The organism is Stenotrophomonas sp. YJH_SMC_29, from assembly GCF_059371235.1.
Genome location: NZ_JCAFUK010000022.1, coordinates 1 through 56464, shown reverse-complemented (window position 1 = coordinate 56464; position 56464 = coordinate 1). Strand labels below are relative to the sequence as shown.

Annotated in this window: 50 protein-coding genes and 1 pseudogene (1 of these 51 cut by a window edge); 29 read left to right on the top strand and 22 right to left on the bottom strand. The window is 68.2% G+C overall.

The window, feature by feature from the left end; all coding sequences use genetic code 11:
• The 4 genes from AC5P9I_RS19175 to AC5P9I_RS19160 form a co-directional block, all read right to left on the bottom strand.
• Positions 1-167, bottom strand: the beginning of a protein-coding gene (locus AC5P9I_RS19175; RefSeq protein WP_049465414.1) for an isochorismate synthase. Its footprint begins 1027 nt before the window's first position; the window shows 167 of its 1194 coding nt (coding positions 1-167); its start codon is at positions 165-167; its stop codon lies beyond the left edge, outside the window.
• A complete protein-coding gene (locus tag AC5P9I_RS19170) occupies positions 164-1360 on the bottom strand; it encodes an MFS transporter (RefSeq protein ID WP_049465412.1) in 1197 nt (398 codons plus the stop codon). Before AC5P9I_RS19170 ends, AC5P9I_RS19175 begins: the two co-directional genes overlap by 4 nt.
• Positions 1361-1511: 151 nt before the next feature.
• Positions 1512-1823: a DUF3817 domain-containing protein gene (locus AC5P9I_RS19165; protein WP_049465408.1), complete on the bottom strand. Its 312-nt coding sequence runs from the start codon at positions 1821-1823 to the stop codon at positions 1512-1514.
• A gap of 122 nt (positions 1824-1945) precedes the next feature.
• Entirely contained in the window at positions 1946-2881 is a 936-nt protein-coding gene (locus AC5P9I_RS19160; RefSeq protein WP_049465406.1) for a TIGR03571 family LLM class oxidoreductase, read from the bottom strand.
• 66 nt (positions 2882-2947) lie between these two features.
• Here AC5P9I_RS19160 and AC5P9I_RS19155 point away from each other — a divergent pair, with 66 nt between their 5' ends.
• From AC5P9I_RS19155 to AC5P9I_RS19135, 5 genes are all read left to right on the top strand, one after another.
• Positions 2948-3397 (top strand): GNAT family N-acetyltransferase, encoded by a 450-nt coding sequence (locus AC5P9I_RS19155; protein WP_049465404.1) that lies wholly within the window; start codon positions 2948-2950, stop codon positions 3395-3397.
• Between the two features lie 97 nt (positions 3398-3494).
• Positions 3495-5021, top strand: a complete 1527-nt coding sequence (locus AC5P9I_RS19150) for a thioredoxin family protein (protein ID WP_049465426.1) — start codon at positions 3495-3497, stop codon at positions 5019-5021.
• 180 nt (positions 5022-5201) lie between these two features.
• Positions 5202-5831 (top strand): superoxide dismutase, encoded by a 630-nt coding sequence (locus AC5P9I_RS19145; RefSeq protein ID WP_187756652.1) that lies wholly within the window; start codon positions 5202-5204, stop codon positions 5829-5831.
• The gene (locus tag AC5P9I_RS19140; RefSeq protein ID WP_049465401.1) at positions 5828-6403 is read left to right on the top strand and encodes a flavin reductase family protein; all 576 of its coding nucleotides are present in this window, start codon (positions 5828-5830) and stop codon (positions 6401-6403) included. The genes AC5P9I_RS19145 and AC5P9I_RS19140 overlap by 4 nt, the downstream gene beginning before the upstream one ends.
• On the top strand, positions 6403-6738 hold the full coding sequence (locus AC5P9I_RS19135) for a tetratricopeptide repeat protein (RefSeq protein ID WP_049465399.1): 336 nt from the start codon (positions 6403-6405) through the stop codon (positions 6736-6738). The genes AC5P9I_RS19140 and AC5P9I_RS19135 overlap by 1 nt, the downstream gene beginning before the upstream one ends.
• Before the next feature lie 5 nt (positions 6739-6743).
• Here the strand turns inward: AC5P9I_RS19135 and AC5P9I_RS19130 are convergent, their stop codons facing one another.
• Positions 6744-7898: a fatty acid desaturase family protein gene (locus tag AC5P9I_RS19130; RefSeq protein WP_049465397.1), complete on the bottom strand. Its 1155-nt coding sequence runs from the start codon at positions 7896-7898 to the stop codon at positions 6744-6746.
• A gap of 11 nt (positions 7899-7909) precedes the next feature.
• Complete coding sequence (locus AC5P9I_RS19125) at positions 7910-8980, bottom strand: ferredoxin reductase (RefSeq protein WP_049465395.1); 1071 nt, start codon at positions 8978-8980, stop codon at positions 7910-7912.
• Between the two features lie 92 nt (positions 8981-9072).
• Between AC5P9I_RS19125 and fabR the strand changes: the two genes are divergently transcribed.
• Positions 9073-9729, top strand: coding sequence for an HTH-type transcriptional repressor FabR (gene fabR / locus AC5P9I_RS19120; RefSeq protein ID WP_049465393.1), 657 nt, complete (start codon positions 9073-9075; stop codon positions 9727-9729).
• Between the two features lie 115 nt (positions 9730-9844).
• Here the strand turns inward: fabR and mntR are convergent, their stop codons facing one another.
• A complete protein-coding gene (gene mntR, locus AC5P9I_RS19115; RefSeq protein ID WP_049465391.1) occupies positions 9845-10309 on the bottom strand; it encodes a manganese-binding transcriptional regulator MntR in 465 nt (154 codons plus the stop codon).
• A 116-nt stretch (positions 10310-10425) separates the two neighbouring features.
• Here mntR and AC5P9I_RS19110 point away from each other — a divergent pair, with 116 nt between their 5' ends.
• A complete protein-coding gene (locus tag AC5P9I_RS19110; protein WP_049465389.1) occupies positions 10426-11757 on the top strand; it encodes an Nramp family divalent metal transporter in 1332 nt (443 codons plus the stop codon).
• Positions 11758-11876: 119 nt separating this feature from the next.
• Here AC5P9I_RS19110 and AC5P9I_RS19105 read toward each other — a convergent pair whose 3' ends face one another.
• From AC5P9I_RS19105 to AC5P9I_RS19090, 4 genes are all read right to left on the bottom strand, one after another.
• Positions 11877-12203, bottom strand: coding sequence for a thioredoxin family protein (locus AC5P9I_RS19105; RefSeq protein WP_049465388.1), 327 nt, complete (start codon positions 12201-12203; stop codon positions 11877-11879).
• On the bottom strand, positions 12175-12642 hold the full coding sequence (locus AC5P9I_RS19100; RefSeq protein ID WP_049465387.1) for a flavodoxin: 468 nt from the start codon (positions 12640-12642) through the stop codon (positions 12175-12177). Before AC5P9I_RS19100 ends, AC5P9I_RS19105 begins: the two co-directional genes overlap by 29 nt.
• 25 nt (positions 12643-12667) lie before the next feature.
• Complete coding sequence (locus tag AC5P9I_RS19095; RefSeq protein ID WP_049465385.1) at positions 12668-13708, bottom strand: ribonucleotide-diphosphate reductase subunit beta; 1041 nt, start codon at positions 13706-13708, stop codon at positions 12668-12670.
• Positions 13709-13817: 109 nt separating this feature from the next.
• The gene (locus AC5P9I_RS19090) at positions 13818-16130 is read right to left on the bottom strand and encodes a ribonucleoside-diphosphate reductase subunit alpha (protein ID WP_231353176.1); all 2313 of its coding nucleotides are present in this window, start codon (positions 16128-16130) and stop codon (positions 13818-13820) included.
• A gap of 482 nt (positions 16131-16612) precedes the next feature.
• Here AC5P9I_RS19090 and AC5P9I_RS19085 point away from each other — a divergent pair, with 482 nt between their 5' ends.
• Entirely contained in the window at positions 16613-17590 is a 978-nt protein-coding gene (locus AC5P9I_RS19085) for a zinc-binding dehydrogenase (protein ID WP_053462989.1), read from the top strand.
• Positions 17591-17791: 201 nt separating this feature from the next.
• Positions 17792-20419: a TonB-dependent receptor gene (locus AC5P9I_RS19080; protein ID WP_130767968.1), complete on the top strand. Its 2628-nt coding sequence runs from the start codon at positions 17792-17794 to the stop codon at positions 20417-20419.
• A gap of 522 nt (positions 20420-20941) precedes the next feature.
• On the opposite strand, the gene betT is transcribed toward AC5P9I_RS19080, so the two are convergent.
• The 4 genes from betT to AC5P9I_RS19060 form a co-directional block, all read right to left on the bottom strand.
• Positions 20942-22921 (bottom strand): choline BCCT transporter BetT, encoded by a 1980-nt coding sequence (gene betT / locus AC5P9I_RS19075; protein WP_235644235.1) that lies wholly within the window; start codon positions 22919-22921, stop codon positions 20942-20944.
• A 193-nt stretch (positions 22922-23114) separates the two neighbouring features.
• Positions 23115-23495 carry a VOC family protein gene (locus AC5P9I_RS19070; RefSeq protein WP_057493250.1) on the bottom strand — a complete coding sequence of 127 codons (381 nt, stop codon included), beginning with the start codon at positions 23493-23495 and terminating at the stop codon, positions 23115-23117.
• Between the two features lie 109 nt (positions 23496-23604).
• Positions 23605-23928: a DMT family transporter gene (locus AC5P9I_RS19065; RefSeq protein WP_053462985.1), complete on the bottom strand. Its 324-nt coding sequence runs from the start codon at positions 23926-23928 to the stop codon at positions 23605-23607.
• Positions 23928-24281 (bottom strand): SMR family transporter, encoded by a 354-nt coding sequence (locus AC5P9I_RS19060; protein WP_130767966.1) that lies wholly within the window; start codon positions 24279-24281, stop codon positions 23928-23930. Before AC5P9I_RS19060 ends, AC5P9I_RS19065 begins: the two co-directional genes overlap by 1 nt.
• A gap of 159 nt (positions 24282-24440) precedes the next feature.
• Here AC5P9I_RS19060 and AC5P9I_RS19055 point away from each other — a divergent pair, with 159 nt between their 5' ends.
• A complete protein-coding gene (locus AC5P9I_RS19055) occupies positions 24441-25292 on the top strand; it encodes a LysR family transcriptional regulator (protein WP_130767965.1) in 852 nt (283 codons plus the stop codon).
• Between the two features lie 600 nt (positions 25293-25892).
• Here the strand turns inward: AC5P9I_RS19055 and AC5P9I_RS19050 are convergent.
• Positions 25893-26813: a M14 family metallopeptidase gene (locus AC5P9I_RS19050; RefSeq protein WP_049464510.1), complete on the bottom strand. Its 921-nt coding sequence runs from the start codon at positions 26811-26813 to the stop codon at positions 25893-25895.
• A gap of 131 nt (positions 26814-26944) precedes the next feature.
• Between AC5P9I_RS19050 and AC5P9I_RS19045 the strand changes: the two genes are divergently transcribed.
• The 3 genes from AC5P9I_RS19045 to AC5P9I_RS19035 all read left to right on the top strand — a co-directional run bounded on the left by AC5P9I_RS19045 (position 26945) and on the right by AC5P9I_RS19035 (position 31693).
• Positions 26945-29026, top strand: coding sequence for a TonB-dependent receptor family protein (locus AC5P9I_RS19045; protein ID WP_049464508.1), 2082 nt, complete (start codon positions 26945-26947; stop codon positions 29024-29026).
• Positions 29027-29088: 62 nt separating this feature from the next.
• A complete protein-coding gene (locus tag AC5P9I_RS19040) occupies positions 29089-30861 on the top strand; it encodes a chloride channel protein (protein WP_049464512.1) in 1773 nt (590 codons plus the stop codon).
• Between the two features lie 115 nt (positions 30862-30976).
• Complete coding sequence (locus AC5P9I_RS19035) at positions 30977-31693, top strand: MgtC/SapB family protein (protein WP_049464505.1); 717 nt, start codon at positions 30977-30979, stop codon at positions 31691-31693.
• Position 31694: 1 nt separating this feature from the next.
• Here AC5P9I_RS19035 and AC5P9I_RS19030 read toward each other — a convergent pair whose 3' ends face one another.
• The gene (locus AC5P9I_RS19030) at positions 31695-32099 is read right to left on the bottom strand and encodes a MerR family transcriptional regulator (protein WP_049464503.1); all 405 of its coding nucleotides are present in this window, start codon (positions 32097-32099) and stop codon (positions 31695-31697) included.
• 63 nt (positions 32100-32162) lie between these two features.
• Between AC5P9I_RS19030 and AC5P9I_RS19025 the strand changes: the two genes are divergently transcribed.
• Positions 32163-32990 carry a class I SAM-dependent methyltransferase gene (locus AC5P9I_RS19025; RefSeq protein ID WP_074725345.1) on the top strand — a complete coding sequence of 276 codons (828 nt, stop codon included), beginning with the start codon at positions 32163-32165 and terminating at the stop codon, positions 32988-32990.
• A gap of 86 nt (positions 32991-33076) precedes the next feature.
• On the opposite strand, the gene AC5P9I_RS19020 is transcribed toward AC5P9I_RS19025, so the two are convergent.
• From AC5P9I_RS19020 to AC5P9I_RS19005, 4 genes and pseudogenes are all read right to left on the bottom strand, one after another.
• Entirely contained in the window at positions 33077-33367 is a 291-nt protein-coding gene (locus tag AC5P9I_RS19020; RefSeq protein WP_014037513.1) for a DUF6959 family protein, read from the bottom strand.
• Positions 33368-33488: 121 nt separating this feature from the next.
• A complete protein-coding gene (locus AC5P9I_RS19015; protein WP_049464501.1) occupies positions 33489-34331 on the bottom strand; it encodes an OmpA family protein in 843 nt (280 codons plus the stop codon).
• Positions 34332-34392: 61 nt separating this feature from the next.
• Positions 34393-40497 carry an ESPR-type extended signal peptide-containing protein gene (locus AC5P9I_RS19010; RefSeq protein WP_235644238.1) on the bottom strand — a complete coding sequence of 2035 codons (6105 nt, stop codon included), beginning with the start codon at positions 40495-40497 and terminating at the stop codon, positions 34393-34395.
• 235 nt (positions 40498-40732) lie between these two features.
• A pseudogene (locus tag AC5P9I_RS19005) lies at positions 40733-41639 on the bottom strand (AraC family transcriptional regulator).
• On the opposite strand from AC5P9I_RS19005, the gene AC5P9I_RS19000 reads away from it, so the two are divergent.
• From AC5P9I_RS19000 to AC5P9I_RS18935, 14 genes are all read left to right on the top strand, one after another.
• The gene (locus AC5P9I_RS19000) at positions 41523-41873 is read left to right on the top strand and encodes a hypothetical protein (protein ID WP_235644242.1); all 351 of its coding nucleotides are present in this window, start codon (positions 41523-41525) and stop codon (positions 41871-41873) included. The pseudogene AC5P9I_RS19005 and the gene AC5P9I_RS19000 sit on opposite strands and share 117 nt — an antisense overlap.
• A 519-nt stretch (positions 41874-42392) precedes the next feature.
• Complete coding sequence (locus tag AC5P9I_RS18995) at positions 42393-42581, top strand: Flp family type IVb pilin (RefSeq protein WP_049467634.1); 189 nt, start codon at positions 42393-42395, stop codon at positions 42579-42581.
• 89 nt (positions 42582-42670) lie between these two features.
• A complete protein-coding gene (locus AC5P9I_RS18990; protein WP_130767962.1) occupies positions 42671-43216 on the top strand; it encodes an A24 family peptidase in 546 nt (181 codons plus the stop codon).
• Complete coding sequence (locus tag AC5P9I_RS18985; protein ID WP_049467638.1) at positions 43213-43689, top strand: TadE/TadG family type IV pilus assembly protein; 477 nt, start codon at positions 43213-43215, stop codon at positions 43687-43689. The genes AC5P9I_RS18990 and AC5P9I_RS18985 overlap by 4 nt, the downstream gene beginning before the upstream one ends.
• Positions 43690-43714: 25 nt before the next feature.
• Positions 43715-44752 (top strand): Flp pilus assembly protein CpaB, encoded by a 1038-nt coding sequence (gene cpaB / locus AC5P9I_RS18980; protein ID WP_049467640.1) that lies wholly within the window; start codon positions 43715-43717, stop codon positions 44750-44752.
• Positions 44753-44770: 18 nt separating this feature from the next.
• Complete coding sequence (locus AC5P9I_RS18975; RefSeq protein WP_049467641.1) at positions 44771-46129, top strand: type II and III secretion system protein family protein; 1359 nt, start codon at positions 44771-44773, stop codon at positions 46127-46129.
• Positions 46130-46157: 28 nt separating this feature from the next.
• Positions 46158-47414 carry a CpaE/TadZ family protein gene (locus AC5P9I_RS18970; protein WP_049467643.1) on the top strand — a complete coding sequence of 419 codons (1257 nt, stop codon included), beginning with the start codon at positions 46158-46160 and terminating at the stop codon, positions 47412-47414.
• Positions 47399-48748 (top strand): TadA family conjugal transfer-associated ATPase, encoded by a 1350-nt coding sequence (locus AC5P9I_RS18965; protein WP_049467645.1) that lies wholly within the window; start codon positions 47399-47401, stop codon positions 48746-48748. Before AC5P9I_RS18970 ends, AC5P9I_RS18965 begins: the two co-directional genes overlap by 16 nt.
• Before the next feature lie 2 nt (positions 48749-48750).
• Positions 48751-49707 (top strand): type II secretion system F family protein, encoded by a 957-nt coding sequence (locus AC5P9I_RS18960; protein ID WP_049467647.1) that lies wholly within the window; start codon positions 48751-48753, stop codon positions 49705-49707.
• Positions 49708-49735: 28 nt separating this feature from the next.
• Positions 49736-50671 carry a type II secretion system F family protein gene (locus AC5P9I_RS18955; protein ID WP_057493760.1) on the top strand — a complete coding sequence of 312 codons (936 nt, stop codon included), beginning with the start codon at positions 49736-49738 and terminating at the stop codon, positions 50669-50671.
• On the top strand, positions 50671-51558 hold the full coding sequence (locus AC5P9I_RS18950; RefSeq protein ID WP_074725349.1) for a tetratricopeptide repeat protein: 888 nt from the start codon (positions 50671-50673) through the stop codon (positions 51556-51558). Before AC5P9I_RS18955 ends, AC5P9I_RS18950 begins: the two co-directional genes overlap by 1 nt.
• On the top strand, positions 51555-52010 hold the full coding sequence (locus tag AC5P9I_RS18945) for a DUF3613 domain-containing protein (protein ID WP_130767961.1): 456 nt from the start codon (positions 51555-51557) through the stop codon (positions 52008-52010). The genes AC5P9I_RS18950 and AC5P9I_RS18945 overlap by 4 nt, the downstream gene beginning before the upstream one ends.
• 8 nt (positions 52011-52018) lie before the next feature.
• A complete protein-coding gene (locus AC5P9I_RS18940) occupies positions 52019-54172 on the top strand; it encodes a TadG family pilus assembly protein (protein ID WP_130767960.1) in 2154 nt (717 codons plus the stop codon).
• Positions 54173-54277: 105 nt separating this feature from the next.
• Positions 54278-54982: a DUF2968 domain-containing protein gene (locus tag AC5P9I_RS18935; protein WP_049470692.1), complete on the top strand. Its 705-nt coding sequence runs from the start codon at positions 54278-54280 to the stop codon at positions 54980-54982.
• A gap of 76 nt (positions 54983-55058) precedes the next feature.
• On the opposite strand, the gene AC5P9I_RS18930 is transcribed toward AC5P9I_RS18935, so the two are convergent.
• Positions 55059-55445 (bottom strand): hypothetical protein, encoded by a 387-nt coding sequence (locus AC5P9I_RS18930; RefSeq protein WP_130767959.1) that lies wholly within the window; start codon positions 55443-55445, stop codon positions 55059-55061.
• 185 nt (positions 55446-55630) lie between these two features.
• On the opposite strand from AC5P9I_RS18930, the gene AC5P9I_RS18925 reads away from it, so the two are divergent.
• Positions 55631-56455, top strand: a complete 825-nt coding sequence (locus AC5P9I_RS18925) for an alpha/beta fold hydrolase (protein WP_130767958.1) — start codon at positions 55631-55633, stop codon at positions 56453-56455.
• Positions 56456-56464 lie beyond the last annotated feature (9 nt).

Here is a 56464-nt window from a genome sequence, read left to right as displayed (position 1 = left end):
CGCTCTGCGAGCGTCGCCAGTGCACCGGCCGGCAGCGTGGCGCGGCAACCGCGTGCGTGCACGTGCTGGCCGGCGTGCTGCAGCAGGAACAGCGACGCGTCGTCGGTGCCTTCCTGCGGCGCGGGCGCAGCCTCCGGCCACGCGCCCTGGATCAGGGAATCGTTCATGGGGTCTCCTTCATCCGATGCACTGCAGCCAGCGCGCACAGCAACAGCAGCAACGCGCCGACCAGCAGATATGGCAGGCTGGGCCCGCCGCGATACAACAGCGTGCCGAGCATCGGCCCGGCCACCATGCCCAGCCCCTGCGCGGCAGCGACCGTGCCTGCCGCAGCGCCCTGCTCATGCGCTTCCACCGCGTCGGCGGCCAGCGCCTGGAACGAGGGGAACACGAAGCCCATGCCGAACGCGGCCAGCGCATAGGCCGCCGGCAACTGCCAGCCCTGCTGCACGCCCGCCACCGAAGCAAAGCCCATGCCGGAAATCAGCGCGCCGAGGACGATCCAGCGGCGTGGATGGACCTCCAGCTTCATCACCAGCGCCTGCGCCAGGATCAGGCCGACGCCAACGGCGGTAAGTGCAATGCCGGCCATGCGTGCGCCCGCAGCCGCATCCAGTCCCAGCCGATCAATCGCAAAGAAGCCCACGGTGACCTGCGCGATGGTGACCGAGACCATGGCGATGAACGCCGCCAGCTGCGGCAGGCGCAGGCGCGGGTCGAGGCGGCTCATCGGCGCGCGGCGCTGCAGGGAAGCACCTACCACCGGCGGCGTCGCTGGCAGCCGCCAGGCCAGCAATGCCAGTGCCAACAACGGCAGCAGCGCGGCCACATACAGCGCCAGCGCCAGGTTGGTGTAGGCCAACCAGCCCGCGGCAGCCGGGCCGAGCACCATGCCCAGTGCATTGGCGCTGCCCAGGCGGGCGAGGAATTTCGCACGCTGGCCGGTCGGTGCCTTGTCGGCAATCAGTGCCGCTGCGGTAGGCGGCACCGCCGCGTAGAACAGGCCGATCAGGCCTCGCGCACCGACCAGCACCAGCACCGATACCAGTACCGGCGGCACCGCCTGCAGGGCAACATCGATGAACACCGCCAGCGCGATGTAGACCACGGTGTAGGCGCTCATCGCCAGTGTCAGCACGCGCTTGCGGCCGATGCGGTCGCTGAGCTGGCCCCAGGGGCGCGCGGCCAGCATCCACAACACGCCCGCGGCGGTGACCGACAGTCCGGCATGCCACTCGGACAAGCCGAGTAGGCGGACCACCGGACCGATCACGGCGACGAAGGACATCATCGCCATGGTGCCGATCAGGGCAGCCACTACCAGCGCCGGCAAGCCGGGAACGACGGGACGTGCGTGCATGGAACACCAGCCGTAACAGGAAGGGATCGCCGGGCGCACCTGCGCCCCGCCCGGCACCGGCCCTGCTCAGGTCCGGATGCCACCCTTAAATGATAACGGCTCGTATTTGCATTTGATACCCATTCTCTTGAACGGGCGTGCAACGCGGGCTTCAGCGGCCAGAGCGCAGGTCCAGCAGGCCACGGCGCTTGAACCACCACTCCAGCGGCAGCGTCACCAGCGGCGGGATGGCTGCCAGTAGCGCCAACGCACTGGCCCACCACGGCCAGCGCAGGCGCAGCGCCGCAAACAAGGTCACCGCCACATAGACCAGGAACGCTACGCCATGCAGCGGCCCGAACAGCTTCACCAGCGCCACGTTGGCCATCGGGCCGTACTTCATCCACATGCCGATGAGCAGCCCGGCCCAGGTCACGGCCTCGATGAAGGCGACCGCCGCGAACAGGCGTCCAGTCGGGTGCATGGGGGAACGTTGGGTCACACGGGGCTCCGGCAGCGGGGTATCAAATGCAAATGATACGCAGATGCGAACATCCAGCACACCGGCGAGCGCAGCGGTGCGAGCGTCTCCACCAAGGTGGACACCTACCGGAGCATATGCGGCAGCACCTGCTCCCCGATCTCGCGCAGCACCGCGTCCATCGGCCGCCCGTTGTCGACCAGGTTGAACATCACATGCACCACGCCCTGCGCATGCACGCGCAGCAGATAGTCACGCAGGCCATCGCGGCCGACCTTCAGGCCCAGCGGCAGCGGCTCGGCCGGCGCCTGCGGATCCGCCTGTAGGTCCAGCAGCATCGACTGCACGAACGGCTTGGCTGGCCCACCGTGCTGCACCAGCGCCTGCTGCCACAGGCCGATCCGCCCCTCCTGCGCAGCTTCCTCGTGGTGATAGGTGGCCCAGCCCTCGGCCTCACGCGCGATCCACTGCAGGCTCTGCCGCGCAGTGCCCACCACCAGCATCGGAATGCGCGTGGCCGGCGCCGGCAGCACGTCGTAGCCACCCGTGGCCTGCAGTACGGCGGTCCGCTCATCGGCCTCCGGTGACAGCGCCGCGCGCAGCAACGACCAACGATCACGGAACGTCGCCGCCCTGCCCTCCAGGTCCTCACCCAACGCGGCGAACTCTTCCGGGCGGTCGCCCGAACCCAGGCCCAGTACGAACCGCCCGTCACTGATCCGGTCCAGACTCAGTGCCGACTTCGCCACCTGCAACGGCTGGCGCAACGGCAGCACGATGGCGGCGGTACCGACCACGATGCGCCCGGTCGCGGCGGCCAGCATGCCCAGCCACAGGAAGGGATCATCCAGCGCGCTCGCCGTCGCGTCCGGACCCTGCGGCACCATCAACGGGACGTCGCGCGTCCACAGCGCGGCGAAACCAAGATCGTCGGCCAGCCGCGCAATGCGCCGCGCCGCGCCCGGATCGGCCAGCCCATGCGCCACAACGGGCGTCATCAGGCCCAGGCTCAATCCCTGTTGCGGAAACAACGAAGCGTAGGCGGGATTGAATTCACTCATGCGACCAGCTTAGCGTGCAGGCACCGGGCGACGATGACACGCCACGCACCACAGGAAGAACGCTGCATGCCGAGGATCCGCCCCGCCCACATTGATGACCTGCCCGCGATCAGCGCGGTATGCCTGGCCGCATTCACTGCGGCGGTCGCGCCCTCGCTCAGCGCGGCCGGCATCGCCACCTTCGGCAGTGTCGCCGCCGCCGACGCGTTCGCTGCACGCCTGCAGGGCGACAACCACATCCTGGTGGCCGAGCAGGACGACCGCATCGTCGGCGTGGTCGAGCTGAAGGAAGGCCGCCACCTGGCGATGCTGTTCGTCGATCCCGGCTGCCAGGGCCAGGGCATCGGCCATGCCCTGTTCGAAGCCGTGCTGCCGCACCTGCGCACCCCGGTGCTGACCGTGCGCGCCTCGCTCAACGCAGTGCCTACCTACCTGCGCTATGGCTTCGAGCTGGACGGTGATGTCGGCGAGTTCAACGGGTTGGTGTACCAGCAGATGGTGCGGGCAGCCGCCTGAGGGCAGCGGGTGTCATGCCCCGCTGCACGGCCGATATAAGCAAACTGAATCAGCACACTCCCCGGCCATTCCTACAATGGCCTGTCCCCCCTTCGAGATGCCGCCGATGCGCGTCGCGCTTTCCGTGTTGCTGCTGGCTTCGGCGCTGAGCGCCTGCACCCCGGCCCCGGTGTCCACCGCCAGCTCCGCCGAGGCGCCCGCGCCCGCGCCGGCGTCCGCCATCGCCTGGCGTCAGGGCGATGTGGACGATGCCTTCGCCGAGGCCGCCGACAGCGGCAAGCCGGTGCTGCTGTACTGGGGCGCGGTCTGGTGCCCGCCGTGCAACCAGCTCAAGGCCGGCCTGTTCAAGGACCCGGCGTTCATCGCGTTGACCGGCAAGTTCGTGCCGGTCTACCTGGATGGCGACGAGGAAGGTGCGCAGGCCTGGGGCGAACGCTTCGGGGTGCGCGGCTATCCGACCCTGATCGTGCTGGACCCACAGCGCAATGAACTGACCCGCGTGGCCGGCGGCAACGACGCGGCCGAATTGACCCGTGCGCTGACCGTCGCGGCCGGGCGCCGCAGCGCCATCGCCGCCACCCTGGCAACGGCACTGGCCACGCCGGACAAGCTGGCCGCCGAAGACTGGCAGGTGCTGGGCGACTACGGCTGGGAAGTCGACGCCAAGCGCCTGGCCGGCGAGCGCAAGAGCCAGGACGTGCTGCGCCAGCTGTCCAAGGCCGCGCCCGACGCGGCACTGCAACGCCGCTTCGCCCTGCTGGCGCTGGCTACCGCCGACACGCCTGCCAGCTCGCCCACCGAGGTGCGTGAGCTGCTGCAGGCCGTGCTGGCGCAACCTGCCGAAGTCCGTCGTAACCGCGAACTGCTGGGCTACGCGGGCGCGACGCTGGTCAAGCAGGCCAGCGCCGGCCCGGCCACCAGCAACACGCTGGGGCAGCAGCTGCTGGTCGCGCTGGAGCGCGCTGATGCCGAACGCGGCGACCGCGCCGACGACGCTTTGTCACGCGCACTGACGGAAGTATCGCTGGCCCGCCAGCAGCAGCCGAAGGGCGCACTGCCTGCGGCGCTGGTTGAGCGGGTCAAGCAGCGGGTGGCCGCTGCCGATGCGGCCGCCACCGATGCGCACGCACGCCAGGCGACGATCAGCGGCGCGGCCTACGCATTGCGCCAGGTCGGCGACGACGCGGGCGCCGAGGCGCTGTTGCTGGCCGAGCTGAAGCGCAGCGAGCAGCCGTACTACTACATGCCCGAACTGGCCGAACTGGCCGAACAGCGCGGCGATACCGCCGGTGCGCTGGAGTGGTTGAAGCGCGCCTACGACGGTGCACAGGGCCCGGCCACCCGCGTGCAGTGGGGCGTGCTGTATGTGGAAGGGTTGCTGAAGCTGGCACCGGACGACGCACCGCGCATCGAGCAGGCCACCGCCTCGCTGATCGCCGAACTGGAGGCGCAGCCATCGGGCTATCACCAGCGCACCCGCCAGCGCTTCGAGCGCCTGGCCGGGCAGTTGAAGGCCTGGAGCGGCAAGCACCAGGGCACGGAGACGCTGGCACGGTTGCAGCAGCGGATGCAGCAGGCATGCGGCGATCAGGCCGACAGTGGGTGCAGGGATTGGCTGAGTTGAGGTACTGAAAGGTAGTGCCGGCCGCTGGCCGGCAATCGGGGCGAGTCGGGTTGCCGGCCAGCGGCCGGCACTACCACGCCTCGATGTCCATCGCTTCTGCTCTTGACCTCAACCATTGTTGAGGTGCGATAACGATCTCCGCGTGGCCAGCCCCTGGCCTTTCCCATGGAGATTGTTTCGATGTCGTACTCGCTTCCCCCGCTCCCCTACGCCTACGACGCCCTTGAGCCGCACCTCGATGCGCGCACGATGGAAATCCATCACGGCAAGCACCACCAGACCTACGTCAACAACCTCAATGCCGCCATCGAGCAGGCCGGCATCGCCGAGCAGCCGGTCGACGTGCTGATCGCCAACCTCGACGCCGTGCCCGAGCCGCAGCGTGGGGCGGTCCGCAACAACGGCGGTGGCCACGCCAACCACAGCCTGTTCTGGACCGTGCTCAGCACCCACGGTGGTGCACCCGATGAGGAACTGGCCGCGGCCATCGACCGTGATCTTGGTGGCTTCGCTGCCTTCAAGGACGCCTTCAGCAAGGCCGCGCAGACCCGCTTCGGCAGCGGCTGGGCCTGGCTGACCAGCGATCGCGATGGCCGCCTGCAGGTCGAAAGCAGCGCCAACCAGGACAGCCCGCTGATGGGTGCAGCCGTCGGCCTGTCCGGCAACACCCCGATCCTCGCACTGGACGTCTGGGAACACGCCTATTACCTGCACTACCAGAACCGTCGCCCGGACTACATCGGCGCGTTCTTCAACATCATCAACTGGGCCGAGGCCGGCCGGCGCTACCGCCAGGCCAGGGCCTCATGAGCGGCGAGACACTGCCGTACGCCGGGCCTTGGGCGGGGGTGTTCCCCGCCCCGGCCCCGGTGCCGTCGGTCGAGATGCCGCCGCGCGCCCTGCGGCGGCTGCTCGGTCACTTTCCGACCGGCGTGGCCATCGTCTGCACGCGCGATGCGCAGGGCAAACCCATCGGCCTGACCATCAATTCGTTCGTACCGGTCTCACTGCAACCGCCCCTGGTGCTGTGGAACCTGGCGTTGCATGCACAGAGCCTGTCCACCTTCCAGCGTGCCCGCCGCTTTGCGATCAGCGTGCTGGCGGCCGACCAGGAAGCACTGGCCCGGCGCTTTGCCGATCCTCAGGTACGCAACCGCTTCGACGGCCTGGCATTGCTGGACGACGACGAGAACGCCCCACCCCGCATCGCCGGTGCGGTGGCGCATCTGACCTGTACCCGCCACGCACAGTGGCCGGTGGGCGATCACCTGCTGCTGGCCGGCCGCATCATCGACGTGCACGAGAACGGCGGTGCGCCACTGCTGTTCCATCGTGGCCGCTTCCAGCCGGGACCGACCGAGCTGATGGTGGAGGTCCGCTGATGGACATCGAAGCATTGGAATGCATGCTCGCCGCCGGCAAGGACGGCGCGCTGCTGCGCTTCGGGCTGGGCAAGGGCTGGCTGGATGCCGGCAATCCGGTGCGCGCGGCAACCCATCTGGGCCGTTGCGTGGTGCTTGACCCGCAGTACTCGGCGGCGTGGAAGCTGCTCGGCAAGGCGTGGCTGGCCAGCGGCCAGCCGCAGGCGGCGCGCGAAGCGTGGCAACGGGGGCTGAGCGTGGCCGGCAGCAAGGGCGACCAGCAGGCACGCAGGGAAATGCAGGTGTTCCTGCGACGCCTGGACCGCGAGCAGGCGGACCTGGCGAACGCGGGCTGAGCCGATCAGCCCGCGTTGGCCGATGCCGGTGCCGGTGCCGACATGATGTCGGCCATCGGCAGGCGGCGCGGCTTGCTCGGGAACGCGTGGCGCAGGATGCGCCAGACCACCTGGCCGAACTGGCGCGGCAGCGAGCCGTTGTTGTAGTGCTGGCCGTAGCGGCGGCAGATGTCCTTCACTTCCTTGGCGATGGCCGCGTAGCGGTTGGCTGGCAGGTCCGGGTAGAAGTGGTGCTCGATCTGATGGCTGAGGTTGCCGGACAGCACGTTGATCAGGAAGCCGCCGCTGATGTTGGACGAACCGCGCAGCTGGCGCAGGTACCAGTGCCCGCGCGACTCATTGCGCAGGCATTCCTTCGGGAAGGTCTCCGATTCGGCGGTGAAGTGGCCGCAGAAGATGATCACGTAGGTCCAGATGTTGCGCAGGCCGTTGGCCACCAGGTTGCCCAGCATCACGGTGAGGAAGAACGGGCCCGCCAGCAGCGGGAAGAACACGTAGTCCTTCAGCACCTGGCGCAGCATCTTGCGCGCCACCGGTCGCGTCTGCAGCCACATCGCACGGGCGCTCATGCGGCCCTTGAACCAGCGGCCCAGGCGCAGGTCCTGCGCGGCCACGCCCCACTGGAACAGCAGTGCGAAGATCGGCGCGATGATCGGCTGCAGCAGGTAGAACGGCTTCCAGCGCTGCTCCGGGAAGATGCGCAGCAGGCCATAACCGATGTCATCGTCCATGCCACGCACGTTGGTGTAGGTGTGGTGGCGGAAATTGTGGGTCTTGCGCCAGTTGTCGGCGGTGGCCACGATGTCCCACTCATAGGTATTGCCGTTGAGCTTGGGGTCGCCGGTCCAGTCGAACTGGCCGTGCATCACGTTGTGGCCCAGCTCCATGTTCTCCAGGATCTTCGACAGCGCCAGCAGCAGCGTGCCGGTGATCGCGGCCGGCCACAGCAGCGGCATCCAGAACAGCGGCGAGAACGCCGCCAGGAACAGCAGGCCACGGCCACCCACGCCGAACCAGCGCACGGCGGCGGCCACGCGGCGGATGTAGCGGGTATCGGAGGCGCCGAGGCTGCCGATCACACGGTCGCGGATCGCGTCGAGTTCCTCGCCGAAGGCATGCATCTCGGCAGTACTCAGGGCACGGTCGGTAGCGCGGGTCATGGCAGGCGTCCTCAGAGATCCAGGGTCAGGTCGGTGGTCGGTGCGCTCACGCAGATCCGCACCGGCTGTGCCGATTCGGACTGCAGGTCGCCGGTGCGCAGGTGGCGCGTGGCGCCACTGACGCGGTCACAACTGCAGGTATTGCAGATGCCCATGCGGCAGCCATGCTTGGGCTTGATGCCATGGGCTTCCAGGCTTTCCAGCAGCGAACGGCCACGCGGCACGCTCAGCTGGCGGCCACTGCGCGCCAGCGTCAGCGACACCTCGCCCTCGCTGCTGGCGTCACGCAGCGGCGCTGGCGGGGTAAAGGCCTCGGCCTGGAAACCGGCCACCTGGTGCGCCAGGCGTTGGCGCGCGGCGGCGACGAAGCCGTCCGGACCGCACGCCAGCACATGGCGCTGCGCCAGCGGCGTGTCATCGCCGGCCACCTGCAGGTCGTGGCGATCAATGCGCGCGGCAGGTACATCGCCTTCGCGGGTGGTCAGCAGGTGCACGCGCAGGTTCGGCTGGCGCGCGGCCAGTGCCTGCAGCTCATCATGGAACTGCAGGTGGGCGGCACGGCGCTCCCAATAGAACAGGTCCACCGGCGCGGCCAGCGGGCGCTGACAGGCCTCGCGCAGCAGGCTGCGCATCGGCGTGATGCCACTGCCGGCAGCCAGCAGCAGCACCGGCGCCGCCGTCGGCAACTGGAATTCACCGAACGCAGCCTCCAGCCGGAACAGCTCGCCCGGTTGCGCATGCTTGACCAGATGCTGGCTGACCCGACCGCCATCGACGGCCTTGACGGTGATCGCCAGCTCGCGCGGCCCCAGGACGGTGGGACTGTAGCTGCGCTGCCACAGGCGCCCGTCAAGCTCCACGCCCAGGGTGACGTGCTGGCCGGCGCGCATGCCGGCCCAGTGCCGGTTGGTGCGCAGGACCAGCGTCGCCGCGCCCTCGCCGGCCGGCTCGCGCCGCACCAGGCGGGCCACCGGCTCACGCAGGGTCCACAGGGGATTGAGCTGGCCGGCCCAGAAATCGAACAGCGACGGCGAGACCCAGCGGTATGGAGAAAACGGGGACGGACGGACGACAGCGCTCATGGGCGAACTATACGGGCGCACATACACCTGTGTATACACGTGTATATTCAACCGGATTGGGTATGATTCAGCCTCGCCCCACCGGAACCCCCATGGCCGCCGCCACCGCCTTGTCGACGCATGAAGATGCCAACAGCCCGGCCCGCCGTACGGTGAGCCGTGAAGACCTGCTGGCCGCCGCCCTGAAACTGATCGGCCCGCACCGCAGCCTGTCCACGCTCAGCCTGCGCGAAGTGGCACGTGAGGCCGGCATCGCGCCGAACAGTTTCTACCGGCAGTTCCGCGACATGGACGAACTGGCCGTGGCGCTGATCGACGCCGCTGGCCGCTCGCTGCGCACCATCATCGGCGAGGCCCGCCAGCGCGCCACCTCCACCGCCACCAGCGTGGTGCGGGTCTCGGTGGAGACGTTCATGGAGCAGCTGCGCGCCGACGACAAGCTGCTGCACGTGCTGCTGCGCGAAGGCGCGGTCGGCTCGGACGACTTCAAGCACGCGGTCGAACGCGAGCTGCACTATTTCGAGGAAGAGCTGCAGCACGACCTGGTGCGCCTGGCCGCGCTGGACGGTGCCGTGCTGCATGCCCCCGAACTGGTGGCCAAGGCCATCACCCGGCTGGTGTTCGCGATGGGGGCCACCGCCATGGACCTGCCGCCGGAGAAGGACCCGGAGCTGATCGAACAGATCTCCACGATGATCCGCATGATCATCGTCGGCGCCCGCACCCCCGCCGCATTCCGCCGCGGCTGACAATCGGCCGCCGGGGCCGGATCCCTTTCCACAGGAAAGGGCCCTGAGCCCGACCTCCCTGCCCACACCGCACTTCCAACCGCCGGCCGTGCGTGGCGCGGCGTCAGGGGTCTGCTCAGCCGCCCTCGGCCTTGCGTACGAACGCCTCGAACAACGCCAGCGTCTGCTCGCTCACGTGATGCTCGATGCCCTCGGCATCGCGGCGCGCGGTATCGGCGTCCACGCCCAGCGCCAGCAGGAAACGCTCCACGGTCTGGTGGCGCTGGCGGCTGGCATGGGCCAGCGCCTCGCCTTCCGGGGTCAGGAACACGCCACGGTACGGCCGCTGCACCACCCAGCCGTCGCGGGCCAGCCGCCGCAGCATCTTCGCCACAGTGGGCTGGGCCACCCCCAGTCGGGTGGCGATGTCGACCTGGCGGGCCTCGCCGCCGTCGGCCAGCAGGTCCGAAATCAGCTCGACATAGTCCTCCACCAGCTCCATCCGGTGCGCCTCGCGTACTTGCCGGAAGCTCTCGACCTGGCGCTCGGCCTCGATCAAGGGGGTGCTCTTCAGCGATGTCGAATCATCGGTCTTGCCCACGCGTGCGCCTGTCCTTCCGGTGTGATCCAAGGTTGAAGCTGAATTCTGGACCAGTCACACCCTAAAGACGATTGTTTCACATTGCTAATGACTATAGCCGGAGCTATATTAAGCCCATGGATACCCTGGCGCCCCGCGACCCTTCGGCCTCCACTCCGGCCAGCCTGGGTGCGCTCAACGCCTCGGTCGCAGTGCCCGACAAGGGCCACTGGTGGTTCCGCCTGCTGGCCTTCCTTGGCCCGGGCTACATGATCTCGGTCGGCTACATGGACCCGGGCAACTGGGCCACCGACCTCGCCGGCGGTTCGCGCTTCGGCTACCTGCTGCTGTCGGTCATCCTGATCTCCAACCTGATGGCGGTGATCCTGCAGGCGCTGTCGGCGCGGCTCGGCATCGCCACCGGCATGGACCTGGCGCAGGCCTGCCGCGCCCGTTACCCCAAGCCGGTGAACCTGGCGCTGTGGGCGCTGTGCGAGGCGGCGATCATCGCCTGCGACCTGGCCGAGGTGATCGGCACCGCGATCGCGTTGAAGCTGCTGTTCGATCTGCCACTGCTGTGGGGCGCGGTGATCACTGCGCTCGATACGCTGCTGGTGCTGCTGCTGATGAACCGCGGCTTCCGTGCGCTGGAAGCGTTCGTGATCGCGCTGCTGATGGTGATCTTCGCCTGCTTCGTGGTGCAGATCGCGATGGCCGCGCCACCGGTGATGGCGGTACTGGGCGGCTTCATTCCGCGCGCGCAGGTGGTGACCGATCCGCACGCGCTGTACATCGCCATCGGCATCATCGGTGCCACGGTGATGCCGCACAATCTGTACCTGCATTCGTCGATCGTGCAGACCCGCGCCTACCCGCGTACGGATGAGGGCCGTCGCAGCGCGCTGCGCTGGGCGGTGACCGACAGCACGATTGCGCTGACCCTGGCATTGTTCATCAACGCCAGCATCCTGATCCTGGCCGCGGCCGTGTTCCATGCCAATGGCCGTTTCGACGTGGAAGACATCGAGCAGGCGCACCAGCTGCTGGCGCCGATGCTGGGCGTGGGCGCGGCGGCAACCCTGTTCGCGGTGGCGCTGCTGGCGTCGGGCCTGAATTCGACAGTCACCGCGACGCTGGCCGGCCAGATCGTGATGGAAGGCTTCCTGCACCTGCGAATGCCGCCGTGGCTGCGTCGGCTGATCACGCGCGCACTGGCGATCATCCCGGTGGTGGTGGTGATCGTGCTGTTCGGCGACCAGGGCGCGGTGAAGCTGCTGGTGCTGAGCCAGGTGGTGCTGTCGATGCAGCTGCCCTTCGCGATCATCCCGCTGGTACGGATCGTGACCGACAAGGTGACGATGGGGGCGCTGGTGGCGCCACGCTGGCTGGGTGCGGCCGCCTGGGTGATCGCGCTGGTGATCGTGGCGTTGAACGTGAAGCTGCTGGTCGACACGTTCACCGACGCCTGACGCCAATTGCCGGGGTCGGTCCTGCCCCAGTGGATCCACGCCATGCGTGGATTCCTTTACACGGTGTGGGGGTCAGAGCCCTTGCCTCTGGCAAGGGATCCGCCCCCGCCCGGTCCGCGCTACAGATGCAACGCGATCGCGGCCTCGATCTGCTGCGGCGACTGGAACCCGGCCAGGCGCGTGCGTTCGTCGCCATCACGGAACAGCGACAGCGTCGGCGTCTGCCGCAGCCCCAACTCCCTGAAAAACGCCTCGCCCAGCACTTCCAGCTGTACGCGCAGCAGGGTCGTGCCCTGCCCCGCTGTGCTGTTGGCCACCCGATGCAGCGACATTTCCAGCATCCGGCAGCCCGGGCACTGGTCCTTGTGGAAGTCCACGAGCACCCGCGGGTGCTCGGCCAGCAACTGCTGGAACTGCTCAGGCGTGGTGGCGTCGATGATCTGCATCGTTGTTGCTCCAGTAATGGGCCAGGACCGCATCGGTCCAGGCATCGATGGCTGCGGCATGGCGCGCGCCATGCGGCATCTGTTCGATCTCCAGCGGCGGGTAGTCGCTGCGGAAATAGCGGATCAGGCGATGCACGGCGCCGCAGTAGTACTCCTGCCCCCACTGGGTTTCGCCGGTACCGAACACCGCCAGCTGCCGGGGGTGTTCGCCACGCTCGGCAATGCCAGCCACCCACGCCTTCATCTCCGCCGGCGTGCGGCCGGCGTTGTCGGTCCAGCAGCCCAGCAGCACCAGATCGGCCTCGTCGGCGGCCAGCGGCGGTGCCTGCCGCAGGTCGTCGGCCTCGTGCCAGTGCACTGCATGCCCGGCGGCGCGGCAGCGCTCGGCAATCTGCCGGCCCAGCTCGCGGGTGTTGCCGCTCAACGAGGCGACCACCATCAGGATGCTGAGTGCCGCGCCGGACTCAGAGGTCGTCGAAGCCGTTGTCGACGTTGGTCTTCTTGTAACTTGCATTGCGCATCTCGAAGAAGTCGGTCTTGGTCTCGGTGAAGTTGTCGGCGTAGGCCTTGATCCACGGCATCACGTTGTCGGTGGTCTCGCTGTACAGCCGTTCGATGCCGAGCATGCCGGCCATCTTGTTGGCGCGGTACTTCACGTAGCGCGTCATTTCCTCCACATCGATGCCGTCGATGCCGTCCAGTACTTCCGACGACCACTGGGTTTCCAGTTCGATGGCGTGTTCGAACGCCTGGTGCACATAGTCGGTCAGCTCGTGGGTCTGCAGCGCCGGGTTCTCGCCGATGATGGCGCGGATCAGCTCGCTGATGAACTTGGTATGGGCCAGCTCGTCGCGGTTGATGAAGCTGATGATCTTGCCGGTGCCGGTCATGCGGTTCTGCCGCACCAGGTTGTAGAAGTAGGCGAAGCCGGAATAGAAGTTGATGCCTTCCAGGATCGAGGACTGGATCAACGACCTGAGCAGCGTCTCGGCAGTCTTCTCGCGCATGAAATCGTCATACGCACCCATGATCGGCGCGTTGCGCTTGATGATGGTTGGGTGGGTACGGGCGATCTCGAAAATGCGGTTCTGGTTCGGCAGGTCGGTGATCGAGGCCAGCACGTAGCTGTAGCTCTCGTTGTGGATCACTTCCTGCTGGCCGATGATCGCGGCGTTGGCATGCGCGGCCGGGTCGGTGATGTACTCGGCCACGTTGTAGATGAAGCGCGTCTGCGGTGAATCGAGCGTGGCCAGCAGGCCGATGATCGCGTCGTAGGCATTCTTCTCGCGGCCGGACAGCTCGCCGTACTGGCGCGCGTCGGCCTTCATGTCGACTTCGTCGGGGATCCAGAAGTTGGTCGACAGCTCCTTGTAGGCCCGATAGAACGACGGGTACGGGATGTCATTCCAGTTCAGGATGCCGCTGGTGCGGCCGTTGATGATGCCGGTGCTGCGGTTGGGATGGCGCGGCTCGAGGATCTTGATGCGGTCGAGGGGGGTTGCCATGGGTTTCTGCCTTCGTTCTCTTTCCATCGTGTTGCCGGCCAGCGGCCGGCACTACCGTGGGTTGCGGGGTTGCCGGCCGGCGGCCGGCACTATCGTGGGTTGCCGGCGGTCAGCTGGCGCACCACTCGCATTCGCTGATGTCGATGTCGTTGGAGCGCACGTAATAGGTGGTTTTCAGGCCTTGGCGCCAGGCGCTGAGGTGCAGCTCGAGCAGCGTGCTGGCGCGGATCGTGCTGGGCACGTACAGGTTGAAGCTGATCGACTGGTCGACATGGCGCTGGCGGCGCGCGTTCTGGCGCACGCTGGCGAACTGGTCGACCTTGTAGGCGCCCTTCTCGTAGTACGGCCAGGTCTCCAACGACAGCCCCGGCGCCGCCACCGGCCGCCGGAAGTCCTTCTTCTCCTCGTAGTAGAACGCGCTGTAGATCGGGTCGATCGAGGCGGTGGAACCGGCAATCTGCGCGGTGCTCATGTTCGGCGCCACCGCCAGCAGCCAGCCGTTGCGCAGGCCGTGCGTGGCCACCTCGTGGGCCAGGCTGTCCCACGCGGCACCGCTGTAGTCGCGGTCGCGGAAGTAGCGGCCGTTGTGCCAGTCGCTGCCGGCGAACATCGGGTAGCTGCCCTTCTCCTTCGCCAGTTGCGCACTGGCCTGGATGGTCAGGAAATTGATGCGCTCATACAGGCGGTCGGCCAGTTGTTCGGCCTCCGGTGAATCCCACTGGATCGCCTGCTGCGCCAGCAGGTGGTGCCAACCGAACGTGCCCAGTCCGATCGCGCGGTACTTGCGGTTGGTGATCGTGGCCTGGGGCACCGGCAGCGCGTTGAGGTCGATCACGTTGTCGAGCATGCGCACCTGGATCGGGATCAGGCGCTCCAGCACATCGGTGGCCAGCAGGTCATCCGGCGCACGGATCGCGCGGCCGAGGTTGATCGAAGACAGGTTGCAGACCACGAAGTCGCCGGCACGCCGGGTCGTGACGATCTGGTCGCCGCTGACGATCTCCTGGATCATCCGCGTCGGGCTCATGTTCTGCAGGATCTCGGTGCATAGGTTGCTGGAATGGATCATGCCCGCGTGCTTGTTCGGGTTGCGGCGGTTGACCTCGTCGCGGTAGAACAGGAACGGGTTGCCGGTTTCCAGCTGGCTGAGCATGATCCGCTTGAACAGATCGATGGCCTTCACCGTACGTCGGCTGATGCGCTCATCGGCCACCAGTTCGGCGTAGCGGTCGCGGAAGCTGCCCGAACCGCGCTTCTCGTCATAGACGTCCTGCAGGTACCAACCCTTGGCCTGCTTCACTTCGTGCGGGTCGAACAGGTACCAGTCGGCACGGCGCTCGACCGCCTCCATGAACAGGTCGGGCACGCACACCGAGGTGAACACATCGTGCGCGCGCAGGCGCTGGTCACCGTTGTTCAGTCGCAGGTCCAGGAACGCTTCGATGTCGCGGTGCCAGATGTCCAGGTACACCGCCACCGCGCCCTTGCGCTGGCCGAGCTGATCAACCGACACCGCGGTGTTGTTGAGCTGCTTGATCCACGGCACCACGCCGCCGGAAGAATTGGGCACGCCGCGGATCGGTGCGCCGCTGCTGCGCACGTAGCCCAGGTAGGCACCTACGCCGCCGCCGTGCTTGGACACGCGGGCGATATCGGTGTTGGAGTCATAGATGCCCTGCAGGCTGTCGTCCACCGTATCGATGAAGCAGCTGGACAGTTGGCCGCCCACTTTGCCGGCGTTGGCCAGGGTCGGCGTGGCCACCGTCATGTACAGGTTGGACAATGCCCAGTACGCCTCGCCGACCAGCTGCATGCGCCGCTCGCGCGGCTTTTCTTCCTGCATGAGATACAGCGCGATGGTCAGCCAACGCTCCTGCGGCAGTTCGTAGACTTCGCGGCTGCGGTCGCTGGCCAGGTAGCGCGTGGCCAACAGGTACAGGCCGTTGTAGGCGAACAGGCGGTCGCGCTCCGGGTCGATCATCTCGCCGGCCTGCTGCAGCTCTTCCTTCGAATAGCAGCGCAGGATGTCGTTGCTGTAGATGCCGCGGTCAGCCAGGCTTTCCTGCAGGCCCACGTAGGAGCCGTACTTCAGGCTGACATCGTAGAAGCGATTGCGGCTGGCACGCTTGTACAGGCGGCGCAGGTAGATGCGCGCGGCGAACTGCTCCCACTCCGGCGCGACCAGGTCCACCCGCGATTCAGCCTCACGGATCAGCAGATCGACCAGATCATCGGCAGTGATGCTCGGCTTGCGCTCGACCATCGCCTGCACCACGCGGCGGTAGTCGCTCACATCCAGCTGCGGGAACTCGGCATGCACGGCATCGATGCTGCGCTGCAGGCGCGCGGCGTCGAACGGCAGGCGGCGATTGCCGGCCTCCTTGGTGATCCAGGTCGGCACGCGCTCGCCGCCAGCGCGCATGGCGTCGCCGGCGCCGGCCAGATCGGCCGCGCGGTAGGTGTTGTCGGTCATGGTCCTGCGTCTCCAGGCTCGCACGCACTGCGGCGTCGATGCCGTGGCAGCCCTGCACGCGATACCGGCGCTCGGGGCGATCGGGGTGGGATGCCAAAGCGCGGGAACACCAGGTCGTCGGCAAGTGCCTGCGCCTGCGGCCGGTATCCGGGCCGTGGGGGCGACCTGTGTCCGCGCGATGGCGGCCGCGTCGACACGGCAAGCCTTCAGGGGCGGGCCGCGGGACGTTTGCTGCATGTCCGGCGGCGGCGGCTGACCGGGAGTGACGGCCACAACATAGTGGGGATACTTCCAACCGTCAACACAAGATGCGGTAATCGCGACATGCCGCGACGATCCGTCGCAGGATGCCGTGTTGCACCTGCAGCACCTTGTCGACGCGGCGTATGTCCCCAGTTCGGTACAACATCATTTTCTCCGGAACCTCGCTCATGCGCGCTGCCCAGTACCCCTCCTTCGGCGATCCGGCCGACGTCCTTGCCATCGCCGACGCCGCCCTGCCCGAGCCCGGCCCCGGCGAGGTGCGCATCCGCACTGTGCTGGCCTCGATCCACAACCACGACCTGCTGACCGTGCGCGGGCTGTATGGCTACAAGCCGACGCTGCCGGCGATTGGCGGCAGCGAAGCACTGGGCGTGGTCGACGCACTGGGCGACGGCGTCGACGGCCTGCAGATCGGCCAACGCGTCGCCGCCGCATCGGTGCACGGCACCTGGGCCGAGGCGTTCGTCGCACCGGCCCGCATGGTGATCCCGATGCCGGAAGCAATCCCGGACGAAACCGCTGCACAGCTGATCGCCATGCCACTGAGCGCATTGATGCTGCTGGAGTTCCTGCACGTCGAGCCGGGCCAGTGGATCGTGCAGAACACCGCCAACGGCGCGGTGGGCAAGTCGCTGGCGATGCTGGCGCGGGCGCGCGGCGTGCACGTGGCCAACCTGGTGCGCAATGCCGATGCGGTCGCGCAGCTGCAGGCGCTGGGCATCGACCATGTGTTCGACACCTCGGTGGACGGCTGGAAGGATCGTGTGCGTGCAGCGACCGGCGAAGCGCAGGCGGCGGCCGCGGTGGATTCCATCGGTGGCGACGCCAGCGGTGACCTGGTCGACCTGCTCGGCCACCACGGCACGCTGGTCTCGTTCGGTGTGATGAGCGGCGAACCGATGCGCATCCCGGCCGGCGGCCTGATCTACAAGGAGGCCACGGTGAAGGGTTTCTGGGGCAGCAAGGTCAGCCAGGCGATGGCGGTGGAAGACAAGCGCCGGCTGGTGGGTGAGCTGCTCAAGCGTGCAGCCAGCGGCGAACTGACCTTGCCGGTGGAGAAGATCTTCGCACTGGACGACATCGCGCAGGCGGCGAAGGCCGGCGCCGGTTCGGGCCGCAACGGCAAGGTGCTGCTGCGGCCTTGAGGATCGGACAACCGGGGTCAGATCCCTTTCCGTTGCAAAGGGATCTGACCCGCGCGAGCGGGTGCGGGCCAGAGCTCCGCGCCCCTCGCACCGTTCGTTAAGAACCTGTGATGTATAACTGAATGCGCTTTCGTCATTGGAAGGCGTACTTGCCTGCATGCGGTACTGACGGCTCCTCCCCCGTTCGGCGTTGTCGCTTCCATGTACCGCACCACCCTGAACCTGCTTGCCGGCGCGATCGCGCTGGGCCTCACCGGCGGCACTGCCGGCGCCGCTGAAACCGCCGACTCCGGCAAGGACAGCACCACCCTGGGCACCGTGCTGGTGACCGGCTCCAACATCAAGCGCAGCGACACCGCCGGGCCGAATCCGGTGCAGATCGTCAGCCGCGAACAGATCGAGCAGACCGGTCGCTCCACCCTCACCGACGTGCTGCGCAACCTGTCGGCCAATGCCGGCAACAGCTTCGACGAGCAGTACACCGGCAGCTTCGCCGCCGGCTCGGCTTCGATCGGCCTGCGTGGCCTGTCGCCGAAGAACACGCTGGTGCTGGTCAACGGCTATCGCGTGTCCAACTTCGGCTTCGCGCTCAACACGCAGGACACCTTCGTCGACCTCAACGCGCTGCCGATCAGCGCGGTCGAACGCATCGAAGTGCTGAAGGATGGTGCCTCGGCGGTGTACGGTTCCGATGCCATTGCCGGCGTCATCAACATCATCCTGCGCAGGAACTTCCAGGGCGTGGAAGTCGGCGGTGGTTTCGGTACCGCCACCCAGGGCGGCCTGGACGAACGCAAGGCCAACCTGCTGGCCGGCTTCGGTGATCTTGAACAGCAGGGTTGGAACGTGTTGTTCGGGCTGGACCTGCTCAAGCGTGATCGGCTTGATGCAGACCAGCGCGCCTATACCCGCAGCGGCGATTTCCGCGACAGGCCCGGTGGCCGCCTGGCCGGCTGGTCCACCGCCGGTGGCAACTGGCTGTCCAACCCGCGCGCACCGCAGCCGTTCGCCAGCTGCCCGGACGGCAGCCAGCTGCGCCCCTACAGCGATTTCGGCAGCACCCTGCCCGGCCAGGCCTGCGCCTTCAACGCGCAGCCGTTCAAGACCCTGCAGCCCGGCGCCGAGCGCCTGCAGGCGTCGTTGAGCGCGACCTACCGCTTCAACGACAGCGTCGAAGCCTTCGCCGATGTGCTGTACAGCCACAACAAGGCCGACCAGATCTTCAGCGCGCCGCTGACCGTGGGCCCGGGCCTGCGCGCGTACAACCCGGCCACCGGCACGCTGATCGACGTGCCGGCGGTGCTGCCGGTCGGCCACCCGAACAACCCCGGCAGCACGCCGCTGCCGTTCGAGTACACCTTCTTCGATCTGGGCCCGCGCCTGAAGGACAACACGCAGGTGTTCTACCGCGCCCTGGCCGGCGTGCGCGGCAGTGGCGAACGCTGGGACTGGGAAGTGGCGGCACTGACCTCGCAGAGCGCGCAGCGCGAGTACGTCGACAATTTCGTCAACCGCTACGCGTTCGAACAGATCCTGCGCGATGGCAGCTACAACTTCCTCAACCCGTCCAGCACGCCGGGTGCGCTGGATGCGCTGCGCCTGCAGACCAAGCGCCCGGGCTGGTACAGGCTGCACTCCTTGAACGTGAAGGCCTCGACCTCGCTGTGGGAGCTGCCGGCCGGTGCGGTCGGCTTCGCCTGGGGCGCCGAGTTCCGCAAGGAGTCGCTGGACGCGCGTACCAGTGCGCAGGTGCTGTCGGGCACCGAACTGCGCCCGGCGATCAACGTGGTCAACGGCGAGCGTCAGGTCAGCGCCGCCTATGCCGAACTGAGCGTGCCGCTGCACCGCACGCTGGAACTGCAGGTGGCCGGTCGCGGCGACCACTACGACGATTTCGGCAACGCGTTCTCGCCGAAGGTGGCGCTGCGCTGGCAGCCGCTGGACAGCCTGCTGCTGCGCGGCTCGTTCTCGCGCGGCTTCCGCGCACCGTCGCTGCCGGAAATCGCACCGGGCCAGACCATCAGCTACGGCTCGGTAATCGATCCGCTGGACCCGCTGCAGCCCGGCGGCAGCCGTGGCGTGACCAACATCCGCACCGGCAACCCGGACCTGAAGGCCGAGCGCTCGCGCAACTTCAACGTGGGCGCGGTGTGGTCGCCGGATGGCGATACCAGCATCGGCCTGGACTGGTACCGCATCGAGCAGGACAACCTGGTCAAGCCGGACAGCGCGCAGTTCATCGTCGACAATCCGGCGCTGTTCCCTGGCCGCGTGCAGCGTGATGCACAGGGGCGCATCCAGTTCATCACCAACCAGTACGCCAACCAGGGCGAGCTGACCACCTCCGGACTGGACCTGGAGGCCAACCGCAGCTTCCGCACCGAGGGCTGGGGGACCTTCACGGTCGCCGGCAGCTGGACCCACCTGCTCAGTTTCAAGCAGCCGCTGGTGGCCGGCCAGGCGCCCTATGACGGGGCCGGCAACAACCGCCACGGCGCGCTACCGCGCACCCGCGGCACCACGTCGCTGAACTGGGCGGTGGGCGACTGGAGCAGCACGCTGAGCCTGCAGTACGTGAGCGGCTACGACCAGCGCGTAGCGACGGCCACCAGCAATCCGGGCCTGCGCGACCGCGTCAAACCGTACCACCAGCTGGACCTGTACGTGGCGTATGAAGGCATCGCCAACACCACGCTGTCGCTGTCGGTGCTGAACCTGACCGACAAGGACCCGCCGTTCGACCCGGCCGGTGGCTCCAACGGTTTCGACATCAGCCAGTACAACCTGCGCGGGCAGTTCGTTTCGCTGGGGGCGCGCTACCGGTTCTGATGCACCAACGGGGCGGCGGTGATGCGCCGCCCCGTCCGCGTTGCCGGCCAGCGGCCGGCACTACCATCAACGTGCATCACCGGCTCAGGTGCAGGAACTGCAGGTGCCGTTCGTACTGGCTGATGATGTCGTTGATGATCTGCTTGCGGCTGTAGCCGACCAGGTCATAGTCCTGGCTCCGCCCTGTCCGCAGTAGAGTCGACTGTCAGTCGACTCGCGCGCGAAGTGCGGGCCATTCGATGTCCGCAAGCAGGAGCAGTCGACTAACAGTCGACTCTACCCATCCAGGCGATCCTGCATCACCGGCTCAGGTGCAGGAACTGCAGGTGCCGTTCGTACTGGCTGATGATGTCGTTGATGATCTGCTTGCGGCTGTACACCAACAGGTCGTAATCCTGGCTCCGCCCCGTCCGCGGTAGAGTCGACTGTCAGTCGACTCGCGCGCGCAGCGCGGACCTTTCGATGTGCGCAAGCAGGAGCGGTCGACTAACAGTCGACTCTACCCATCCAGGCGATCCTGCATCATCGGCTCAGGTGCAGAAACTGCAGGTGCCGTTCGTACTGGCTGATGATGTCGTTGATGATCTGCTTGCGGCTGTAGCCGACCAGGTCATAGTCCTGGCTGCCTTCGAACAGGTGCACTTCAGCGCGGTAGTAGCGCTGGTTGCGTAGCTGCTGGGCGGCGAACGACGGGGTCAGGTAGCCGCTCAGGATCACCCGGTACAGGAAGTCCTGCTGCTCGCCGTGGTTCACCGTCAGCTCCATGTCGCCGGCCTCGAAGCGGGTGGCCACGTCCCAGCCCTGCCCGCGCAGCTGTTCGGCCACCGCCTCCATCGCCGGCTTCACCGTGTCGTGCATGAAGCGGTAGACCTGGTCGCGCACCGGGAAGTGCATGGCCTGGCTCAGGCGCTGGCGCCAGCCCTGATGGTGGCGGTCGTCGCCGATCAGCGGCGAGGGCCGGTACTGCAGCGCGCGCTTGCGGTGCGATTCATCACTGAAGGCGCGGGTCAGGCCCCACATCATCAGCAGCAGCACTGCCGAGAACGGCAGCGACGCCAGTACCACCGCGGATTTGAGCGCGTCGATGCTGCCGGCCAGCAGCAGCCCGGCGGTCAGCACGGCGATCACCGTGCCCCAGAACACGCGCAGCCAACGCGGGCCATCGTCCTCCGGTGCGCCGCCGTGCGAGGACAGCGTGGACAACACCACCGCCCCCGAGTCGGCCGAGGTCACGAAGAAGATGAAGCTGACCAGCACCGTCACCGCGATCACCGTGCGGCTCCACGGGTAGCTGTCCAGCAGTGCATACAGCACCGTCGGCGGATCATCCACCGCCAGCTGTGCCAGCTGCTGCTGGCCGTGGTGCAGGACCTGGTCCAGCGCGCTGTTGCCGAAGATCGACAGCCAGGCCAAGGTGAAGCCCAGCGGGATGAGCAGCACGCCGAACACGAATTCGCGGATGGTGCGGCCACGCGAGATGCGCGCGATGAACAGGCCCACGAACGGCGCCCAGCCGATCCACCAGGCCCAGTAGAACACTGTCCAGCCGCCCAGCCATTCCGGGCGGCCGCCGTAGGCGTACACGTCGAAGCTCTTGCCGACCACGCTGCCCAGATAGTCGCCCAGGTTCTGCATCAGCGTACTCAGCAGGTACTGGGTAGGGCCGGCGCACAGCATGAACAGCACCAGCGCGATCGCCAGCAGCATGTTGATGTTGGCCATCCAGCGCACGCCCTTCTCCACGCCTGAAACCGCCACGGCCACCGCCGCGCCCATCATGCTGACCACCAGGATGATCTGCACCAGGTTGGAGTGCGGGATGTTGAACAGGTGCGACAGGCCCGCATTGAGGTGCAGCACGCCGAAGCCCATGTCGGCGCCGATGCCGAACACGGTGGCGACGATGCCCAGCGCGTCCACGGTGTAGCCGATCGGGCCGTTGATGCGCTTGCCGATCAGCGGATAGAGCGCCGAGCGCAGCGCCAGCGGCAGGTTGTGACGGTAGGCGAAGTAGGCCATCGCCATTGCCGCGAGCGCGAACACGCCCCAGCCGTGCAGGCCCCAGTGCAGGAACAGCAGCTGCATGGCCTGGCGCGCGCCGGCCTCGCCCGCCGCCGGGTCGCCCTGCGGCGGCTGCAGGTAATGGGTCAACGGTTCGGATACGCAGAAGAAGAACAGGGTGATGCTGATGCCAGCGGCGAACAACATGCCGGCCCACGAGAGATAGCTGAACTCCGGCTCGTCATGGTCGGCGCCGAGCTTGATGCCACCGTACTTGGACAGCGCCACGCCGACCACGAACACCAGGTACAGGGTCATCGCGAGCAGGTAGTACCAGCCGACATTCAGGGCGGCCCAGTCCTGGGCCTGCAGCAGCAGGCGGCCCGCACCGAGCGGATACAGGCTGACAAACAGCGCGAACGCCACGACAACGATCGCCGCGAAGGCGAACACAGGCTGAAGGGTGCGCACCGGGGATTGTTGCGGCTCCAGTACATCCATGGGGCGGCGTTCTCCGGTAGATCAAAGGGTTAGCCCACCAATTCTGGCTGAACCGCAGTGGACGGCGCATGAAGTCGCGGCCTGCCTGCATCAGCCAGCCCCGCATTTCCGTGCTATCACGCGCGCGCCGGCACGCTTGTTTCGGGTTTGAACGCACGCGCCGGAACAGGTCCGGACCGCGCGCGCCATCCCATCACGACAGGGCGTGCACTGCACACAGCTTGTTGCCATCCGGATCGCGCAGGTAGGCCAGGAACAGCTGGCGACCGGCCATGGTGCGGACGCCCGCCGGGTCTTCAATGGCGGTGCCGCCGTGGGCCACGCCCGCATCCTGCCAACCACGCACGGCCTCGGCACTGCCAAGGCTGAAGCCGATGGTGCCACCGTTGGCACGGCACGCCGGTTGCCCGTCGATCGGCGCGGTCACGCCGAACATCCGCCCATCCTTGAAGTACAGCAGCCGGCCCTTCTCGTCGAACACGCCCGGGCGTGCCCCCATCGCGGCGAACAGGGCGTCGTAGAAGCGGCGCGCGGCATCCATGTCGTTCGTTCCGACGGTGATGTGGCTGAACATGCGGGCACTCCATGTGGAAAACCGCAGTGTCGATGAGCGCAGGTGACTTCGCAAATCGCGCACCGGTGCCGCCATGCTCGCGAGCCGCCACGCGCGAAAAGACCCGGTGCTACTTGGCGGTGCTGAGCAGCAGCACCGCCGCGGTGACCAGGGCGATGCCAACCCAACCGATCGGGCGCAGGCGGTTGCCGAACAACAGGCGACCGCAGCTGGCCGTACCGATCACGCCGATCGCGCCCCACAGCGCGTACGCAGTGGCCAGGTCCATGTAGCGCACGGCCTGGCCAAGCAGGGCGAAGGCGATCCAGACCAGGACGATCGCAGCGACGCCCCAGCGCCAGCGGCGGAAGCCCTCCGACTTGGCCACCATCATGTTGGCGGCGACGTCGATCAGCGCCGAACAGATCACGAAAAACAGGGCCAGGGTATTCATCAGTGCGCCTCCCCAAGGGTGACGCAGACGATGCCGACCACTGCCAGCACCAGGCCGGCCAGCTGCTGCAGCGACAGGCTCTCGCCGAAGACGGTGAGGCCGACCACGGTCAGCAGGGTCAGGCCGAGGCCTTCCCACACCGCGTAGGCCACGCCCACCGCGATGCGGCGCACCGACTGCGCCAGGAAGAAATAGGACAGCGCCAGCGCGCCGGCCATGATCAGATAACCGGCCCAGCCGCCATCGCGGGCGGCGTGGGCCATGAACGAGGTGCCGACCACCTCGGCGACGATCGCCACGGTCAGGCAGGCCCAGGCGACCAGTGCGCCACGGGCGGGAACGGTTCGGGACATGTGAAACTCCTTGCGGGGCGGCATCGCGCACCGCCTTCAGTAGATCCACGCCGTGCGTGGATGATCTCGAGCGCCGTGCAGACAGCGTCGATGGAGATCAGTATCATCGTCTTTTACGGTGGTATCAAAATGGATTCCATCGACTGGAGCGATGGATCAATGCCCTACTCCCCAGAATCCCTGCAGGCCTTCGTGGAAGCCGCCGCGCTGGGCTCGTTCTCGGCTGCGGCGCGACGGCTGCGCAAGACCCAGTCCACGGTCAGCACCGCCATCGCCCACCTGGAGGCCGACCTGGGCGTGAACCTGTTCGACCGCAGCGGGCGCTACCCGCAGCTGACCGAAGCCGGGCGCCAGGTGCTGGGTCATGCGCAGGAGATCCTGGCTGCCGATGCGCGCCTGCAGCAGTTGAGCGTGCGCCTGGCCGCACCGGTCGAGTCGCGCCTGACCGTGGTGTTTTCCGATGTCTACCAGCTCGATCCAGAGCAGCGGATCCTGCAGCGCTTCGCCGAGGCGTTCCCGGAGATCGAACTGGAATGGCTGGATGCCGAGGGTGATGACGTGCTGGAACTGGTCGGCAGTGGTCGCGCCGGGCTGGGCCTGCTGCCCAGGCAGGAGCGCTATCCCGATGGACTGGTGGCGCGATCGCTGGCCCACCACAGCGAACTGTCGGTGTACGTGGCGCGCGACCATCCGCTGGCCAGCGCCGGGCGCCGTGCCGCCGCACAGCTGGCGCGGCATCGGCAGGTGCGCCTGAGCGCGGAAGTCGATCCTTCCCGCGTGGTCACCGGCCTGGCCTGGACCGCCACCGACTACCTGATGGTGATGGAGATGGCCGAGGACGGCATCGGCTGGGCCGAACTGCCGCGGGCGCTGGTGCAGCGCTATGACCGCGGGCGCCTGGTGGAACTGGTGCTGCCCGGCTGGCCGCGGCGCATCCACAGCGACCTGCTGTGGCGCCGCGACACCCCGCCGGGACCGGCTGCCCTATGGTGGGCCGACGCACTGGGGTGAGGTAGTGCCGGCCGCTGGCCGGCAATCCGGTCTCGCGTGGTTGCCGGCCAGCGCCCGGCACTACCGGTCAACGATGGGCGAGCGCATCATCCAGCGCCGCGCACACCGCCGGGACCGGCCGCCCCAGGGTGGGCCGACGCACTGGGGTGAGGTAGTGCCGGCCGCTGGCCGGCAATCCCGGTCTCGCGTGGGTGCCGGCCAGCGGCCGGCACTACCGGTCAACGATGGGCGATCGCATCATCCAGCGCCGCGGCACGCCGCCGGAACCGGCCGCCCTAGGGGGGGGCCGACGCATTGGGGTGAGGTAGTGCCGGCCGCTGGCCGGCAATCCGGTCTCGCGTGGTTGCCGGCCAGCGGCCGGCACTACCGGTCAACGATGGGCGAGCGCATCATCCAGCGCCGCGGCACGCCGCCGGAACCGGCCGCCCCAGGGTGGGCCGACGCATTGGGGGGAGGTAGTGCCGGCCGCTGGCCGGCAATCCTGGTCAACGATGGGCGAGCGCGTAACCCAGCGCCGCGGCACACCGCCGGAACCGACCGCCCCAGGGTGGGCCGAGGCATCGGGGTGAGGTCGTGCCGGCCGCTGGCCGGCAATCCCGGTCAACGATGGGCGAGCGCGTAATCCAGCGCCGCGCACACCGCCGCCACCTGTGCGTCGTTGCACTGCTGCGGGGTCGCCCGTGGGCTGTCCGGGTAGACCTCGGTGGTGGTGGTGAACTTCGCACCGGTGATGCCCGCGCACAGTCCGAGCTTCACCAGCGGATACTCGATCACGCCGTGGGCGATCACCGGCGAACCGATGATCTCGCCTTTGTCATCGGCCGGGGCGATATGGGTGACCTTCTCCACGGCGGCGATGACCGTCTGCTGGAAGGCCGGCTGCGGGTTCTCGCTGTCATCCACCAGGTAGAAGCCATCGGGGATCAGGCCCGGCTCGAACGGCTTGCCGTCACGGGCGGCCAGCGCCGGGCGGAACTCGCTCTCGTCGCTGTCGGTGGTCTCGTGCAGGTCGATGTGCAGCACGAACTGGCCCTTGTACGGCGCGATCAGGTCGATGACCGCAGTTGATTCACGCGCAGGGCCATCGGTACGGAAGTTGCGGTTCGGGTCGATCGCATCGAAGTTCCAGCGGTTGATGCGCTCAAAGCCCCACGGATTCACGCACGGCGCCACCAGCAGGTTGGCCTTCCCGGCATAGTCGGCAGCGTGCTTTTCGAGGAACTCCAGCGCGCCCATCACGCCACTGGTCTCATAGCCGTGCACGCCACCGGTGACCAGGGCGGCCGGCAGCGCCGGGTTCCAGTCGCGGCTGCGCAGGGCGAACAACGTATAGGTCTCGCCAGCGTAGTCGAGCTGGCCGTAGGCCACCTTGTCGAAGCGCGAGGCCAGCGCGTCGATGCGCGGCAGCACCTCGTCGTCATAGCGACGCAGGCGCTGCTGGCGGCTCCGCCACGCCTCCCGTTCCGCTGCGCCCCACGGCTGGCCAGGGGTTCCGACGGGGTAGAAGGCGGCTTGGGACATGGCAGATCTCGGCGGTCAGGAAAGCAGTCGCGCACTTTACCACCGGGGCATCGGCATGACCCGGCAGCGCATTCCCTTGCACAACGGAATCGGCAATAATTCTCATTTACGACCTTCCGCAGCCCGAACCGATGCCCTTCCACGCCCTGCAACCGGCCCGCCTGCCGCTGGCCGCCGCCCTCGCCCTGTGCCTGTTCCCGGCTGCTGCCGCCTTCGCGCAGGACAGCGCCACCACGCTGGACAGCATCCAGGTTTCCGGCAGCTGGCTGGGCACCGGCCTGCACGACAGCGTCAAGCGCTTCGCTGGCGCACGCACGGTGGTCGACCGCCAGCGCATCGAGGCCAGCGGCGCGGCCAGCATCGGCGACGCCATGCGACGCATCCCCGGCGTGCAGGTCACCGACAACTCCGGCACGGCCGGCAGTTCGGTGTCGCTGAACATCGGCGTGCGCGGCCTGACCGGGCGCTACTCGCCGCGCTCGACCGTGCTGCTGGATGGCGTACCGCTGGCGGTGGCGCCCTATGGCCAACCACAGCTGTCGTTCGCACCGACCAGCCTGTCCAACATCGACTCGATCGACGTGGTGCGTGGCGGCGGCGCGGTGCGTTACGGCCCGCAGAACGTGGGCGGCATCATCAACTTCAGCACCCGCGCCATTCCGACCGACGCGGGCCTGCACGGCGAAGTCGGCGCGCGCTACACCGCCCATGACCATGGCGGCGGTGACAGCACCCAGTACAACATCTTCCTCGGCGGCACCGGTGACAACGGCCTGGGTGCGGCCCTGCTGTACTCCGGCCAGGATGGGCGTGGCTGGCGCCAGGGCAGCGATGACCGCTTCAACGACCTCGCACTGAAGTTCGCTTACGCGATCGACGAACAGCAGGAGCTGCGCGCCAAGCTCTCCTACTACGACGTGCGTTCACTGACCCCGGGCGGCCTGACCCGTGCGCAGTACGAGGCCGACCCGTTCCAGAACACCCGCCCCACCGATTTCTGGAAGGGCCACCGCACCGGCATCGACCTGGGCTACACCAACACGCTGTCGGCCAACAGCGAGTTCGAGGTGCTGGCCTATTACAACGAAAGCAGCCGCGCCAGCTCGTTGATCAACGCCGCCAACACCCAGCTGACCGTGCAGCCGCGTGACTACCGCGTGCTCGGCATCGAGCCGCGCTACACCCAGCGCCTGCACTGGGGTGCCAGCGTGCACGACATCACCGCCGGCTACCGCTTCCTGCGCGAACGTGGCAACGACCGCAGCTACACCGTCACCCGCCGCACCGGCGTGGCCAGTGCCACCACCCGTTTCGACAACGCCACCGATGCCCATGCGTTCTACATCGACGACCGCATCGCGATCGGCCCGTGGCGGATCACCCCGGGCGTGCGCATGGAATGGATCGACATGGACCGTCGCCAGGCCGGCGGCGGCGCCACCTTCAGCAGCCGCAACGACAAGGCCCTGCCCTCGCTCAGCATCGCCTACCTGCTGACCCCGCAGCTGACCTTGTTCGGCAACTACACCACCTCGTTCGGGCCGGTGCAGAACATCCAGCTCAACTCGCAGACCGCCCGCAATCCGCTGAACCCGGAAGTGGCAAAGACCGCCGAGCTGGGTGCGCGCTGGCAGGACGGCGCACTGCGCGCGGAGGTGACCGTGTTCAAGATGCGCTTCGACAACCAGATCCTGCAGGTGCCGGGCATCACCCCACCGACCTTCCAGAACATCGGCGCCACCGACCACAAGGGCGTGGAAAGCGCGCTGGAGTACCACTTCGCCGAGGACAGTGCGCTGGCCGGGCTGGAGCTGTACGCCAACTACACCTGGACCCAGGCGATCCAGCAGTCCGGTGACAACCGTGGCCTGGACGTGCCGTTCTACGCGCGCGACACCGACAGTGTCGGCGCCCGCTATGCGCTGGCCGGATGGACCTTCAATGTCTCCAGCACCCACCAGAGCGGCCAGTTCTCCGATGCGGCCAACACCTGGGACGAAAGCGCCGATGCGCGCGTGGGCCGCGTGCCGGGCGTGCGCCTGTGGAACGCGCAGGTGGCCTGGCAGGTACCGGGCCTGGGCGACAGCGAGATCGCACTGGGCGTGAACAACCTGGCCGACACGCGCTGGTACACCCGCAACGTCGATGGCAACGCCGGCCGCATGGTGGCCGCGCCGCGCACCTTCTACGTGCAGGGCCGCTACCGCTTCTGACGCGGTAACCGCCCGATGCAGTGACGGTGGCGATCACGGTGGCGGCGTATGATGCCGCCACCATGTCGCTGCCTGTTTCGCCATCGCGCCTGCACCTGGCCTTCCAGGGCCTGCGGCTGCGGCTGCGCGGCAGCGACCTGTGGTTCATCGCGCTGGCCCTGGTGGTCGGACTGATCGCCGGCTACCTGACCCTGCTGCAGTCCGGCATTGCGCGCTGGCTGCAGGGCACCCTGTACGGGCTGGACGACGGCATGCGCCTGAGCTCCCTGCCCGCGCTGACCTGGACCGCATTGCTGGTGCTGCCGCTGGGTGGCCTGCTGGTCGGGCTTGTCAGCCTGGCGGCGGCACGGCTCAAGCGCCCGCTGCTCGACGCGGTGGAAGCCAATGCCCTGCACGGCGGCCGCATGTCGATGCGCGACAACCTGATCGTGCTGACCCAGACCCTGCTCTCCAACGGCTGTGGCGCATCGGTCGGGCTGGAGGCGTCGTATACGCAGATGGGCGCCGGCAGCGGCTCGCAGCTGGGCCGGGTGATGCGCCTGCGCCGCAACGATGTGCGCATCCTGGTCGGCGCCGGGGCCGCCGGTGCGATCGCCGCCGCCTTCGGTGCCCCCCTGGCCGGTGCGTTCTACGCCTTCGAGATCGTCATCGGCGCCTACACCCCGGCCGCACTGGCGCCGGTGGCGGTTGCCGCACTGGCCGGTGCGTTCGTGGCCGACCAGGCGGGCATCGAGGCCTACCTGCTGCCAGCCGCTTCGACGATTGATGTCCGCGCCGCCGACTATGCCATCTACGGCCTGCTCGGCTGCTGTTGTGCGATGGTCGGCATCCTGGTGATGCGCTTGATCGCCTCGATCGAAGGCACGGTCAAGCGCAGCCCGCTGCCGCTGTGGGGACGGCCGGTGGTCGGCGGCCTGCTGCTGATCCCGCTGGCCCTGGCCAGCCCGCAGGTGCTGTCGTCCGGCCATGGCGCGCTGCACCTGGACTTGACCACGCAGCTGCCGCTGATCTGGATCGGCGGGCTGCTGGCCCTGAAATGCCTGGCCTCGGGCATCTCGCTGGGCTTCGGCTTCCGTGGCGGCCTGTTCTTCGCCTCGCTGTTCATGGGCACCCTGGTCGGCGCGCTGTTCGCCGGCCTGCTGGCGCTGGCCACCGGCGTGCCGGTGATCGACGCCACCTCCGCCGCGCTCGCCGGCATGGCCGCGCTGGCGGCGGCCGTGGTCGGTGCGCCGATGACCATGGCCATGCTGGTACTGGAAGGCACCCACGACTTCCTGCTGACCAGCGTGGTGATGAGCGCGGTGCTGGTGTCCAGCACGCTGGTCCGGCAGTGGTTCGGCTATTCGTTCTCGACCTGGCGCATGCACCTGCGCGGAGAGACCATCAAGAGCGCCCGCGACGTGGGGTGGGTGCAGAACCTCAGCGCCGGCCGGCTGATGCGCAAGGGCGTGGCCACCGCTCCGTCCGATCTCGACGCCGCCGCGTTCCGCCAGCGCTTCCCGCTGGGCTCAGGCAGCCGCGTGGTCCTGATCGACAGCGAGGGCCACTACGCTGGCATCGTGCAGATCCCGCGCGTCTACGGCGATGGCGTGAAGCCGGAAACCGCGATCGGCGAGCTGGCCGAGAACCGGGAGGTGTCGCTGTCGCCGGCCGCGGACGTCGTGAGCGTGATGCAGCGCTTCGACCAGACCCAGGCCGACGAACTGGCCGTGGTCGCCGCCGACGGCCAGGTACTGGGCGTCGTCTCCGAAGCTTTCGTGCGCAAGCGCTACGCCGAGGAGCTGGACAAGCGCCAACGCGAACTGATGGGCGAGCGCGTCGAGGACACCGACTGACCCGCAAAAAGGGGACGGAGGGGATTAAGTCGTTTCCGGCACCCTGGCGATCGACATCCCGGATATCCACGCATGGCGTGGAGCTACTGTCACTTCGACGCGATAGACTCCGGCCATGCGCTTCATCGAGACCTTCCAGGCGGGCCCCTTCGCCGACACCGTCGTCAGCCTGCTGGCTGCCTTCGTGCTGGGCACCCTGATCGGTGCCGAGCGCCAGTACCGGCAGCGCACGGCTGGCCTGCGCACCAATGTGCTGGTCGCGGTCGGCGCCGCCGCCTTCGTCGACCTCGGCATGCGCATCGCCGGCAGTGCCGAGGCGGTACGGGTGATCTCCTACGTGGTTTCCGGCGTTGGCTTCCTGGGTGCCGGCGTGATCATGAAGGAAGGCATGAACGTGCGCGGCCTGAACACGGCCGCCACCCTGTGGTGCTCGGCGGCCGTTGGCAGCTGCACCGGCGCGGACATGCTGGCCGAGGGCGTGCTGCTGACCGTGCTGATCATCGCCGGCAACACCCTGCTTCGGCCCTTGGTCAATGCGATCAACCGCATCCCGATCAACGAGGCGGCGACCGAGGCCACCTACGAGGTGCGCCTGAGCGTGGACGCCGAAGCGGTGCCGCGGGTGCGCGAGCGCCTGGTCGACGCGCTGGAGGCGGCGCAGTATCCGGTGGGCGACGTACAGCTGGTCGAGCATGCCGACGCGCCCACCGACGTGATCGCAGTGCTGGTCAGTACGGCGGTCAGCGCCGACGAGCTGGACCTCGTCCTGGCGCGGATGGAGCACGTGCCGGGCGTGCTGCATGCCACCTGGGAAGTCAGTACCCGCGATTGATTCAACCGCCCATCCGCTGCTGCGCGCGCAACAGTTTCCGGAACGAACCGCACTTGCGGGCATCCTCCGCCTGCGGGCAGGCCGCCGCGCGCTGCAGGTGCCTGCGCACCCGCTGCAACCGGGTGATCTGCCGCTGCAGCACCTCGGCCTGTGCCAGCAGTGCCTCGCGGTCGAGTGAGATGCATCCCTGCGGCGACGGCAGTGATGCACCGATCTGCTGCAACGACAGCCCGGCCGCCTGGCCCAGGCCGATCAGCGCCAGCCGTTCCAGCACCTGCGCGTCGTACTGCCGGCGCAGGCCGCGGCGGCCCAGTACCTGCAACAGCCCCAGCTGTTCGTAGTAGCGCAGGGTCGAGGCCGGCACGCCGCTGCGCTTGACCACCTCGCCGATATCCAGTTCACGCATGGGCTTGACCTCAAGTCACCTTCAAGCGCCAACCTAGGGCCAATTTCCCGGCGAGGCAAGGCCATGGCCAGTACATCCCCTGTTGATCAGAACACCCTGTGGAACGGTCCCGGCGGCCAGATATGGGTCGAACAGCAGGCCATCCTCGATGGCCTGTTCCAGCCGATGGCCGACCTGCTGGCCGCCGAACTGCCGCAGGCCGTCACGCAACTGCTGGACATCGGCTGCGGCACCGGCGCCAGCCTGCTGGCCGCAGCGGCAGCGCGCCCGGCGGCGCACTGCACGGGGCTGGACATTTCCGCGCCGATGCTGGCGCTGGCCCGCCAACGCGCCGAGGCCGCCGGACGGGCGGCTGACTTCATCCTTGCCGATGCACAGCGGCATCCGCTGCCTTCCGCGCACTTCGACTGGATCCAGTCGCGGCTGGGGGTGATGTTCTTCGACAATACCGAGGCAGCCTTCGCCAACCTGCGCCGCGCGGCACGACCCCGCGCCGGCCTGCACTTCATTGCCTGGCGCAGTGCCGAGGAGAACCCGTTCATGACCACCGCCGAGCGCGCCATCGGCGATGCGCTGGATCTGCCGCCCCGCGTGCCCGGCGCGCCGGGACAGTTCGCCTTCGCCGATGGCGAACGCGTGCAGCGCCTGCTGCAGGCGGCCGGCTGGAACGATGTGGAGGTGACTGCCGTGGACCTGCCCTGCGCGCTCGCCCGCGACGACCTGCCCACCTATGTCGGCCAACTGGGCCCATTGGGCATGGCATTGCGGACGTTGCCGGACGAACGCGCCCATCCACTGCTGTCCAGGGCGCTGGCGGCATTCGCACCGTTCATCGAGGGCGACCGCGTGCGCGTGGACGCCGCATGCTGGCAGGTACGCGCCCGCGCCTGATACAGGAAAAGGGGACGGAGGGGATTAAGTCGTTTCCGGCACAGCTGGGGCAAGAACGACTTAATCCCCTCCGTCCCCTTTTTCTTCTAGAGCGCCTCGCCGGCGTCGGCCAGGCGCGATTCGATCAGCGCGTACCACTGCTGCAGCACGTCGATCAGCATGTCCAGCTCGGCATCGGTGCGCTGGGCCCGGCCGCTGCGCAGGCACGCCTGCGCTTCCTGCAGCTGGGCCAGGAAACCGGCCACCGTATCGGCCTGCAGGATCAGGCCTGGCAGTCGCCGCCCGGGGATGCGCACCACGGCGTGGTTGCCGAGCTGCCCGTACACGCTGAGAGTGGCTTCCGTCTTCATGGAGAGGGGCAGGAATTGGGCATTCATCACGTGCACCGTTTGCAGACCTGAGCCGCCGGCAGGCGTGGACGACGGGGGAGACGTTGCCACGCCTGCCGGCAGTCAGGGGGGACTCGGGATGCCGGGGCATTGCCCCGGCGCAGGAAATTCAACGCGGCTGCGCCATGCCGGCGATCTGCACGCGCCGGTTCGGTGCCAGGCACGCAATCAGCTCACGCCGGTTGCGCTGCGCGCACTGCACGATCGGCTCGGCGGCACCACGTCCTTCGGCACTGATGCTGGTGTCCGGCACGCCCCCCTGCACCAGCGCGGCGCGCACCGCCTCGGCACGCCGCTGCGACAGCGCCTGGTTGTAGCTGGCGCTGCCGATGCGGTCGGTGTAGCCGGTCACCCGGATCGACTGCACCTGTGCGGCCTCGCGTACCTGCGCCAGGATGCCCTGCACCGCGCGCTGCCCTTCGGCACTGAGCACTGCGCTGTCGAAGCCGAACAGCGCGTCGGCCGACAGCCGCAGCGGTTGTTCCGGCAGCGGCGCCGGCGCCAGTGCCGGTGGTGCCGGTGGCCGCGGCGGCTCGAGTACGGCCGCGCATGATTCCGGCTTCCAGTAGCCCGCCTGCGCAGTGCCCTTGCTGTCGAAGCGGACCTGGAACTGGCAGGTGAAGTACTCCGCGCCCTGTGCGGTGCGGAAATTGAACAGGTAATTCCACTCGCGTACGCCCCACATGCCTTCGTTGAAATGCGGCGTACCCAGCAGTGTGTACAGCTGCCGCTTGCTCATGCCCGGTGCGAACCGGCGCAGGTCGGCAACGTCGGGATAGATGCCTTCCTTCAGCGAGGCCTTCGAGACCTCCGGGAAGTGCACGGTGGTGGCGTCGGCCGGACCCTCGGCGGCCGGCGCATGGCTGCGGCACGCGGCAAGCAGGCCCATTCCCAGGGCCAGGCCCAGCGTTGCGGCGAACCGGCCGGCGCGGGCGATACGATGCGGTTTCATGTCATTCCCCCTGTAGACGTTTCCGCGATGCCGGGCCGCGCGTGCGGCCCGGCCGCGGGGATCACCACTGGATGCCGGCACCGACGGCCACGCCGGCCTCGCCTCGGCTGTTGGTCGAACCGCTGAACTTGTAGATCCAGCGACCGCCTTCGGAGACACCGGAGATGCCCACCGCCACGCCCGATTCGCCGTTGTAGCTGCCGGCCGCGATCGAGGCCATGCTGCGGCCCGCTTCACTGGGCTGCGGCAGGGCGGCGGTGGCCATCGCCGAAGCGATACCGGCCGAGGCGCGGTTGTCGGTCTTGCGCAGGTCGCGCTCGAAGCCGCCCATGCGCTCATCGGTATAGGCCTTGGACCAGTCCAGGGTCTGCGCCATGCCCGACTTCAGCTGGTCCACGTTGACCGCGTCGGTACCGGCGGTACCGGCAGCGACGTTGCGTACCGTGGTCGGCCCGCTGCTGGTGCTGCCAAGGGTGACGCTGTTGTAGTTGGTGGCCCCATTGACCGTGGTGTCGTAGCGGATCGTGCCCTGCTGCGAGGCCTGCAGCTGGCGCACGTTGACCGCGTCGGTGGCCTGCGAACCGTCGGCCACGTTGACCACCTGGCGTTCGGCACCGCTGGCACCCACCGAGACCGTGTTGGCACGGTTGGCCACCGAGCCCGCACCCAGCGCCACCGAGTTGTCGGCCTGCGCCTGTGAACCATTGCCCAGCGCGGTCGCGTTGGCCCCGGCCGCGCTGGAGCCTGCACCACCGGCGGCCGAGTTGGCACCGCTGGCGGATGGGTCGGCCAGGTTGTTGGTGTTGTTGGCACGGAAGCTGCCGGCGACGTTGGTGATGTTCTGGATCTTCTGGTCGGTGTAGGCCTTGGACTGGTCGATGGCGTAGTTCACGCCGTTCTTCAGCTGGCCGACGTTGGTCGCATCATGGTCATCGGAGCCGTCGGCGACATGCGTGATCTTGCGTTCGCTGCCACTGCTGCCGATCGACACCTCGCCAGCGGAACTGCTGGCGCCGGCCTGCCCGTAAGCCCCGGTATAGCCACTCTGCGCACCGACGCTGGCCACCGAACCTGCACCCAGCGCCACGCTGTTGCCGGCGCTGCTGCTGGCCCCGTTGCCGACCGCCACGCTGTTGGCGCCGGCTGCACTGGCCTGCGGGCCCACGGCCACCGCTTCGGCACCGGCCGCGCTTGCCGCCGCCGCGGTCGAGTTCACCGCCAGGTAGGCACTGCCACCGCCGCCGTTGCTGATGCGCTGGTTGAGGATCCTCAGCGAACCGTCCACGGCAGTGAAGGCCGCGGTGACGTTGTTGTAATCGCCACTGGTGAAGGTGCCATCGGTGGCGATGCTGGAGATGCTGAACGTCGGCGCGGTCCACACATTGGTGCTGCCGTTGTAGGCGGTGCTGCCACCAAAGTAGTTGGCGAGGGTGCTGTTCGTGTTGAACAGCTGGTCGCCGGTGATGGCATCAGTGCTGCCGGCCAGGATGCTGCCGGCGGCCACGTTGGTGATCTTCACCGCGCCGCTGCCGGTACCCGTCAGCGTCACGCTGTTGAGCACGTTGCCAGCGCCATCGACGTCGTACTTCACGGCCAGCTTGTCGATCTCGCCGGTCTGGTCGGCAACGTTGGCCAGCGAGTTGCTGACCGCATCGAAGGCGGTGCCGACATCGTTGTAGCTGCCCCGGGTGATGGTGCCGTTGGCGGCCACGTTGTTGATCGAGTAGGTCGGTGCGGTCAGCACGCCGTTGGCATCGACTGTGGCGCCACCCCCCAGGTGGGTGGCCACCGCCTGGTTGGCGGCGAACAGCTGGGCCCCGTTGATGGCCTCACTGCTGGTGGCGCTGACCTGGCCCGGGCCGAGGTTGCGCAGCGTGGTGGCGGTGCCGGTCTGGCCCAGCGTGGCGCTGGCATAGTTGACGCTGCCATCGGCGTTGAGGTCGTAGCGCAGCGCGCCCTGCTCCGATGCCTGCAACTGTCCTACGTTGACCGCATCGGTGGCCGCGGTACCGGCCGCCACGTTGACGACCTGACGCTCTGCGCCAGCAGCACCGATGGAAACCGTGTTGGCACGATCTGCAAGGCTTCCCGCACCCACCGCGATGCTGTTGGCCGCCGTCGCCCGCGCATTGGTGCCGACCGCAATCGAATCGGCGCCGCTGGCCACAGCCTCGGTACCGGTCGAGTTCACCCGCAGGTACTTGGTACCGCCGTTGCGGATATCGGTGATCTGCGTGTTGAGGTTGACCAGTGAACCATCCACCGCCGCGAAGGCATCGGTGGCGTTGGTGTACAGGCCCTGGGCGATGGCGCCGGTGGTGGAGATCGTGCTGATCTCGAACAGCGGCGCGGTGAAGATGCCACTGGCCGGGTCAAAGGCTGCACGACCACCGAAGAAGCTGGCGATGGCGCTGTTGGTTGCCGCCAGCTGGCCACCGTTGACGGCCTCGAGGCTGCCCGCGGTGACCGCACCGGCGGCGAGGTTGCCGATGGTGGTGGTGCCCGTGCCTGCACCGAGGGTGACCCGGCGATAGTTCGGATTGCCGCCGGCGTCCAGATCGTAGGTCACTGCCGCATCCGCCACGCCATTGATCAGGCTGATGGCCCCCTTCAACTGCGCGACGTTGACCGCGTCGGTGTTGCCGCTGCCCGCAGCCACGTTGGTGATCTGGCGCTCGCCCCCGCCGGCGGTGCCCACCGACACTTCACCGGCCGACACCTGCGGCGCCGTGAGGCCGTAGGCACTGTAGCTGGCCTGCGCACCACGCAGTGCGGCCGAGCGGTAGCCCAGCGCGACCGAATTGGCCTGGTTGGAGGTGGACTCGGCACCCAGCAGGGTCTGCCCGTTGGCGGTGCCGACGGCACTGTCGCCGACGATCACCGAATGGCCCATGCGCGCGGCATAGTCGGCCGTCGGCACGCCCGTCGGGTTGCTGGGATCGTTCACGCCATCACCGGGGAAGGCGACGTTGGCATCGACCTTCGGCAGCTCATGCCGTGCGTTGGCACCGATCACCACTTCCTTGGAGCCGTTGGCGAAGGCGCCGTCACCCATCAGCACCTGGTAGTCCTGCGCGGCGTTGACGGCCCAGCAGGAGATGTCGGCCAGCGCGATGTCCAGGCACTTGGCCGCCCACGCCGGCGAATCGGTCGGCAGAAGGAGGCCGAGCAGGCCACCGGGATTGCCGTTGTTGATGTTGTAGATGTAGCTGTCGGAGGTCACGCCACCGATCAGGGTCAGGTGCGAGCTGCCGCCCGTGGCCGCGCCGCCCAGGCCATTGAGGGTGCTGCCGACCGGCGACAGGTTGACCACCGGCAGACCCAGCACGTTGACCGCCGAATAGGTCTGCATGACGTTGGCGTTGCTCAGCTTGAGATTGCCGTTGCTGACGTAGCCATCGCCGCCGAACAGGCTGGTGGTGGTCGGCCCGATCAGCTGGCCGACATTGCCGACCAGGCCGCCGGTGCCGATGATCAGGCCGGCATTCGGGTCAGCCGGCGCCGGCGCCTTCGGACTGGTCGGCGGGATCGCCGACGGCTGGGTCAGGCCGAGACTGCCGAGCGTGCCACCCACCAGGCCACCCACGGCGCTGCCGAGGTTGCCGACGGTGCCATTGAGATTGCCGTTGAGCAGGTTGCCCACCGCGCTGCCGACGTTGCCCAGCGTGCTACCCAGCACGCCGCCCAGGCCAGTGCCGGGGCTGCCCGTGGTGCCGTTGAGAATGCCGCCGACTGCACCACCGACGGTGCCGACCGTGTTGTTGAGCGTGCCGCCCACTGCACTGCCGACCGTCCCGACGGTGCCGTTGAGTGCGCCACCTACTGCGCTGCCGACCGTGCCGACGGTGCCGTTGAGTGCGCCACCTACAGTGCTCCCGACAGAGCCAACCGTGCCGTTGAGGGCACCGCCCACTACGCCACCGACCGCACCGACCGTGTTGTTGAGCGTGCCACCCACTGCGCTTCCTACCGTGCCAACCGTGCCATTGAGGGCACCGCCCACTGCGCCACCGACCGCGCCGACCGTGTTGTTGAGCGTGCCGCCCACTGCACTGCCAACCGTGCCGACGGTGCCGTTCAGTGCGCCACCCACGGTGCTTCCTACTGAGCCAACCGTGCCATTGAGGGCACCGCCCACTGCACTGCCGACCGTGCCGACGGTGCCATTCAGTGCGCCACCCACAGTGCTCCCGACAGAGCCAACGGTGCCATTGAGGGCACCGCCCACTGCACCACCGACCGCACCGATCGTGTTGTTGAGCGTGCCGCCCACTGCACTGCCGATCGTGCCGGCGGTGCTGTTGAGTGCGCCACCCACTACGCTTCCTACCGTGCCAACCGTGCCATTGAGGGCACCGCCCACTGCGCCACCGACAGCACCGACCGTGTTGTTGAGCGTGCCACCCACGGCACTGCCGACCGTGCCGACGGTGCCATTCAGTGCGCCACCCACTGCGCCTCCTACCGAGCCAACCGTGCCGTTGAGGGCACCGCCCACTGCGCCGCCAACCGCACCGACCGTGTTGTTGAGCGTGCCACCCACTGCACTGCCGACCGTGCCGACGGTGCCGTTGAGTGCGCCACCTACAGTGCTCCCGACGGAGCCAACCGTGCCGTTGAGGGCACCGCCCACTACGCCACCGACCGCACCGACCGTATTGTTGAGCGTGCCGCCCACCGCGCCGCCGACAGAGCCGACGGTGCCGTTCAGTGCGCCACCCACTGCGCTTCCTACCGTGCCAACCGTGCCATTGAGGGCACCGCCCACTGCGCCACCGACAGCACCGACCGTGTTGTTGAGCGTGCCGCCCACTGCACTGCCGACCGTGCCGACGGTGCCATTCAGTGCGCCACCCACGGTGCTCCCGACAGAGCCTACGGTGCCGTTCAGTGCGCCACCCACTGCACTGCCGACCGTGCCGACGGTGCCGTTGAGTGCGCCACCCACTGCGCCACCGACAGCACCGACCGTGTTGTTGAGCGTGCCGCCCACTGCACTGCCGACCGTGCCGACGGTGCCATTCAGTGCGCCACCCACAGTGCTCCCGACAGAGCCAACCGTGCCGTTGAGGGCACCGCCCACTACGCCACCGACCGCACCGACTGTGTTGTTGAGCGCGCCACCCACCGTGCTCCCGACCGCAGCGGCAGCGCCCTGCAGCGTGCCGCCCACGGCGCCCACGGCGCCGCCCACCAGATTGCCAACCCCGAGCGCACTGTGCTGCGCGGCGACGGCCGTCTGCCCAGCCAGCTTCAGGTTGCGGTCGGCAACGACTTCCTGGCCGTCCGGCGCCTGCACGCGCACCTTGCCGGCGGCGCCGGTGTCGAACGCGGCGCTGATGGCACGATCGTGGGTTTCACCCGGCAACTCTTCCTTGGCCGGCAAGCGGACGGCCGCCGTCGCTCTGGCCTGGCCTTGCCCGTCGATGTGATGGCCGGCTACCGCCAGGCGCGCGTCGGTCCGGCTGTCGAGTGTGGTGTCCAGCCCGGGCAGCGACCCAGCGGTTGCGCCCTGCGGGCCGGCCGAGGCGTGCGTACCCGCATCAAGCGAAGCGATCTGACGACCGGCGACGCCGACCTTGGCCTTGGCGCGCGCCCCAGCAGCGACAACAACCCCGGTTGACTGCGCGCCCGGCGCAACGTGCGCGGCCAGCGACGCATCCACCTGTGCCGCGTTGGCCGCGGCGTTGCCCAGGCCCACATTGGCGCGGACATCGGCCGCCAGCGCCGGCACGGCAATCTGCTTCGGCGCGGTGTTCGCTGCCAGCTTCACCTGCACCGTGGCCGGCAGCACGTCGCGCACCAGCGGCAGCGACGTGGTGTTCAACTGCAGGCCCACGCGGGCGTCCGCGCTGAGTGCCGGGCTGCTCTGCGCCTGTCGCGCGGCAGCGGCCAGGGCGACTTCCGCGTCGACCTTGACCGGCATCGGCTGCGCATACTTGGCAGCCAGCGCCTGCAGGTCACGCAGCGATTGATTGGTCTCCGATGCCCCTGCGTGGCCGCTGGCCAGCACGCACAACAGTGCCAGAGCCAGCGCGGTGGGCATCAGCAGGGATGTGCGCGGATCACGTGCGGCACTGCCACCGCTGTCGCCGGTGGCCAGTTCCGAGGCCACCACCAGAGCATTGAGCTGGCGGTTCCATACACGCCGGTAGATGCGGTTCATGAGCATTTCCCCCGTAGACGAACAACTGGAATGTCAGTGGACTTGCCGCGAGGCAGGTGACTGACATTTCAGCGGTTGCAACGGATCTGGCGCACTTCAATCCGGCACGGCAATCGCGCATTCCGGCAAATCCACGGCCGGAATCGGCAGCCGGTTATGCAGAAGCGGCAACACGATCGGCAAGCGGATGCGCAATTCCGGCACGAATGCCAGGTAAACGCTTGCTGGGCTTGGCTCAGGCCGGCTGGCCGATCTGCGCGGGGGCGCGCATCAGGGTGTCGCGCGGCAGCTCGCCGAATACCTTGCGGTAATTGTCAGCGAAGCGCGACAGGTCCCACAGGCCGCAGCTGAGCGCGATGGCCTTCACCGAGCGACGGCTGGAATCGGCCATCGACAGGCTGCGGCACGCCGCGCACAGGCGCAGCATGGAGAGATAACGATTGGGCGAAGTGCCGAACAGGTCCTCGAACGCGTAGCGCAGGCCGCGTTCGCTGACACCGGCGGCATCGCATATTTCATTCATGTAGATGTTGCGGCGCAGGTTGAGCCGCATGAAGTTTTCTGCCCGCTGCGCGATCAGATAATGCGTGCGCCGCGCGCGGCTGCACCCGGGGCGATCCGCCGCACCTGCGCCGAGCAGGGCCTGCACATGCTCGTGCAGAAGATGCTCGGTTTCTTCCGGCTGCAGGCCGGCGCCCTGCCCCAGCTGCAGGTGCAGCTGCTGGTAATGGCGCGCCAGCGGCGTGGCCGCTGCCCAGGGTGAACAGTGACAGGGCCTGGCCGGCCGGTGGCGTGCTGCGCAGGCTCAGCTCGGTCAGCTTGCGCTGCACCCGCGCCACCGGCACCAGCATCAGGGTCATGTGCGTGCCCGGGCTCAGGGTGAACTCACTGATGCCCTCCGGCATGATCGTCAACGCCATGCCCGCCGTCAGCGGTACGCCGTGGCACCAGCTCTGCGTTTCATCCGTGGCGTGCAGGTAACCGAGCATCGCCCAGTCCGGTGGCAGCATGAAGCGGCCACGGCAATGGAAACCGCAGCTGATGCTGCAGAACAGGGCTTCCTCGTGCACGCGCGAAGCAAACGCCGCACGTGGCCCGTTGCCATCCAGCAGCAGCAGTTCGACATCACAGACACGAAGCACCCCGCCCAGCGTCGCCAGGTCTATCGACCGCAGGCCGCTGTCGTCGCTGTCTCCTACCCCACCATCGACCATGACAGTGTTGTCCCCCCGTTGATCCGCCATCCGCTGCGGCCCCCACTGCCTGACAGGGCGCACAACGATCCAGAATCCATTTCCGTTGCCACGCCAGCCGCGCCGGCGTCGATGCGATCGTACAAATCAATGCAAGAGCTTGAATGCGAGTATGCCCGATAATCCGCAGCGGTAAAGCCATGGACCGGCATGAAGAAAGTAGATACACAGGTGAAGAAAATGTCGGAGCCGCTGGCATGGTTTTCGCATGCGGAATCACATTATCTACACGACGATGAATCGTTTTGCCTGGGAATGGATTTGCGTCACAGAAACAATCTGAAAGTTTCAGGGCAGCGGGGTTTCTGCCGAATTTGCATATAGGTTCCTGTTGCAGCCAACTTCCATTCAGGCAAAGTCGATACCACGGTGATCCGGCCATCTGATCCGGCCGCACCCAGGGGACAGCATGACCAAGCACGCATCATCGGATGCCTCGACCAACGGCCCTGCGCCGTGCGGTCGCGACCGCGCGGCCCGTGTCCCGCCGGGAAACGATCACCCTGCTTGAGCACGGCGGGCCCGTCCCGCCGTGCCTCCCCCGCCAGGACGTGCGGGGGCCACGGACGATCCCGGCGGAGCCGGGCCACCGCCCAACGCAGGTGTACTGCATCCGCAGACAGGTAGAGGGAGACATTGGTCATGAACGCATCGGTCCGCAAATTCCTGAAGGAAGAAGACGGTGTCACCGCGCTCGAGTACGGGCTGCTGGCTGCCGTCATCGCTGGCGTCCTGATCGCGGTCGGCAACGACCAGATCAAGGGGTTCTTCGAAACGCTGTTCAAGAACCTCTCCGCACTGGCCACCAAGGCGTCCGGCTCGACGACCTAAGCGGCGACCGCGGGCCGCCTTGAGGCCCGCGGCCACGGGGGGCAGGGAACCAGGTGAAGACCGTCCAGTGACGGACGACGGAGTGTGCGATGACACTGCTGGGATTGTTGGCCATCGGCGTGTGCCTGCGGATCGCGATCAGTGATCTGTACGCCCGCAGGGTGCCCAATGCCTGGCTGGTGGCTGCGGGCGTCATCGCTGCGCTCGCGATCACCGCCGGCCAGTTCAGCGCACCTCGCCTGCCCTGGCTGCCCCACGTCGCTGGCGCGGTACTCGGCCTGCTGGCGCTGCTGCCGTTCTACGCCCTGCGCTGGATGGGCGCCGGCGACGTGAAGTTCTTCGCAGTGCTGGGGCTGATGCTGGGCTGGCAGGCGCTGCTGCCGGTCTGGCTGGTGGCCAGCCTCGCCGCCGGAGTGCACGCGGCGGTGGTGCTGGCGGGCCGCCGCTTGGGCGTGCTGTTGCCCGGGCACCTGCAGATGCAGGTCAGCCGCACCAGCACGCAGTGGCAATCCCATCCGGCGCTGCGCGACATGCAGGCCGCCCGCCAGGGGCGACGCGGCATTCCCTATGCGGCGTATCTGGCACTGGCGGCCATCGGCTGGGTGCTGGTCCGCATCTACGGAGGTGCACCATGAACGTTCACGGCCCTCGCCTGCAACGTGGCGCCGCCAGCATCGAGTTCGCCCTGATGCTGATGCTGGGCCTGCTGCCATTGCTGCTTTTCACGTTTTCCGGCGTGATGATCATGGCGGCGCAGCAGACCCTGGCCACCGCCTCGGCCGAAGGTGCGCGTGCCTCGCTGCGCTACGGCACAGCCGGCGAACGTCGCACCGCCGCCTGTGTCGCCGCGCGCACATCGATGCAGTGGCTGCTGCAGTTTTCCAAGCAGAACGTCGACTGCAGCGCAGGCGGCAGCAATGCCATCGTGGTGTCGGCGCAGGCACCGTGCGCCGGCCTGGCCACGGCACAGTGCATGACCGTCACTGTCAGCTACGACTACGCCAGCCATCCCTTCCTGCCCGGCACCGCAACGCTGTACCGGTGGGTGATGCAGGCCCCCATCCGCAGCGTCGCGGTCGCCCAGCTCGATCTCGGCAGCGGCAATTGATGATCGGTATTTTGGAGACGATTCCATGCTCAAGTTGACCCGCATCGCTGCCATTGCCCTGATAGGCCTGGCCGTGCTGCTGGCGCTGGTCGCCTTCATGATCGGACGCAAGCCGGCCGCACCCACCACAGTCGCGCCGGTGGCCCACACCGAGGCGCAGGCAATCACCGTCGTGGAAGCCGTGGCACGCCTGCCCGCGGGCGAGCCGATCAGCGCCAACGGCCTGCGCCTGGCCCAGCGCACCACGCCGGTCGCCGGCGCCGCCACCAGCATCGCCGCCGTGGTCGGCAAAGTGCCGGTGCAGGACATCGCCGAAGGCAGCCCGATCAGCAGCAGCGCGTTGGCACAGGGCTTCTCGCTGCAACTGCGGCCGGGCGAGCGCGCGTTGGCCGTGCCCGTGGACGAACTGGTTGGTGCTGGCAACCGCATCCTTCCTGGCGACTTTGTCGACGTCTTCCTCAACCTGCGCAACGCCCAGCCCAGCGTCAACGGCCCCGGCGAAGCCGGACAGACGCGCCTGCTGCTGTCGCGTCTGCGCGTGCTGAGCTACGGCCAGCAGGACATTGCGCCGGTCGCCACGGAGGTCTCCACCGGCAGCGACGTCGACACCCGCAACGATCCACGCGCAGCCGACATCACCGGAAGCGGCAGCAGCCGTGCCAACAACACTGAGCCGGCGCAGCCCGCGCGCAGTGCGGTGCTGGCCGTGCCCGTGGCCGATGCCAATCGCCTGCTGCTGGGCGCCCAGCAAGGCAAGCTGTTCCTGGCACTGCGCAATCCCGCCGACACCGGCCAGCCCGACCTGGCGCTGTTTCCGCAGTCGCGCGGCGTGATCGATCCCCTGCGCGGGCTGGATGCGGAGCAGCAGCTGGCACTTCAGCGCCCGGAAAACCATGCCTTCGCCGGCATCGACAGCGATGCGCTGGCCGGCCGTGGCACGGCGCCGGCGCGCACCGGCGCCGACGCACCGGCCCGGGCGCCGGCGCCACGCCGCAGCGCGCCGCGCGCGTCCGGCATCGAGATCATCCGCGGCGACAGCTCCGCGCCTCGCGGCTCCCTCTGACCTGCATCGAGTGCATCCATGACCGAACGCCGCTGCCGTCCACGCATCTCCCCCCGCCAGCGCTGGCTGGCCCTGCTGCTGGTGCTGCTGGCACCGGCAACGAGCGTGGCCGCCGACGATCTGGTGCTGCAGGCGCGCGAGCAGCGGCCGTGGACCCTGCCGGCCGACCTGGAGCGCGTGGCCATTGCCGACCCCGGCGTGGCCGACCTCGTGATGCTGCGCGGCCAGCGCCAGGCGCTGCTGGTCGGCAAGACCCCCGGAACCACCACCCTGTTGCTGTGGCACCGCAGGCAGGCCGAGCCACAGCGGTTGACGGTAAGGGTGGAGAGCGCCGTGCAGGGCGCCGCGCGTACCGGCGGCAACGACCTGGTGTTCACCCAGCAGGACCAGCAGGGCCTGCTGCAGGGAAACACCGACAGCGTGCTCTCGCACATGCAGGCGCAGCGCACCGCAGCGATGGCGCTGGGCAAGGATGGGGTCCTTGCCGATACATCCACCATCAGCAGCGGTGGCGTGGTCCAGGTCGAGGTCAAGGTGGTCGAGTTCAACAAGACCGCGATGAAGCAGATCGGCATCAACTTCCAGAACCGCAACGGCGGCTTCGCCTATGGCTTCGCACGGCCCGGCACCGGCCTGCCCGGCAATACCGGCCTGCTGCCCGGCATGAAGGAAGGCAACAGCAGCAACGAAGCGGCGTCGCCCATTTCCTCGGCGTTCCGGCTGGTGTTCGGCTCGACCAAGGGGCTGTGGAATGCCGATGTCGAACTGCTGCAGAGCAATGGCATGGCGCGCGTGCTGGCCGAGCCGACGCTGGTGGCACTGTCCGGCCAAAGCGCCAGCTTCCTGGCCGGTGGCGAACTGCCGATCCTGGAACCGCAGGGACTGGGCACGACCACCATCACCTACAAGCCTTTCGGCATCGGCCTGACCGTGACCCCGACCGTGCTGGCCGCGAACCGGATCGCGCTGAAGGTGGCACCGGAGGCCAGCGATCTGGACTACAGCAACGCGATCGTGCTCAACAACGTGCAGATCCCTTCGATCACCACCCGCCGCGCCGACACCACGGTCGAGCTGGGCGATGGCGAGAGCTTCGTCATCGGCGGCCTGGTCAGCTCCAACATCGTCTCCAACGTCAACAAGATTCCACTGCTGGGCGACCTGCCGATCATTGGTTCGTTCTTCCGCAACTTCGACTACAAGCGCCAGGACAAGGAACTGGTGATCATCGTCACCCCGCGCCTGGTGCAGCCGCTGGCACGCAACACCGAACTGCCGCTGCCCGGCGAGCGCGAAGCCAAGCCGCATCTTCCCGAATGGGGTTCCTGGCTGCTGGGGCCGGTCAGCCAGGACCCCGTGCCCGGCTTCTCGCGCTGACCTCCATGACGCCTGCGGAACCACGCCCATGCCCTACGCCACCGCCCAGCCGCTGCATCCGCAAGGACCGCCGATGAACCTGGTCCTGTACGGCATCGACCGCGAACTGCTGCCCCGGCTGGCCGCCAAGCTGCCGCCGACCACCAGCCTGCACTGGCAGGACAGCAGTGCGCCGACCTCGGCGCAGGACCTGCAACGCGGCCCGCAGAGCCTGGTGCTGCTGGACTTCCGGCCCGAGCACGCGGCTGCCTCGAGCGTGCTGGCACAGCAGCTGCAGCAGACCCAACCGGACCTGGCGCTGGTCGCGGTCGGCGCCACCAGCGCCGGCCAGGTCGAAGGCGTGGTGATTGCCCTGCGCGCCGGCCTGCGCGATGTGCTGGACCTGGACAGCGACAACGCCGGCATCGAGGCCGCCCTGCGCCGTGCGCTGTCACCACGCCCGGCCGCAGTTGCGCAGAACGCGCACAAGGCGCGCCTGATCGTGCTGCTGGGCGTGCGCGCCGGCGTCGGCACCAGCACCCTGGCCGCGCATCTCTCGGTGTTGGCGCAGCAGACGCGGGCCCTGGCCCAGGGCGATGCAGTGCAGCAGGACGGCCTGCTGATGGAACTGGCACAGCCGTCCGGTGACCTTGCGCTGTACCTCAATCTCGACAGCCGCTTCCACTATGAGGATGCGCTGCGCAACGCCAGCCGCATCGACGCCACCCTCGCCCGCACCGCGATGGCGCGCCATGACTCCGGGCTGGTGCTGCTGGACCGTGCCGGCGGCAGTGACGCCGTGCCGCCGTCCGACCCTGGCGCGCTGCTGCAGCGCCTGCGCGGGGTGTTCGCCAGCGTGCTGTGTGATGCCGGCGGCTGCCCGCTGCGGCAGCTGCCGCCGCTGTTGCTGGACCAGGCCGACGAGATCTGGCTGGTCACCGATGCGTCGATCGCCACGCTGGTCTCGCTGGACCAGGCGCTGAAGCACCTGGCCGGCCAGCGCGAGCGCGAGAAGCGCCTGCAGCTGGTGATCAACCGCCACGACGACAGCAGCGGCATGAGCCCGGAGCAGATCGCGCGCCGCTTCGAAGTGCCGTTGCTGGCGACACTGCCTGAACGACCGCGTGTGCGCCTGGCTGCCAGCCAGGGCCACCTGCTGCTGCAGGATGCGCCACGCGATCCCTACCTGCGTGCCCTCGCCCCGCTCGTGCCACGGCTGGACCCGGCCGCCTGCCCGGTCCAGCCGCATGGCCTGCGGGAAAGACTCTCCCTTGCCCTGGGTGGATCGCAATGGAAGACAAGGTAACTCCTTTCCCGCATGCCGTTGCCCGCCCGGTGCTGCCCGAGAGTCCGCCGGGCCACCTGCCGTTCGCGCAGACCGAGCAGTACCAGAAGGTGCTGTCGGCCGCGCACGAGCATCTGCTCAACAGCATCGAGGACGAGCGCATCGACATCGATTCCTGGGCCCCCGACACCATTGCCCGCTGGGTGCAGGTGCAGACCGTGGGCTTCATCCAGGAATGGCGCATCCCGATCAACGAGGAAGAAATGCAGGTGGTCGCCGAGGGGCTGGTCAAGGAGCTGACCGGTTTCGGCCCGCTGGACGACCTGCTGCATGATCCCTCCATCGAGGACATCCTGATCAACGGCTTCAAGGATGTGCACGTTTCGCAGGGGGGGCAGCTCAAGCGCGCCACCCAGCGCTTCACCGATGACACCCACCTGCTGCGCATCCTGCGCCGCATCCTTGCCCCGCTGGGCCGCCGGCTGGATGATTCCAACCCGATGGTCGACGCGCGCCTGCCCAACGGCGGCCGCCTCAACGCGATCATCTCGCCGCTGGCGGTTGATGGCCCGATGGTGTCCATCCGCAAGTTCCGCAAGGACCCGTTCACCCCCGACGAACTGCTCGCCAAGGGCACGTTCGACGCGCCGATGCAGGCCCTGCTGAAGGCGATGGTGCTGGGCCGCTGCAACATCCTGGTCTCCGGCGGCACCAGTTCGGGCAAGACCTCGCTGCTCAATGCCCTGGCCAGCTACGTACCACCCAGCGAGCGCGTCATCACCGTGGAGGACACGGCCGAGCTTTCGCTGAACCACCCGCACGTGGTGCGCCTGGAAAGCCGCATCGGCGGCGCCGAGGGCCAGGGCGCAGTCAGCATCCGCGATCTGGTGCGCAACAGCCTGCGCATGCGCCCTGACCGCATCGTGGTCGGCGAAGTGCGTGGCGCCGAAGTGCTGGAAATGCTGCAGGCGATGAACACCGGCCATGACGGATCGATGGCCACCATCCACGCCAACACGCCGCGCGACTGCCTGTACCGCATCGAGATGCTGGCCGGCTTTGCCGGCTTCCAGGGCAGCGAGGACAGCCTGCGCCGGCAGATTGCCAGCGCCATCGATTTCATCGTGCAGATCTCGCGGCTGGGCAGCGGGCGCCGGGTGCTGGTCTCGATCACCGAGATCACCGGGGTCAGCGACAACCTGATCACCACCCAGGAAATGTTCCGCCACGAAGTGCAGATCGACGCCGCCGGCCGCGAGACCGACCGCTGGATCGGCCTGGGCTTCCATCCGCACTCGCACAAGCTGGAGCCGTTCCGCCAGCAACTGCGTGAATCGCTCTACGGGGACTTCTGAGCATGGGCACCGGCCTGCTGCTGGGCGTGTTGAGCATCATCTCGGTGCTGCTGGCGCTGGCGGTCTGGCTGTGGGGCGCTGCCAGCAGCCGCGAGCAGCGCCAGGCCTCGCTGCAGCATGCCGAGCAGCAGCTGGCGCGCGGCAGCGCGACCGGCGCGGTCCCGGCCGGCCCTTCCGTTGCCGCGGCCAACGACCCGGCCCGTCCGGCCAGCAGCGGCAACCGGGTGCTGCCCTGGGACGGCGTGCTGCAGCGCGCTGGGCTGCAGCCGGGCTGGAAGCTGCCCCTGATGCTGCTGGTGCCGGGACTGGCGCTTGCGATCATTGCGGCGATGCGTCTGGGCACGGCCTGGATGTTCCCGCTGACCCTGCTGCTGTACCTGCTGGGCTGCTGGTTGTGGGTGATGCGCCGGATCACCAGACTGCGCGCGCAGCTGCTGCACCAGATGCCGGACTTCCTCGACAACCTGGTCCGCCTGACCGCGCTGGGCAACAGCCTGCAGGCGGCGTTCCAGGTGTCCTCGATGCAGACCAGCGCGCCGCTGCGCAGCCTGCTGGACACCACGGTGCGCTACGCACGCAGCGGCATGGACCTGGACCGTGCGTTGAGCCTGGCCGCACAGCCCTATCGCATGGACGTGCTGAAAGTGCTGGCGGTGGTGATCGGAGTGAGTGTGCGCATCGGCGGCCGGGCCGACCAGATCCTGCAGCGCATGGGTGATTTCATGCGCGACCTGGAACAGGCCCAGCAGGAACTGGCAGCCACCACCTCGGAAACGCGCATGTCGGCCTGGGTGCTGGGCCTGCTGCCACCGGCCAGTGCCGTGCTGATGGCGATCTCCAGCCCCGCATTCTTCCAGCCGGTGCTGCACGACCCACTGGGACACCGGATCCTGCTGATCGCGCTCGGCCTGGAGCTGCTCGGGGCGTTCCTGCTGTATCGCCTGGCCAAATCGCTATGACCGCCCGCAGCCACCCCGGAGGTGCCCGATGAGTGCCAGCGCCTGGTTTGCCCTGTCGCTGCTGGTGCTGGCGGCCGGTGTAGGCCTGCTCGGCATTGCCGGCTGGGTGCGCAGCCATCGCGAGCACCGCACCTCGGCCACATTGAAGACCGCCCTGCAGCCGCGCGACGACGCGCGCGACACCGAAGCCACGCGCCGCGACTCGCTGGGCTGGATCGAGCGCTTCGGCCGCTCGCTCAGTGGCGGCCGCCTGGAGGCGGCGCTGCTGGCCAACGAGGACAAGCTGCTGCTGGACCTGGCCGGCTGGAACACGCGCCGTGGCACCGCCATCTATCTCGGCCTGCGCCTGCTGCTTGCGCTGCTGGTGCTGGCCCTGGCACTGGCGTTCAGCAGCGCGCACGGACTGGCCCGGGTAATGGTGGTGATCGGGGCGCTGGCGGCCGGGCTGCTGCTGCCCAAGTTCGTGCTGTCGTCGTGGGTCAAGCGCCGCCGCCGCGCAGTCGAGAACGAGCTGCCCCTGCTGATCGACCTGCTGCGCCTGCTGCAGGGCGTGGGCTTCAGCATGGACCAGAGCCTGCAGACGCTGGGCGACAAGCTGCGCGATGCGCTGCCGGTGCTGGGCGGCGAACTGCAGGAGGCCAATGTGGCCTATACCCACGGCCGTACCCGCGCACAGTCACTGCGGCGGTTGAGCGAGGTCTACGCCGATGACGACCTAGCCAGCCTGATGCAGCTGATCCTGCAGGTGCATGCGCATGGCGGCGCGGTGCAGGAACCGCTGCGCCAGTTCAGCCTCCGCCTGCGCGAACAGCGCCGCAACGCGTTGAAGGAGAAGGTCGGCAAGCTGTCGGTGAAGATGACCGTGGTGATGATGCTGACCCTGTTGCCGGCGTTGATGCTGGTGCTTGCCGGTCCAGCGCTGGTCGCGCTGGCCACCACCCTGTCCAAGATGGGATCGCCCTGATGCCTGCCCTGCGCACCACCGCCGTGTTGCTTGCCGTCGCCCTCGCCGCCCTGGCCAGCGGCTGCGCCTCGACCACTCCGAAGTACGTGCGGGCGCCCAGCCTTGCGCCACCGGAACCGGACCCGCAGGACAGCCGCAACGCGTATCTGGAACTGATCGAGCGCATGCAGCAGCAGGGCGCCTGGTACGCCTCGCTGGCCCATGTGGAGGCATTCCGCCAACGCTACGGCGATCGCCCGGCCCTGCGCCTGCTGCAGGCCGACGCGCTGCGCGAGACCGGCCAGTCCGACGCCGCAGCCGCGCTGTACCGCGAGCTGTCCAGCGGACCGCAGGCGGCCGCCGCCGCGCATGGGCTGGGCCTGATCGCCGCACGCCACGATGACGACGGCGGCGCCGAACGGGCCTTGGCGCGCGCGACCGAGTTGCAGCCTTTGAACACCGACTACCTGGGTGACCTGGGCTATGCACGGCTGCGTGCCGGCCAGTTCGACCAGGCCCGCGAGCCGCTGGCCAAGGCGCTGGAACTCTCGCCCGGTAACGCCAAGGCCACTGCCAACCTCGCGCTCTGGGCGGTACTGCGTGGCGACGCCGCCACCGCAGAGCGCTTGTCGGTGCAGGCCAACCTCACCGAAGAAACGCGGCGCAGCATCCAGCAGCAGGCCCAGCAGATCCGCACGCGCCTGCAGCAGCGCCAGGCCGCTGCCAGCGTCAACGCCCCAGGGGCGGCGCGCACTGCCAGCGAAGGCAGCGGACGCGCGCCCGGCAGCACGCGGCTGGCGGCAGAACCGCAACGCGACCCACCTGACCCGCGCAATCCACAGCGCCTGCCAGCGTCGATGCTGGAACGCTTCAGCGCCACCGATCACCCGACCGGAAGCACACCATGACCGCGATGCGCCTGACCCGACGCCTGTTGCCTGTGCTGTCCTGCGTGCTTGTTGCCGGTGCCGTGCAGGCACAGCAGCCGCCATTGACCGGACAGATGCTCGGCGGCCCGTCGCCGTCGGCAGCGGCCACCGCGCCGATGCAGGCCGAGCCGCTGCCCACCGTGGAGCTGCCCGCGCCGGCCGGAAGGAGGGTGGCGCCACCGGCAACCGTCGCAACCAACGTCGCACCCCTGCCGCCGGCACCGCGCACGCGCCTGCAGAGCGGCGAGGCCACCCGCAACCTGTTCCGCCTGCAGGCGTCCGGGCAGCACGCTGGCCAGCGCCTGCCGATCCTGGGTGACCAGGCCACGTTGAGCTATGCGCGGTACCTGAAGAGTTTTGAGCACGAGATCCCGGACTTCTTTGAGACCGATGTTGCCCGGTCCAAGGACGCCGCTTCCTCCGGACGCTGAGGTCGGTCATGAGACGCGCACGCCAGTTCAGCTTCAGCCGCCCGCGCGGCGGCATGTCGGTCACGATGATGCTGGTCATGCTGGCGCTGCTGGCCATGCTGGGCCTGGTCGAGATCGGCTACCTGTTCTGGGCCAAGCGTGATGCGCAGAAAGTGGCCGACCTGGCGGCGCTGGCCGGCGCACAGCGGCTGGAGCTGTGCACCGCGGACAACAGCGACAACAGCGCGGCCCGGCAGAACGCACTGGCCCAGAACAGGTTCGCCGGCACCCTGCAGATCCGCTGCGGCAACTGGAGCGCCAGCCGGAGCACCGGCAACCGCTTCGTTGCCAGCGTCGATGCCAGCAACCCGCGCAATGCGGTCCAGGTAATCGCCGAGCGCAGCGTGCTGCCGTTCTTCGGCCAGAATGCCAGCCTGCCCACGGTAAGCGTGCAGGCGGTGGCTCGCCGCGCCGAGCCCACGGCGGTGTTCGCGGTCGGTTCGCAGCTGCTGCGCACCAATGGCGATTCTGTGCTGCTGTCGACCCTGCGCCTGGTCGGCCTGGACGTCACCAATGCCACCGTGCTGTCCTATGACGGCCTGGCGCAGGCCAACGTCACCCCTTCGGGCCTGTTGAAGGCCCTCAACATCCCGGTGAGCGCCAACCTCAGCGTGGCTGACTTCAACCGCCTGCTGTCGGTCAACAAGGTTTCGCTGGCGCAGCTGGTCGATGCCACCGCCACCGTGGTCGGCCGCGACTCCACGGTGGGCGCGCAGCTGCGCGCCCTGTCCGACCTGGTCGCCACCCAGCTGGACATCAACAAGCTCAACATCGTGCTTGGCAGCCAGTCCGGCGGCGGTGGCCTGTTCGCCGAGGTCGTCTCGCCTGACGGCACCGTCGGCAGCGCACTGGAATCACAGATCAACGTGCTCAACCTGATCAACACCGCGATCTCCATCGCCAACGACGGCAACGGCGTGGCAGTCAAGGGACTGGACCTGCTGGGCATCAAGATCCAGGCCGGCGTGGTCGAGCCACCTTCGATCGCCATCGGCGGCGTCGGCAGCCGTGCCTACAACGCGCAGGTCCGGCTGCTGGCGGACGTGGACAGCAACAACCTGTTCGCGCTGGGGCCGCTGCTGAACCTGCTCGGCACCCGCCTGCATCTGCCGCTGCACGTCGATATCGCCAACGGCATGGGCACGCTGACCGGCATCCAGTGCGGCGCAAGTCCCCCCAAGGCGACGATCCAGGTGGACGCGTCGGTACTGCGCGCCTGCGTCGGCAATGTCGACCCTGCACAGCGCTTTTCCAAGGCCAATGTCTGCGACGCCACCCTGCAGAACGAACAGTTGCTGAAGCTGCTGGGCCAGCCATTGATCAACGACAGGATCACCCTGCCCGCCCTGACCAGTTCGCAGAACCTGACCCTGGCCGCTGGCGAAACCGGATCCACCCGGATCAATCCGCTCGCGGTCGGTGACGCGGTCTCCGGCCTGGTCAATGAACTGCTGCGCGTGCTGTCGGGCATGCTCAGCTCGCCCAAGCAGGGCATGAGCGCCAATGACACCGCCAAGGCGCTGGCCGACCGCTACCTGCAGGCGGCGTTCCCGCCCAACACCCGCTACGACGTCGACAAACTGATTCCCCTGCTGCGCGATGGCGATCCCAGCAAGCAGCTGGCGCCGCTCAACAGCTGGACCGTGCCGGGGGGACTGCCGTATGCGTGCGGGCTGCTGAACCTGACCACCTGCCACAAGGACGGCCCGGTCTGGGATGCGCTGAAGGTGACGGTGACCGGCCAGGGCCTCGGCGTCCTCGACGGGCTGCTGGGCTCGCTGGTCGGCGGCCTGCTGATCAACCGCTGCGACAGCCTGCTCGGCAACCTGATCGACTACAACGGCTGCGTGCGCAACAACCTGGCGTCGTACATCCAGACCGCACCGGCCGGCTTCCTCGATGGCGCCGGCGGCAGTGGCGTCGCCAACCCCGACGGCAGTGTCAGTTGCAGCGGGCTGCTGTGCACGCTGCTGAAGCCGATCCTGGCCGCACTGCGGCCGGTGCTCAACAGCGTCGGCACCCTGCTGACCAACCTGCTGGCCAGCGTGCTTGGCCTGGAACTGGGCCGGACCGACGTCAACGTGCAGTCGATCCAGTGCAGCGCCGCACAGCTGGTCTACTGAAATCGAGCCGTGACGGGCGCCCTTGGCGGCGCCCGCGCCCATGCTAGACTCCCGGCGGGGAACCACCTTCAACTCAACCCACACTCATCCGTGGATGGTCTAGACATGCGAGAAACTTCAGGGGGCGCGGTCTTCGCCCGGTCCGCGCGCAGCGCGGCAGTGCTGGCCGTGGCGATGATGCTGGTGGCACCGGCGGCGATGGCGGCCCGTGGCGACCGTGAGGCGGCCGCCGAACCGGCGCGCAGCGCGCCGGTGGTGCGCAACACCGTGGACGAGCTCAAGCAGTTGATGGATTCGCGCCAGCTGACCGAGCTGCGCACCACCTACAACGGCAACTACGGCGCCAGCCTGCTGTTCAACGCCAACACCCTGACCTACTACGTCGCCCTGTTCCAGGAGAAGAACTTCTGGCGCGTGATCAAGACCGACGCGGTGGACAACGCCGAGCGTGTCTATCGCACCTTCGCGCAGCAGTCCGAACAGCTGGCCCAGGTCTACATCGACACCACCCGCCTTGAAGCGGGCAAGCGCTACACCGAGCGCCTGGTGGCGTACAACGAGGAACGCCTGCGCACCCTGCAGCAGGAAATGGAACAGCAGCAGGCGCAGTCGGCACAGGTCAGTGCCGCCCTGCAGCAGGCCCAGCAGCAGGCGGTCAGCCTCAGCACCGACGTGCAGAGCACCAACAGCCAGCTGGATGCCCTGCAGCGCCGCATCCAGATCCTGCAGGCCGAACAGGGCAACCCGGAGCTGAGTCTGCCCAAGCCGGACAGCCTGCCCGCACCGGCCGCGGCCAGCGACGGTCGCTGAGACCTGCGCTCACGGCATTGCACACGACGGCGCCCCAGGGCGCCGTTGTTGTTTCCGGCATGTTCGCGCCGCCGCCTCATCGGCAGGCGTCATGCACCGCGTCGTCCCATTGCCGGCGCTGCATGAAGTCGGTGCGTCGGCGCTTGAGCAGCGCCTGCTCGCGGTGGCGCCGCGCGCGCTCACAGGCCACCGCATCCGAACTGATCGTGATCAACGCGCCCCGGGCCCGCGTCGCACGCCGCGGCCGGACGGACACCTTCGGTGCCGGAACCACGGGAGCCGCAGCGCCGCGGGACAGTGACTGCTCTGCTGGCACGTCCCAGCGCCACGCCGCACGCCCCTGGCAGGGCGTCTGCTGGTAGACCGGATGCGGTCCGTCCACGCATTTGTAGACAAGGGTCTGGGCCGGCGCCGCCATGGGCAGCAGCAGGCACAGCATCAGCGACCATCGCATGGCAGGCATCCTGCGTTCCAGTGGCGGGCTGCGCTCATCCTCGGCACGTGGCACCGGTCCCGCCAGAGCGATACGCGTCACATCCGCTGCAATCCGCCACAGCGGTGCAAGTCCGTCGCCCGCGTCTGCGCTGTACTGCCGGAGGCACCGGCAGCCCGCCGATGCCTTCCCTCCCTTCCGCCAAGGAACCTTCAATGAGCAACTTCGTCACCGTCGCCGACGGCGCCCGCATCTTCTACAAGGATTGGAGTACCGGCCAGCCGATCGTGTTCGCCCACGGCTGGCCGCTGTCTGCCGATGCCTGGGACCCGCAGATGCTGTTCATGGGCCAGAACGGCTTCCGCGTGATCGCCCACGACCGTCGCAGCCACGGTCGCTCCAGCCAGACCTGGGATGGCAACAACATGGACACCTACGCCGACGACCTGGCGGCGGTGATCGAGGCGCTGGACCTGAAGGACGCGATCCTGGTCGGCCATTCCACCGGTGGCGGTGAAGTGGCCCATTACATCGGCCGCCACGGCAGCAAGCGCGTGGCCAAAGTTGTCCTGGTCGGCGCGGTGCCGCCGCTGATGCTGAAGACCGATGCCAACCCGGCCGGCACGCCGCTGGACGTCTTCGATGGCATCCGCAAGGGCACCGGCGGCGACCGCTCGCAGTTCTTCAAGGACCTGACCACCCCGTTCTTCGGCGCCAACCGTGATGGCAACAACGTCACCCAGGGCATGCGTGATGCGTTCTGGCTGCAGGGCATGCTCGGTGGCGTCAAGGGCCAGTACGACTGCGTCCACGAATTCTCGGAAGTGGACTACACCGAGGACCTGAAGAAGATCGACGTGCCGGCGCTGGTCGTGCATGGCGATGACGACCAGATCGTGCCATTCGATGCCTCGGCCAAGCTGTCCTCGCAGATCATCAGGGATGCCGAGCTGAAGGTGTATGCCGGTGCCCCGCACGGCCTGACCATCACCCACGCCGAGCAGTTCAACGCCGACCTGCTGGCGTTCGCACGCAAGTGATGTCCCGCG

Bases quoted from the DNA above. Each gene is read 5' to 3' on its own strand.
- AC5P9I_RS19135 (WP_049465399.1), top strand. From the start codon at position 6,403: ATGGACATCGAAGCATTGGAATGCATGCTCGCCGCCGGCAAGGACGGC.
- AC5P9I_RS19150 (WP_049465426.1), top strand. From the start codon at position 3,495: ATGCCGCCGATGCGCGTCGCGCTTTCCGTGTTGCTGCTGGCTTCGGCG.
- AC5P9I_RS19095 (WP_049465385.1), bottom strand. From the start codon at position 13,708: ATGGCAACCCCCCTCGACCGCATCAAGATCCTCGAGCCGCGCCATCCC.
- AC5P9I_RS18935 (WP_049470692.1), top strand. From the start codon at position 54,278: ATGCGAGAAACTTCAGGGGGCGCGGTCTTCGCCCGGTCCGCGCGCAGC.
- AC5P9I_RS18985 (WP_049467638.1), top strand. From the start codon at position 43,213: ATGAACGTTCACGGCCCTCGCCTGCAACGTGGCGCCGCCAGCATCGAG.
- cpaB (WP_049467640.1), top strand. From the start codon at position 43,715: ATGCTCAAGTTGACCCGCATCGCTGCCATTGCCCTGATAGGCCTGGCC.
- AC5P9I_RS18955 (WP_057493760.1), top strand. From the start codon at position 49,736: ATGAGTGCCAGCGCCTGGTTTGCCCTGTCGCTGCTGGTGCTGGCGGCC.
- AC5P9I_RS19060 (WP_130767966.1), bottom strand. From the start codon at position 24,281: ATGTCCCGAACCGTTCCCGCCCGTGGCGCACTGGTCGCCTGGGCCTGC.
- AC5P9I_RS18975 (WP_049467641.1), top strand. From the start codon at position 44,771: ATGACCGAACGCCGCTGCCGTCCACGCATCTCCCCCCGCCAGCGCTGG.
- AC5P9I_RS19080 (WP_130767968.1), top strand. From the start codon at position 17,792: ATGTACCGCACCACCCTGAACCTGCTTGCCGGCGCGATCGCGCTGGGC.
- AC5P9I_RS18945 (WP_130767961.1), top strand. From the start codon at position 51,555: ATGACCGCGATGCGCCTGACCCGACGCCTGTTGCCTGTGCTGTCCTGC.
- AC5P9I_RS19100 (WP_049465387.1), bottom strand. From the start codon at position 12,642: ATGGTGGTCGCCTCGTTGAGCGGCAACACCCGCGAGCTGGGCCGGCAG.
- AC5P9I_RS19000 (WP_235644242.1), top strand. From the start codon at position 41,523: ATGGAAACCGCAGCTGATGCTGCAGAACAGGGCTTCCTCGTGCACGCG.
- AC5P9I_RS19065 (WP_053462985.1), bottom strand. From the start codon at position 23,928: ATGAATACCCTGGCCCTGTTTTTCGTGATCTGTTCGGCGCTGATCGAC.
- AC5P9I_RS19170 (WP_049465412.1), bottom strand. From the start codon at position 1,360: ATGCACGCACGTCCCGTCGTTCCCGGCTTGCCGGCGCTGGTAGTGGCT.
- AC5P9I_RS19140 (WP_049465401.1), top strand. From the start codon at position 5,828: ATGAGCGGCGAGACACTGCCGTACGCCGGGCCTTGGGCGGGGGTGTTC.
- betT (WP_235644235.1), bottom strand. From the start codon at position 22,921: ATGGATGTACTGGAGCCGCAACAATCCCCGGTGCGCACCCTTCAGCCT.
- AC5P9I_RS19070 (WP_057493250.1), bottom strand. From the start codon at position 23,495: ATGTTCAGCCACATCACCGTCGGAACGAACGACATGGATGCCGCGCGC.
- AC5P9I_RS18930 (WP_130767959.1), bottom strand. From the start codon at position 55,445: ATGCCTGCCATGCGATGGTCGCTGATGCTGTGCCTGCTGCTGCCCATG.
- AC5P9I_RS19030 (WP_049464503.1), bottom strand. From the start codon at position 32,099: ATGCGTGAACTGGATATCGGCGAGGTGGTCAAGCGCAGCGGCGTGCCG.
- AC5P9I_RS19090 (WP_231353176.1), bottom strand. From the start codon at position 16,130: ATGCGCGCTGGCGGCGAGCGCGTGCCGACCTGGATCACCAAGGAGGCC.
- AC5P9I_RS19035 (WP_049464505.1), top strand. From the start codon at position 30,977: ATGCGCTTCATCGAGACCTTCCAGGCGGGCCCCTTCGCCGACACCGTC.
- AC5P9I_RS19040 (WP_049464512.1), top strand. From the start codon at position 29,089: ATGTCGCTGCCTGTTTCGCCATCGCGCCTGCACCTGGCCTTCCAGGGC.
- AC5P9I_RS19160 (WP_049465406.1), bottom strand. From the start codon at position 2,881: ATGAGTGAATTCAATCCCGCCTACGCTTCGTTGTTTCCGCAACAGGGA.
- AC5P9I_RS19085 (WP_053462989.1), top strand. From the start codon at position 16,613: ATGCGCGCTGCCCAGTACCCCTCCTTCGGCGATCCGGCCGACGTCCTT.
- AC5P9I_RS19125 (WP_049465395.1), bottom strand. From the start codon at position 8,980: ATGAGCGCTGTCGTCCGTCCGTCCCCGTTTTCTCCATACCGCTGGGTC.
- AC5P9I_RS19145 (WP_187756652.1), top strand. From the start codon at position 5,202: ATGTCGTACTCGCTTCCCCCGCTCCCCTACGCCTACGACGCCCTTGAG.
- AC5P9I_RS18995 (WP_049467634.1), top strand. From the start codon at position 42,393: ATGAACGCATCGGTCCGCAAATTCCTGAAGGAAGAAGACGGTGTCACC.
- AC5P9I_RS18960 (WP_049467647.1), top strand. From the start codon at position 48,751: ATGGGCACCGGCCTGCTGCTGGGCGTGTTGAGCATCATCTCGGTGCTG.
- AC5P9I_RS19050 (WP_049464510.1), bottom strand. From the start codon at position 26,813: ATGTCCCAAGCCGCCTTCTACCCCGTCGGAACCCCTGGCCAGCCGTGG.
- AC5P9I_RS19025 (WP_074725345.1), top strand. From the start codon at position 32,163: ATGGCCAGTACATCCCCTGTTGATCAGAACACCCTGTGGAACGGTCCC.
- AC5P9I_RS19020 (WP_014037513.1), bottom strand. From the start codon at position 33,367: ATGAATGCCCAATTCCTGCCCCTCTCCATGAAGACGGAAGCCACTCTC.
- AC5P9I_RS18965 (WP_049467645.1), top strand. From the start codon at position 47,399: ATGGAAGACAAGGTAACTCCTTTCCCGCATGCCGTTGCCCGCCCGGTG.
- AC5P9I_RS19155 (WP_049465404.1), top strand. From the start codon at position 2,948: ATGCCGAGGATCCGCCCCGCCCACATTGATGACCTGCCCGCGATCAGC.
- AC5P9I_RS19105 (WP_049465388.1), bottom strand. From the start codon at position 12,203: ATGCAGATCATCGACGCCACCACGCCTGAGCAGTTCCAGCAGTTGCTG.
- AC5P9I_RS19015 (WP_049464501.1), bottom strand. From the start codon at position 34,331: ATGAAACCGCATCGTATCGCCCGCGCCGGCCGGTTCGCCGCAACGCTG.
- AC5P9I_RS19045 (WP_049464508.1), top strand. From the start codon at position 26,945: ATGCCCTTCCACGCCCTGCAACCGGCCCGCCTGCCGCTGGCCGCCGCC.
- AC5P9I_RS19110 (WP_049465389.1), top strand. From the start codon at position 10,426: ATGGATACCCTGGCGCCCCGCGACCCTTCGGCCTCCACTCCGGCCAGC.
- AC5P9I_RS18925 (WP_130767958.1), top strand. From the start codon at position 55,631: ATGAGCAACTTCGTCACCGTCGCCGACGGCGCCCGCATCTTCTACAAG.
- AC5P9I_RS19130 (WP_049465397.1), bottom strand. From the start codon at position 7,898: ATGACCCGCGCTACCGACCGTGCCCTGAGTACTGCCGAGATGCATGCC.
- AC5P9I_RS18940 (WP_130767960.1), top strand. From the start codon at position 52,019: ATGAGACGCGCACGCCAGTTCAGCTTCAGCCGCCCGCGCGGCGGCATG.
- AC5P9I_RS18990 (WP_130767962.1), top strand. From the start codon at position 42,671: ATGACACTGCTGGGATTGTTGGCCATCGGCGTGTGCCTGCGGATCGCG.
- AC5P9I_RS19055 (WP_130767965.1), top strand. From the start codon at position 24,441: ATGCCCTACTCCCCAGAATCCCTGCAGGCCTTCGTGGAAGCCGCCGCG.
- AC5P9I_RS19010 (WP_235644238.1), bottom strand. From the start codon at position 40,497: ATGAACCGCATCTACCGGCGTGTATGGAACCGCCAGCTCAATGCTCTG.
- AC5P9I_RS19165 (WP_049465408.1), bottom strand. From the start codon at position 1,823: ATGCACCCGACTGGACGCCTGTTCGCGGCGGTCGCCTTCATCGAGGCC.
- fabR (WP_049465393.1), top strand. From the start codon at position 9,073: ATGGCCGCCGCCACCGCCTTGTCGACGCATGAAGATGCCAACAGCCCG.
- AC5P9I_RS18970 (WP_049467643.1), top strand. From the start codon at position 46,158: ATGCCCTACGCCACCGCCCAGCCGCTGCATCCGCAAGGACCGCCGATG.
- AC5P9I_RS18950 (WP_074725349.1), top strand. From the start codon at position 50,671: ATGCCTGCCCTGCGCACCACCGCCGTGTTGCTTGCCGTCGCCCTCGCC.